Annotated in this window: 59 protein-coding genes, 1 pseudogene and 2 other annotated features (2 of these 62 only partly in view); of the genes and pseudogenes, 17 read left to right on the top strand and 43 right to left on the bottom strand. The window is 46.1% G+C overall.

The annotated features are described in order from the left end of the window. On the bottom strand, positions 1 to 186 hold the 5' end (the start) of the coding sequence (locus tag ACMX2I_RS02505; protein WP_414956076.1) for a DUF1934 domain-containing protein. It extends 243 nt beyond the left edge of the window; the window shows 186 of its 429 coding nt (coding positions 1-186); its start codon is at positions 184 to 186; its stop codon lies off the left edge, out of view. Between the two features lie 309 nt (positions 187 to 495). Here ACMX2I_RS02505 and sboA point away from each other — a divergent pair, with 309 nt between their 5' ends. The 8 genes from sboA (at position 496) to ACMX2I_RS02465 (ending at position 7432) form a co-directional block, all read left to right on the top strand. Further along, positions 496 to 627 carry a subtilosin A gene (gene sboA / locus ACMX2I_RS02500; protein WP_087992738.1) on the top strand — a complete coding sequence of 44 codons (132 nt, stop codon included), beginning with the start codon at positions 496 to 498 and terminating at the stop codon, positions 625 to 627. Between the two features lie 132 nt (positions 628 to 759). Continuing rightward, complete coding sequence (albA, locus tag ACMX2I_RS02495; protein ID WP_414956075.1) at positions 760 to 2106, top strand: subtilosin maturase AlbA; 1347 nt, start codon at positions 760 to 762, stop codon at positions 2104 to 2106. 12 nt (positions 2107 to 2118) lie between these two features. Beyond that, complete coding sequence (gene albB / locus ACMX2I_RS02490) at positions 2119 to 2280, top strand: antilisterial bacteriocin subtilosin biosynthesis protein AlbB (protein WP_087992740.1); 162 nt, start codon at positions 2119 to 2121, stop codon at positions 2278 to 2280. Then, positions 2277 to 2996 carry an ATP-binding cassette domain-containing protein gene (locus ACMX2I_RS02485; RefSeq protein WP_414956074.1) on the top strand — a complete coding sequence of 240 codons (720 nt, stop codon included), beginning with the start codon at positions 2277 to 2279 and terminating at the stop codon, positions 2994 to 2996. Before albB ends, ACMX2I_RS02485 begins: the two co-directional genes overlap by 4 nt. After that, positions 2989 to 4299 (top strand): antilisterial bacteriocin subtilosin biosynthesis protein AlbD, encoded by a 1311-nt coding sequence (albD, locus tag ACMX2I_RS02480; protein WP_414956073.1) that lies wholly within the window; start codon positions 2989 to 2991, stop codon positions 4297 to 4299. Before ACMX2I_RS02485 ends, albD begins: the two co-directional genes overlap by 8 nt. Next, positions 4289 to 5449, top strand: coding sequence for an insulinase family protein (locus tag ACMX2I_RS02475; protein WP_414958283.1), 1161 nt, complete (start codon positions 4289 to 4291; stop codon positions 5447 to 5449). Before albD ends, ACMX2I_RS02475 begins: the two co-directional genes overlap by 11 nt. Positions 5450 to 5453: 4 nt before the next feature. Continuing rightward, positions 5454 to 6734: a M16 family metallopeptidase gene (locus ACMX2I_RS02470; RefSeq protein WP_414956072.1), complete on the top strand. Its 1281-nt coding sequence runs from the start codon at positions 5454 to 5456 to the stop codon at positions 6732 to 6734. Next, positions 6731 to 7432 carry a bacteriocin biosynthesis protein AlbG gene (locus tag ACMX2I_RS02465; RefSeq protein ID WP_414956071.1) on the top strand — a complete coding sequence of 234 codons (702 nt, stop codon included), beginning with the start codon at positions 6731 to 6733 and terminating at the stop codon, positions 7430 to 7432. The genes ACMX2I_RS02470 and ACMX2I_RS02465 overlap by 4 nt, the downstream gene beginning before the upstream one ends. 5 nt (positions 7433 to 7437) lie before the next feature. Here ACMX2I_RS02465 and ACMX2I_RS02460 read toward each other — a convergent pair whose 3' ends face one another. Beyond that, on the bottom strand, positions 7438 to 8814 hold the full coding sequence (locus ACMX2I_RS02460) for a YncE family protein (protein ID WP_414956070.1): 1377 nt from the start codon (positions 8812 to 8814) through the stop codon (positions 7438 to 7440). Positions 8815 to 8853: 39 nt separating this feature from the next. Then, entirely contained in the window at positions 8854 to 10215 is a 1362-nt protein-coding gene (locus ACMX2I_RS02455; RefSeq protein ID WP_414956069.1) for a YncE family protein, read from the bottom strand. 227 nt (positions 10216 to 10442) lie between these two features. Here ACMX2I_RS02455 and ACMX2I_RS02450 point away from each other — a divergent pair, with 227 nt between their 5' ends. Beyond that, positions 10443 to 11588, top strand: coding sequence for a tetratricopeptide repeat protein (locus tag ACMX2I_RS02450; RefSeq protein WP_414956068.1), 1146 nt, complete (start codon positions 10443 to 10445; stop codon positions 11586 to 11588). Further along, complete coding sequence (locus tag ACMX2I_RS02445; RefSeq protein WP_014665774.1) at positions 11572 to 11691, top strand: PhrC/PhrF family phosphatase-inhibitory pheromone; 120 nt, start codon at positions 11572 to 11574, stop codon at positions 11689 to 11691. The genes ACMX2I_RS02450 and ACMX2I_RS02445 overlap by 17 nt, the downstream gene beginning before the upstream one ends. A 68-nt stretch (positions 11692 to 11759) precedes the next feature. Here the strand turns inward: ACMX2I_RS02445 and speB are convergent, their stop codons facing one another. Both speB and speE read right to left on the bottom strand, forming a co-directional pair. Next, on the bottom strand, positions 11760 to 12632 hold the full coding sequence (gene speB, locus ACMX2I_RS02440; protein WP_414956067.1) for an agmatinase: 873 nt from the start codon (positions 12630 to 12632) through the stop codon (positions 11760 to 11762). A 60-nt stretch (positions 12633 to 12692) separates the two neighbouring features. Next, positions 12693 to 13523, bottom strand: a complete 831-nt coding sequence (gene speE, locus ACMX2I_RS02435) for a spermidine synthase (RefSeq protein ID WP_414956066.1) — start codon at positions 13521 to 13523, stop codon at positions 12693 to 12695. 201 nt (positions 13524 to 13724) lie between these two features. Here speE and ACMX2I_RS02430 point away from each other — a divergent pair, with 201 nt between their 5' ends. Next, a complete protein-coding gene (locus tag ACMX2I_RS02430) occupies positions 13725 to 15800 on the top strand; it encodes a transglycosylase domain-containing protein (RefSeq protein WP_414956065.1) in 2076 nt (691 codons plus the stop codon). A 31-nt stretch (positions 15801 to 15831) separates the two neighbouring features. On the opposite strand, the gene ACMX2I_RS02425 is transcribed toward ACMX2I_RS02430, so the two are convergent. From ACMX2I_RS02425 to ACMX2I_RS02415, 3 genes are all read right to left on the bottom strand, one after another. Continuing rightward, positions 15832 to 16251 (bottom strand): hypothetical protein, encoded by a 420-nt coding sequence (locus ACMX2I_RS02425; protein WP_414956064.1) that lies wholly within the window; start codon positions 16249 to 16251, stop codon positions 15832 to 15834. Between the two features lie 138 nt (positions 16252 to 16389). Beyond that, entirely contained in the window at positions 16390 to 16908 is a 519-nt protein-coding gene (locus ACMX2I_RS02420; protein ID WP_414956063.1) for a YwhD family protein, read from the bottom strand. Positions 16909 to 16920: 12 nt separating this feature from the next. Next, complete coding sequence (locus ACMX2I_RS02415) at positions 16921 to 17580, bottom strand: site-2 protease family protein (RefSeq protein WP_394715355.1); 660 nt, start codon at positions 17578 to 17580, stop codon at positions 16921 to 16923. A 108-nt stretch (positions 17581 to 17688) separates the two neighbouring features. Between ACMX2I_RS02415 and ACMX2I_RS02410 the strand changes: the two genes are divergently transcribed. After that, complete coding sequence (locus ACMX2I_RS02410; protein WP_003222038.1) at positions 17689 to 17877, top strand: 2-hydroxymuconate tautomerase; 189 nt, start codon at positions 17689 to 17691, stop codon at positions 17875 to 17877. Positions 17878 to 17919: 42 nt separating this feature from the next. Here ACMX2I_RS02410 and ACMX2I_RS02405 read toward each other — a convergent pair whose 3' ends face one another. The 6 genes and pseudogenes from ACMX2I_RS02405 to ACMX2I_RS02380 all read right to left on the bottom strand — a co-directional run bounded on the left by ACMX2I_RS02405 (position 17920) and on the right by ACMX2I_RS02380 (position 23502). Continuing rightward, positions 17920 to 18339: a MarR family transcriptional regulator gene (locus ACMX2I_RS02405; protein WP_148962473.1), complete on the bottom strand. Its 420-nt coding sequence runs from the start codon at positions 18337 to 18339 to the stop codon at positions 17920 to 17922. A gap of 119 nt (positions 18340 to 18458) precedes the next feature. Further along, complete coding sequence (gene thrS, locus ACMX2I_RS02400) at positions 18459 to 20375, bottom strand: threonine--tRNA ligase (protein ID WP_414956062.1); 1917 nt, start codon at positions 20373 to 20375, stop codon at positions 18459 to 18461. Positions 20376 to 20428: 53 nt separating this feature from the next. Next, positions 20429 to 20650 (bottom strand) — a binding site (T-box leader). A gap of 31 nt (positions 20651 to 20681) precedes the next feature. After that, positions 20682 to 20906: a binding site (T-box leader), on the bottom strand. A gap of 81 nt (positions 20907 to 20987) precedes the next feature. Next, a pseudogene (locus ACMX2I_RS02395) lies at positions 20988 to 21143 on the bottom strand (hypothetical protein). 136 nt (positions 21144 to 21279) lie between these two features. Continuing rightward, positions 21280 to 21780, bottom strand: coding sequence for a YwgA family protein (locus ACMX2I_RS02390; protein ID WP_087992757.1), 501 nt, complete (start codon positions 21778 to 21780; stop codon positions 21280 to 21282). A 35-nt stretch (positions 21781 to 21815) separates the two neighbouring features. Continuing rightward, entirely contained in the window at positions 21816 to 23117 is a 1302-nt protein-coding gene (locus ACMX2I_RS02385) for an HD domain-containing protein (RefSeq protein WP_148963435.1), read from the bottom strand. Positions 23118 to 23277: 160 nt separating this feature from the next. Next, complete coding sequence (locus tag ACMX2I_RS02380) at positions 23278 to 23502, bottom strand: DUF1450 domain-containing protein (RefSeq protein WP_087992758.1); 225 nt, start codon at positions 23500 to 23502, stop codon at positions 23278 to 23280. Positions 23503 to 23715: 213 nt separating this feature from the next. On the opposite strand from ACMX2I_RS02380, the gene rsfA reads away from it, so the two are divergent. After that, positions 23716 to 24495, top strand: coding sequence for a prespore-specific transcription regulator RsfA (rsfA, locus tag ACMX2I_RS02375; protein WP_414956061.1), 780 nt, complete (start codon positions 23716 to 23718; stop codon positions 24493 to 24495). 142 nt (positions 24496 to 24637) lie between these two features. Here the strand turns inward: rsfA and ACMX2I_RS02370 are convergent, their stop codons facing one another. The 4 genes from ACMX2I_RS02370 to pta form a co-directional block, all read right to left on the bottom strand. Next, positions 24638 to 25528, bottom strand: coding sequence for a carboxylate/amino acid/amine transporter (locus ACMX2I_RS02370; RefSeq protein WP_414956060.1), 891 nt, complete (start codon positions 25526 to 25528; stop codon positions 24638 to 24640). Between the two features lie 170 nt (positions 25529 to 25698). Beyond that, positions 25699 to 26544 carry an octanoyl-[GcvH]:protein N-octanoyltransferase gene (gene ywfL / locus ACMX2I_RS02365; protein WP_414956059.1) on the bottom strand — a complete coding sequence of 282 codons (846 nt, stop codon included), beginning with the start codon at positions 26542 to 26544 and terminating at the stop codon, positions 25699 to 25701. Positions 26545 to 26591: 47 nt separating this feature from the next. After that, positions 26592 to 27491, bottom strand: a complete 900-nt coding sequence (gene cysL, locus ACMX2I_RS02360) for a cysJI operon transcriptional regulator CysL (RefSeq protein ID WP_087992762.1) — start codon at positions 27489 to 27491, stop codon at positions 26592 to 26594. 144 nt (positions 27492 to 27635) lie between these two features. Continuing rightward, entirely contained in the window at positions 27636 to 28607 is a 972-nt protein-coding gene (pta, locus tag ACMX2I_RS02355; RefSeq protein ID WP_087992763.1) for a phosphate acetyltransferase, read from the bottom strand. A gap of 269 nt (positions 28608 to 28876) precedes the next feature. Here pta and hemQ point away from each other — a divergent pair, with 269 nt between their 5' ends. Together hemQ and bacG are read left to right on the top strand one after the other, a co-directional pair. Further along, the gene (gene hemQ / locus ACMX2I_RS02350) at positions 28877 to 29641 is read left to right on the top strand and encodes a hydrogen peroxide-dependent heme synthase (protein WP_414956058.1); all 765 of its coding nucleotides are present in this window, start codon (positions 28877 to 28879) and stop codon (positions 29639 to 29641) included. 132 nt (positions 29642 to 29773) lie between these two features. After that, positions 29774 to 30553, top strand: a complete 780-nt coding sequence (gene bacG, locus ACMX2I_RS02345; protein ID WP_414956057.1) for an NADPH-dependent reductase BacG — start codon at positions 29774 to 29776, stop codon at positions 30551 to 30553. A 14-nt stretch (positions 30554 to 30567) separates the two neighbouring features. Here bacG and bacF read toward each other — a convergent pair whose 3' ends face one another. The 21 genes from bacF to spsA all read right to left on the bottom strand — a co-directional run bounded on the left by bacF (position 30568) and on the right by spsA (position 52347). Then, the gene (bacF, locus tag ACMX2I_RS02340; RefSeq protein WP_414956056.1) at positions 30568 to 31767 is read right to left on the bottom strand and encodes a transaminase BacF; all 1200 of its coding nucleotides are present in this window, start codon (positions 31765 to 31767) and stop codon (positions 30568 to 30570) included. Next, on the bottom strand, positions 31768 to 32952 hold the full coding sequence (gene bacE / locus ACMX2I_RS02335) for a bacilysin exporter BacE (protein ID WP_414956055.1): 1185 nt from the start codon (positions 32950 to 32952) through the stop codon (positions 31768 to 31770). Further along, on the bottom strand, positions 32949 to 34367 hold the full coding sequence (gene bacD, locus ACMX2I_RS02330) for an alanine--anticapsin ligase (RefSeq protein ID WP_394715364.1): 1419 nt from the start codon (positions 34365 to 34367) through the stop codon (positions 32949 to 32951). Before bacD ends, bacE begins: the two co-directional genes overlap by 4 nt. A gap of 18 nt (positions 34368 to 34385) precedes the next feature. After that, positions 34386 to 35147, bottom strand: coding sequence for a dihydroanticapsin 7-dehydrogenase (gene bacC / locus ACMX2I_RS02325; protein ID WP_141113420.1), 762 nt, complete (start codon positions 35145 to 35147; stop codon positions 34386 to 34388). 2 nt (positions 35148 to 35149) lie between these two features. Continuing rightward, complete coding sequence (bacB, locus tag ACMX2I_RS02320; protein WP_087992769.1) at positions 35150 to 35857, bottom strand: 3-((4R)-4-hydroxycyclohexa-1,5-dien-1-yl)-2-oxopropanoate isomerase; 708 nt, start codon at positions 35855 to 35857, stop codon at positions 35150 to 35152. Then, the gene (bacA, locus tag ACMX2I_RS02315; protein ID WP_414956054.1) at positions 35847 to 36461 is read right to left on the bottom strand and encodes a prephenate decarboxylase; all 615 of its coding nucleotides are present in this window, start codon (positions 36459 to 36461) and stop codon (positions 35847 to 35849) included. The genes bacB and bacA overlap by 11 nt, the downstream gene beginning before the upstream one ends. A 151-nt stretch (positions 36462 to 36612) precedes the next feature. Continuing rightward, positions 36613 to 37851: an MFS transporter gene (locus tag ACMX2I_RS02310; RefSeq protein ID WP_414956053.1), complete on the bottom strand. Its 1239-nt coding sequence runs from the start codon at positions 37849 to 37851 to the stop codon at positions 36613 to 36615. Positions 37852 to 38171: 320 nt separating this feature from the next. Further along, positions 38172 to 39719 (bottom strand): L-glutamate gamma-semialdehyde dehydrogenase, encoded by a 1548-nt coding sequence (gene pruA, locus ACMX2I_RS02305; RefSeq protein ID WP_289348626.1) that lies wholly within the window; start codon positions 39717 to 39719, stop codon positions 38172 to 38174. 236 nt (positions 39720 to 39955) lie between these two features. Next, positions 39956 to 41230, bottom strand: coding sequence for a glutamate dehydrogenase (rocG, locus tag ACMX2I_RS02300; protein ID WP_414956052.1), 1275 nt, complete (start codon positions 41228 to 41230; stop codon positions 39956 to 39958). A gap of 184 nt (positions 41231 to 41414) precedes the next feature. After that, positions 41415 to 41879 carry a biofilm surface layer hydrophobin BslB gene (gene bslB / locus ACMX2I_RS02295; protein ID WP_003222098.1) on the bottom strand — a complete coding sequence of 155 codons (465 nt, stop codon included), beginning with the start codon at positions 41877 to 41879 and terminating at the stop codon, positions 41415 to 41417. 325 nt (positions 41880 to 42204) lie between these two features. Next, on the bottom strand, positions 42205 to 42660 hold the full coding sequence (locus ACMX2I_RS02290) for a dTDP-4-dehydrorhamnose 3,5-epimerase family protein (protein ID WP_087992774.1): 456 nt from the start codon (positions 42658 to 42660) through the stop codon (positions 42205 to 42207). Next, complete coding sequence (rfbD, locus tag ACMX2I_RS02285; RefSeq protein WP_414958282.1) at positions 42653 to 43504, bottom strand: dTDP-4-dehydrorhamnose reductase; 852 nt, start codon at positions 43502 to 43504, stop codon at positions 42653 to 42655. Before rfbD ends, ACMX2I_RS02290 begins: the two co-directional genes overlap by 8 nt. A gap of 13 nt (positions 43505 to 43517) precedes the next feature. Beyond that, positions 43518 to 44465, bottom strand: coding sequence for a dTDP-glucose 4,6-dehydratase (gene rfbB, locus ACMX2I_RS02280; RefSeq protein WP_087992776.1), 948 nt, complete (start codon positions 44463 to 44465; stop codon positions 43518 to 43520). Further along, the gene (locus ACMX2I_RS02275; protein ID WP_333561634.1) at positions 44465 to 45205 is read right to left on the bottom strand and encodes a sugar phosphate nucleotidyltransferase; all 741 of its coding nucleotides are present in this window, start codon (positions 45203 to 45205) and stop codon (positions 44465 to 44467) included. Before ACMX2I_RS02275 ends, rfbB begins: the two co-directional genes overlap by 1 nt. A gap of 24 nt (positions 45206 to 45229) precedes the next feature. Beyond that, positions 45230 to 46249 (bottom strand): PseG/SpsG family protein, encoded by a 1020-nt coding sequence (locus ACMX2I_RS02270; protein ID WP_414956051.1) that lies wholly within the window; start codon positions 46247 to 46249, stop codon positions 45230 to 45232. Positions 46250 to 46251: 2 nt separating this feature from the next. Next, entirely contained in the window at positions 46252 to 46974 is a 723-nt protein-coding gene (locus ACMX2I_RS02265; protein ID WP_414956050.1) for a glycosyltransferase family protein, read from the bottom strand. Beyond that, complete coding sequence (locus tag ACMX2I_RS02260; protein WP_087992780.1) at positions 46967 to 48088, bottom strand: N-acetylneuraminate synthase family protein; 1122 nt, start codon at positions 48086 to 48088, stop codon at positions 46967 to 46969. The genes ACMX2I_RS02265 and ACMX2I_RS02260 overlap by 8 nt, the downstream gene beginning before the upstream one ends. Then, positions 48088 to 48957 carry a GNAT family N-acetyltransferase gene (locus tag ACMX2I_RS02255; protein ID WP_414956049.1) on the bottom strand — a complete coding sequence of 290 codons (870 nt, stop codon included), beginning with the start codon at positions 48955 to 48957 and terminating at the stop codon, positions 48088 to 48090. Before ACMX2I_RS02255 ends, ACMX2I_RS02260 begins: the two co-directional genes overlap by 1 nt. Next, positions 48958 to 50127 carry a DegT/DnrJ/EryC1/StrS family aminotransferase gene (locus ACMX2I_RS02250; RefSeq protein ID WP_414956048.1) on the bottom strand — a complete coding sequence of 390 codons (1170 nt, stop codon included), beginning with the start codon at positions 50125 to 50127 and terminating at the stop codon, positions 48958 to 48960. Between the two features lie 20 nt (positions 50128 to 50147). Then, positions 50148 to 51572, bottom strand: a complete 1425-nt coding sequence (locus ACMX2I_RS02245; protein ID WP_414956047.1) for a CDP-glycerol glycerophosphotransferase family protein — start codon at positions 51570 to 51572, stop codon at positions 50148 to 50150. 4 nt (positions 51573 to 51576) lie between these two features. Then, positions 51577 to 52347 (bottom strand): spore coat dTDP-glycosyltransferase SpsA, encoded by a 771-nt coding sequence (gene spsA / locus ACMX2I_RS02240; protein WP_414956046.1) that lies wholly within the window; start codon positions 52345 to 52347, stop codon positions 51577 to 51579. A gap of 321 nt (positions 52348 to 52668) precedes the next feature. On the opposite strand from spsA, the gene gerQ reads away from it, so the two are divergent. After that, positions 52669 to 53193, top strand: a complete 525-nt coding sequence (gerQ, locus tag ACMX2I_RS02235; RefSeq protein WP_394715380.1) for a spore coat protein GerQ — start codon at positions 52669 to 52671, stop codon at positions 53191 to 53193. 41 nt (positions 53194 to 53234) lie between these two features. Here gerQ and ACMX2I_RS02230 read toward each other — a convergent pair whose 3' ends face one another. The 3 genes from ACMX2I_RS02230 to ACMX2I_RS02220 form a co-directional block, all read right to left on the bottom strand. Next, positions 53235 to 53606 carry a DUF423 domain-containing protein gene (locus tag ACMX2I_RS02230; protein ID WP_087992786.1) on the bottom strand — a complete coding sequence of 124 codons (372 nt, stop codon included), beginning with the start codon at positions 53604 to 53606 and terminating at the stop codon, positions 53235 to 53237. Positions 53607 to 53667: 61 nt separating this feature from the next. After that, complete coding sequence (locus ACMX2I_RS02225; protein WP_414956045.1) at positions 53668 to 54990, bottom strand: purine/pyrimidine permease; 1323 nt, start codon at positions 54988 to 54990, stop codon at positions 53668 to 53670. 19 nt (positions 54991 to 55009) lie between these two features. Then, positions 55010 to 55327, bottom strand: a complete 318-nt coding sequence (locus tag ACMX2I_RS02220; RefSeq protein WP_414956044.1) for a YwdI family protein — start codon at positions 55325 to 55327, stop codon at positions 55010 to 55012. Between the two features lie 165 nt (positions 55328 to 55492). Here ACMX2I_RS02220 and ACMX2I_RS02215 point away from each other — a divergent pair, with 165 nt between their 5' ends. Continuing rightward, positions 55493 to 56863 (top strand): aldehyde dehydrogenase, encoded by a 1371-nt coding sequence (locus tag ACMX2I_RS02215; RefSeq protein ID WP_414956043.1) that lies wholly within the window; start codon positions 55493 to 55495, stop codon positions 56861 to 56863. A 24-nt stretch (positions 56864 to 56887) separates the two neighbouring features. Here the strand turns inward: ACMX2I_RS02215 and ACMX2I_RS02210 are convergent, their stop codons facing one another. After that, positions 56888 to 57494 carry the 3' portion of a uracil-DNA glycosylase gene (locus ACMX2I_RS02210; protein WP_414956042.1) on the bottom strand. Its footprint extends 71 nt past the window's final position, so only the last 607 of its 678 coding nucleotides appear in the window; its start codon lies beyond the right edge, outside the window; it ends in the stop codon at positions 56888 to 56890.

Below are 57494 nucleotides of genomic sequence, written 5' to 3'. Positions count from 1 at the left end.
TTCGCCTTCGCTTACTTTCACAATCGTTTTTACTTTGCCTAAGTCGTGTTCTTCATAATAAGATAGATACACTTTATTTTGTTTAACATAGTAAAATCCGGTGGTGCGGAATTCGATGACTTCCTGGTTTCCGTCATCCCCGATCACAGACTTCACATGGAGTGTTATCGGTGTCTCTTGCTTCATTTTGACACGTCCTTTTCATCATTCCACTTTGACTTGAATAGTATAATCATTCGGTTTGTAAACTTCAACTGCTTCTATCTTACCATCATTGCTCATCAGATTTGAAGATAAACCTCATAAAAAGCATTTCCTTAATAGAAGAGAAAATCATATTATTAGTTACCTTTAGGAAATGTTACACTTTTCCGAAATCTACCGTTTCTATTTCACATTTTCTTCAATATATATGTATTGAATTGGTAATTTATTAGTTTTATGATAAAAGCACAACATAGATCTGCTAGAAAAACAAAAAGGGAGGATCCAATGATGAAAAAAGCAGTCATTGTAGAAAACAAAGGTTGTGCGACATGCTCGATCGGAGCCGTTTGTCTAGTGGACGGTCCTATCCCTGATTTTGAAATTGCCGGTGCTACAGGTCTATTCGGTCTATGGGGATAAGATTCTCCAAAAGGGCATAGTCTTTCTGCTATGCCCTTTTTAAGTAAATTACAATTTTTAACTAAAATCTACCTCTTAGTTATACATACACAATCGTTTTTCATTTGAATCATATGTATAGGGGATGGTATTTTGTTTACAGAGCAAATGTTTCCATTTATTAATGAAAGTGTAAGAGTTCACCAGCTTCCTGAGGGCGGCGTGCTAGAAATCGACTATTTGCGGGATAATGTCTCCATTTCTGACTTTGAATATTTGGATCTTAACAAAACAGCTTACGAGCTTTGCATGCGAATGGAGGGGCAAACAACAGCTGCTCAGATTTTGGCGGATCAATGCGCAGTGTACGATGAATCACCGGAAGACCATAAGGACTGGTATTACGACATGCTCAACATGCTCCTCAACAAGCAGGTCATCCAGCTTGGAAATCGGCCCAGCAGCCAAACCATCACCACGAGCGGAAGCAACGAATTTCCGATGCCGCTGCACGCCACCTTTGAGCTGACGCACCGCTGTAATTTGAAATGCGCCCACTGTTATTTGGAAAGCTCGCCAGAAGCGCTCGGCACCGTGTCGATTGAGCAATTCAAGAAAACGGCTGATATGCTGTTTGACAATGGTGTATTGACATGCGAAATTACGGGCGGAGAAATTTTTGTCCATCCGAACGCCAATGAGATCCTTGACTATGTGTGCAAAAGGTTCAAAAAGGTCGCTGTCTTAACGAACGGAACACTCATGCGAAAAGAAAGCCTCGAGCTTTTGAAAGCGTATAAGCAAAAAATCATTGTCGGCATTTCTCTCGATAGTGTGAACTCCGAGGTCCATGACTCCTTTAGAGGGAGAAAAGGCTCTTTTGCCCAAACTTGTAAAACGATAAAATTGTTGAGTGACCACGGGATATTTGTCAGAGTCGCCATGTCCGTTTTCGAAAAAAACATGTGGGAAATCCACGATATGGCCCAAAAAATTCGGGATCTCGGGGCGAAGGCGTTTTCTTACAATTGGGTTGATGATTTCGGAAGAGGCAGGGATATTGTCCACCCCACAAAAGATGCCGAGCAGCACCGCAAATTTATGGAATACGAGCAACATGTCATTGATGAGTTTAAAGATCTGATTCCGATTATTCCTTATGAGAAAAAACGAGCGGCAAATTGCGGCGCTGGCTGGAAGTCCATTGTGATCAGCCCGTTCGGAGAAGTACGTCCGTGCGCGCTCTTTCCGAAGGAATTTTCATTGGGAAATATTTTTCATGATTCATATGAAAGCATCTTTAACTCCCCTCTCGTCCATAAACTGTGGCAAGCGCAGGCGCCGCGGTTCAGCGAGCATTGCATGAAAGACAAATGCCCGTTTAGCGGCTATTGCGGAGGCTGTTACTTAAAAGGGCTGAACGCTAACAAATATCACCGGAAAAACATTTGCTCTTGGACGAAAAATGAACAATTAGAAGACGTGGTCCAGCTTATTTAGGAGGGAAACGATTTGTCACCAGCACAAAGAAGAATTTTACTGTATATCCTTTCATTTATCTTTGTCATCGGCGCAGTCGTCTATTTTGTCAAAAGTGATTATCTATTTACGGTGATCTTCATTGCGATTGCCATTCTTTTCGGGATGCGCGCGCGGAAGGCTGATTCGCGATGAGCATTTTGAATATACACGATGTATCCGTTTGGTATGAACGGGACAACGTCATCTTAGAACACGTGGATTTACACTTAGAAAAAGGCGCCGTTTACGGATTGCTTGGGGTAAACGGCGCCGGCAAAACAACACTGATCAATACACTTACAGGAGTGAACCGCAATTACAGCGGGGGCTTTACGCTGTGCGGCATTGAAGCGGAGGCCGGTATGCCGCAGAAAACATCAGATCAACTGAAGATTCACCGTTACTTCGCCGCCGATTATCCGCTGCTGTTTACAGAAATTACGGCGAAGGACTATGTGTCTTTCGTCCATTCGCTTTATCAAAAGGATTTTTCAGAGCAGCAGTTCACCAATTTGGCTGAAGCCTTTCATTTTTCAAAATACATCAACAGGAGAATTTCGGAGCTGTCCTTGGGGAACAGGCAAAAGGTTGTGTTGATGACAGGCTTATTGCTGCGGGCTCCCCTGTTTATTTTGGATGAGCCGCTCGTCGGTTTGGATGTGGAATCGATAGAGGTCTTTTATCAGAAAATGCGCGAGTACTGTGAGACAGGCGGAACCATTTTGTTTTCTTCCCATCTGCTCGATGTTGTACAGAGATTTTGTGATTATGCGGCCATTCTGCACAACAAACAGATCCAAAAGGTCATTCCGATTGGAGAGGAGACCGATCTGCGGCGGGAATTTTTTGAGGTGATCGGACATGAATAACTTATTCCCCATCATGTCTTTGCTGTTCAAACAGCTGTATAGCCGACAAGGGAAAAAGGACGCCATCCGTATTGCCGCAGGACTTGTGATTCTCGCTGTGTTTGAAATCGGGCTGATCCGCCAGGCCGGTATTGACGAATCGGTATTGGGAAAAACATATATCCTACTCGCGCTCCTCTTGATGAACGGATATATGGTGTTTCTTTCCGTGGCATCTCAATGGAAGGAATCTTATATGAAGCTGAGCTGCCTGCTGCCGATTTCTTCACTAAGCTTTTGGCTCGCCCAGAGTGTCGTTCTGTTTGTGGACACCTGTTTGAGAAGAACGTTATTCTTTTTTATTTTACCGCTGTTCTTATTTGGAAACGGAACGCTGTCAGGGGCGCAAACATTGTTTTGGCTCGGCAGATTTTCGTTTTTTACCGTTTATTCGATTCTATTCGGTGTTGTGCTGAGCAACCATTTCGTCAAAAAGAAGAACTGGATGTTTCTCCTGCATGCGGCGGTATTCGCCTGTGTATGCCTCAGCGCCGCTTTTATGCCAGCCGTCACGATCCCGCTATGCGCGGTTCACATGCTATGGGCGGTGATCATTGATTTTCCTGTCTTTCTGCAGGCGCCTCCGCAGCAGAGCAAGATGCATTCTTTTATGCGGAGATCTGAATTTTCGTTTTACAAGAGAGAATGGAACCGATTTATGTCTACTAAAGCAATGCTGTTAAATTACGTGGTGATGGCGGCGTTCAGCGGCTTCTTTTCGTTCCAGATGTTGAACACCGGCATCTTCGATCAGCAGGTGATTTATATTGTGATTTCCGCCCTTCTGCTGATCTGCTCGCCAATCGCCCTTTTGTACTCTATTGAAAAAAACGATCGGATGCTGCTGATCACGCTCCCGATTAAACGGAGAACGATGTTTTGGGCAAAATATCGCTTTTACTCAGGCCTAATGGCAGGCGGATTTCTCCTTGTCGCTATGATTGTGGGCTTCATCAGCGGCCGCCCGATTTCAGCCCTCACTTTTATGCAGTGTATTGAATTGCTGCTGGCGGGAGCGTTGATCCGGTTAACCGCTGATGAAAAAAGGCCGTTCTTCGGCTGGCAAACGGAGCAGCAGCTCTGGAGCGGATTCTCAAAATACCGGTCTTATCTATTTTGTCTTCCCCTTTTCTTAGCCACATTAGCCGGCACCGCTGTCTCCTTGGCGGTTATTCCGATTGCCGGGCTGATCATAGTCTATTACCTGCAAAAACAGGATGGTGGTTTCTTTGATACAAGCAAAAGAGAACGGCTTGGAAGTTAATTTGCTGAAGACTCATCAATTTTCAACAATCTCAATCGCCGCAAGCTTTTTGAAACCAATCGAAAGCGCGGCGGAACCTGAAGAAGAAACAATCTATTTTTACGGCGCCGCCGCACACCTGAAGGAGCAAATCATTGACGCTTTCGGTTATGCTGCCGGCAGCCGCTTTATGTATTCAGCGAATCTCTTTTTTGACCAGCAGCTGAAAACCTGCGGAACCCGTTTCATTCACCCGCTATATAACAGGAATCTTCATGTTGATGCCCTGTTAAAAACATTTGCAGACATGTCCCTCCCCACTTCTCTTTCAGCCGTCGGCGTTGAAAAGGCAAAGAGTGAGCTGCTGCTGAAAATCGAAAAGAAATTCGCAGATCCCTTCTCCTACTCGGCGGCCCGTTTGGTCGAGGAGGCCTTCGGAAACCCGATGTACGGCACAGGCATGTTTGGCAGGAAAGACAAGATACAGGCGATCCATCCTAAACGGTTTCTCGACGCAACGGACTTCATCGTTGATTTATTGTCCCAGCAAAAACAGCTGAACATATTAGGACACGTACAAGCCTGTGATGTTCCGGGACATGCCCAGCAAACGTCTGCCATGACGGCCGGAAGAACACCCGTGAACCGGCATGTTTTTGAAACAGAGACACGCAGCGCAGCAGGCCCTTCCGTCTTGACACTCGGGTTTAACTGCGGGGAGATGAAAGATAAGAGCGATTATATCAACATTCAGCTGCTAGACGGATTGCTCGGAAAGTACGGGCATTCCGCTTTATTCAAGCATTTCCGCGAGAAGGATCTGGCTGTCTATCATGTCATTACCCGTTACGACATCATGAACAATCTGCTGCTTGTTTCCATATGTACGAACCAGCTTCATGAAAAAGAAATTCCCCCGCGCGTTTTGGAAGCTGTCTCACATTTTCAAACGGATGAGCGGGAACTGGAACAGGCAAAACAATTTTTACGCAATGAAATGCTGCTGCAATTCGATTCTCCCGAAGGGCTCTTGGCCTATATGGAGATCCTGCGCCGCTTCTCCTGTGAAAAAGAAGACTTGCTGGATGGCATCTCCGCGGTTACGTGCCGCGATCTATTACAATTCATAGCAAATATCAATTATATCGGAGCTCATGTAGTAAGGGGATGAAGAGATGGAAAAGAAAGCATTCTTTCAACAGCTGGATGAACAAACCGATATCAGATACACAGACAGCGGGCTGAAAATATTCAGATTGAAATTCCCCCGCGCCCATCTGCGGCTGTGCAATGTGAAAATTGATTTTGGAAGCCGTGATGTCTGCTTACAAGAAGATTCTGGCGACAAGCTGCTCCCGTATGGCACAGCGCATTTTTTAGAGCATCTTCTCTTCTGGCATAACGGCCGCAATCTGTACAGTGATTTTTTTGCGCATGGCGCGCTTTTAAATGCGTTCACCACCTACACTGATACTAATTTCATGTTTACCTCATTGCCGGATCGGCTCAGACAGACGGTCCCCATCCTGCTTGATGCGTTATGGAACCACTCATTTGACAAGAGGATTGTCACTCAGGAAAAAGCTGTGATTACAAGCGAAATTGAAACAGCACACCTCAATCATCAACTCTCTTACCGTTATCAGCTGATTAGCATGCTTTCTCCCGCCTCACCTGCTGCCGTCTATCCCGCAGGCAGAATCGAGGACATTGAGGCGATGACCATCCGTGATTTACAGAAAGCCTACAATGCCGCTTACCAGCCCGAGCGGATGACGTTGTTTTTGATTGGAGGCTCAGAAGATACGGAAGACCTTTTGCCTTCTCACCTTGGGCTGAAAAAACGTCCAGTTCATAAAGCAGAAAGGAAAATGATTCCCGCGTGCCCTCCAACCCTCTCACAAAAAGTGGTGCTGGGTGATGAGGAGCGGATGGAAGACACATGGACCGGCTTGCAGATCGGCGCACTTCCCGGGCAAAACGATCTGTTGACGGTAAAGCTTTATTGGGACATTGCGTCTCGAATTCTATTTCAATTAGATTCACCGTTTTTTCAAGAGATTCAGCAGACGTATCGTCTGGAAATCAATCGTTTGTCAGCCGAGGCTCACCTGTATGAGGATGGCGGTTTTTTGATGCTACACAGTCAAGGGGTTCATTCTTCAGCTTATATCGATGTCGCTTCCTACTACGTCACACAGCAGAAAGAACAGATTGCGTCCTGGCTCCAATACGGCAAGGGCTCTTTGACAGATGCGATCATCTATGACAGCGATTATGCGCGTAAATGCTTCGAATGGGCGGCTGAGTGTGACAGGTGCGATTGCACGTTTCTCGACGTTTACCGCATCATTCACGATATGAATAGTCAGGATTTCTTGTCTCTCATTGATGTATTGGCATCTTCTAAAAAAGCGGTCATTCACGTTTCACAGAAAGAGGCGATCGGACAATGAAAAAAAGCACTGTCTTTACCGTGTTGTTGCTGCTCGTAGGTATGGCGGCTTATTCCTTCGGCTGGGTTCAGGCCGTTGGTGAAGCCGCAGCGCAATATGTACAGATAATTAATAATGATGCTTTGCGGCTCGGACTGCTGGCTTTAACCGCTTCCGTTCTGATGCTGCCCGCTTTTCTCTACCTACACTATGTCACCCAATCCGTAAAAAACATGACAGCAGCTTTTCAGAAACTCGCACAGCCCCATCAAAGCTGCTGCGACTTCCAGCATCACAGATTGTGCAGCCGCTATGCAGAAGATGTCAAATCGCTGCGTGACAGCTATAAAAACATCCGCCAAACATATGTGATGGCTGCTGTATTATGCCAAGTTATCATATTCGGCTGTATGTTCGAAATCGTCAAAGCCGTCCCTTTCCGCCTTCACACGCCCCCCGCTGTTTCAATAGGACTTGCGGTGTTGCTGATTTTATATTTATTGTTTTATATGCGAACGTACTTGGTGCAGCTTTTCCAGCATGGCACCCTGTTCAAAAAAATGCTTGCGGGGGCGCTGACAGGAGCCGGGATTTGGTGGATGCTCAGTTTTACCATAAGTGAACTGTTGTTTCTGATCATTCTGGCTGCGATCCAGCAGATCGGATCATTTATTTATAACCGATTCTCATATCGCAGCACCGCTTCTCTTGATCTATAAAATAGCTACATCGCAATCGTAGACGGACCCGTACCAACCGGAATCACCGTCACGGCTGCATAATCACTCGTGCGGTACACAGTCACAGTATTGTCGTTGGGCTGTGCCGCATAAATGTACTGATTGTCGGGTGTGACGGTTAAATCAAAGGCATTAGGCAATGATACGTTTGCAATGATGTTTTGTGTAGCGGTATCAACGACATATAAATTGTCAATGAGAAACGGTACACTATAAGGCTCTAAAAAATAAGCTCTAGTGCTATCCGGAGAAAATACAATCGTCCTCAGAGTTTCAAATTGACGGTCAAAGTCTTCTCCCCTGCTCAACGGTGACAAACTAATCTCCGCTACACCCTTCGGCCATAATTCACCAGTCATCACATACGCAAAGTCTCCGGCATATGGCGTTTCAATTAAACTTGGATATTCAAACTCATTCACGAGGCTGTCAACAAGCTGGCCTGTATTCACATCATATTGATCAATTGACCAGAAAATCGTATTAGCAGTAAAGACAAATTGCCCGTTCGGATCCAGGGCAAAGTCTGCGGCGTCGGGTACTGGAAAAACATCACTGACTGCCTGAAGCGCAAGATCAATCGTATAAATAGAGCCGGCAGCCATCACATATGCCAATTCTCCTGCAGGATCAAATTGAATCTTTCTCGGCTCAGTGCCGACGGTTATTGTATTTGCCACGGTTAATGTTTGATTATCAACCACAGAAACTAGATTAGTATTTCCATGGAGGACATACGTATAAGCTTTATCTAGCGTGACCCCCAGATCAGTTGGCACAGACGAAAAAGGAATAGTTGCAACAACAATGTTTGCTGCCGCATCAATGACCGAAACTGTGCTGTCCCCTGAATTGGCTGTAAAGACATACGATTGAGGATCTGGCGATGGTGGGAAAACGATTGTCCCGGTCACCGTAAGCGGACTGCCGTAGAATGGCGGAACAATGAGAAGATCTTCCACTGTCATTTGACTGAAATCAGGACAGCGGTCAGACTGTGCTGCATAATAAACAACTTGATCAATCTCTTCAGTATGAATCACAGAAACCGACCCATTCCCTTGTCCATATTGATTTCGTACAGGCGACACACTGACAAGAAGCGTAACGGCCCCTTGTATTCTCACAGCATATCGAACACCGATATCTTCTGTTTCCGGTCCAGTCTGGATTAAGCAAGGCTCACTGATACATGATAAATGATCTGTACTCCATGTAACCTCCGCAGCTGCTTCGGCAGAATCAACAGTGAACCCCTCGGGAATGTCAATCGGAACTTGAAACGGCGCTTCTCGGCTGATTTCCTCATCACAAAAACAGAAACAATTTTCCTGTAAAGCAGAAAGATCATTCTTTTTCAAGATTTCACGTCCTTTTAGAAATGCACAGCATGTAGTTGATTAAATCGCAATAGCTCCCGGTGAAACCCCAAGAGATATGACAGTCTCCACAGAGTAATCATCCGTGTTGTAAACAGTGATGCTCTGCTCTAAAACATGAGTTGCATACAGAAATTCGCCATTCGGAGTAAACGCATAGTCACTTGCTGATTGCTGAAGATTTCCTATTACGCCTGCTCCATTCGGACTGACAGAATATAAATTGCCAGTGAAGCTGTCATGTAAATACACCTCTGATCCACTCGTAAACATTACATATTGGCCGTCAGGCTCCAGCTCTTGGGTATTTCTGAGCGTAAACGAATTTAAATCAATAATCGTCAGATAATTGAATAAGAATTCTTGTTCTAATACATACGCATACCGCTCCGGAGAATCTGTTTCTATGGATGATACGATAAGCTCTCGTTCAATCGTTCCTATGAGTTCACCCGTGGATAGGTCCACTTTTTGCACTATACCAAAATTAAGAACATAGGCGAATAACCCATTGGGATCAATTGCAACATCATACCCTTCCACAGGAATCGACCTATCCACAGCTAACGTATCAATTCCAATCACATAAATCACAGTACCGGCGAAAACATAAGCAAATTCATGATTAGGGATAAATCTAATCGATCGAGGCGGCTGATCCAGCAAAATAGATGCTGTTACTGTTAATGTGTCATAATCGATGACAGAAATCACATTATTGTTGGGATGTAAGACAAACACAGAGCTTTTATCTGGAGTTATTTCAATACCTGTCGGCCGGTACGGAAGAGCAATCGTCGTCACAACAGTATGAGTGTTTGTATCAATCACAGAAACTGATTGATCACTTGTATTCTCTGTAAACGCATAAACGGGTTCGGGTTCCGATTCCGGTACAAGCACAATCGTTCCCGTCACAGATAAAGGACTGCCGTAAAAGGGCGGAACAACAACAAGGTTCTCGATCGTGATGTCACTGAAATCCGGGCAATCCTCCGGTTCATCAGAGTAATAGACGATTTGGTTGATCTCCGCATTGTGAATGACGGAAACAGCCCCGTCCCCTTGTCCATATTGATTTCGCACAGGCGACACACTGACAAGAAGCGTAACAGTTCCCTGCAGGCGTACTGCAAATTGAACAGCGATTTCATCAGGCTCAGGCCCCGTCTCAATTAAGCAACGTTCACTGACACAAGAAAGGCTGTCTGCATTCCACGTAACATTGGCGACAGCTTCAGCCGGATCAACGATAAACCCTTCAGGTAATTCAATCGGTGCTTGAAACATTGCTTCGCGGCTTGTTTCTCCCTCACAAAAACATAAACATTCTTCTTGTGCGGCTCCTGCTTTTTCTTTAAAGGAAAGCTTGTTTTTTCTCATACCTTCACTTCCTTTTTAGAAATACACTGCTCACGCAGATATAACACAATATGGAAGGATGTTGTGTTTGCTTGTACAAATTGCCGAGGGTAATAGCTTCTTTTTGAAATATATCCCCAACATGCGGGGTAACGAAAGAAAAGATTGCGGTTTTTTTGCGCTTCTCATAAGAATGATGATGATAAAATATGACATATATAGAATAATGAAGGGAGGGATTTGCAAACGTGACAGGTGTCATATCTTCTTCTTCCGTCGGAGAAAAGATTAACGAATGGTATATGTACATACGCCGATTCAGCATACCCGATGCAGAGTATTTACGAAGAGAAATCAAACAAGAGCTGGACCAAATGGAAGAAGATCAGGATCTTCATTTGTACTATTCACTGATGGAATTCCGGCACAACCTGATGCTTGAGTACCTTGAACCACTAGAGAAAATGCGGATCGAGGAACAGCCGCGGCTGTCTGATTTGCTGGTTGAGATTGATAAAAAACAGGCTCGTTTGACTGGGCTTCTTGAGTACTACTTTAACTTCTTCAGAGGTATGTATGAGCTGGATCGCCGTGAATATGTATTAGCCATTCAATTTTTTAAAAAAGCAGAGAGCAAACTGATTTTTGTGAAAGACAAAATTGACAAAGCTGAATTCTTTTTCAAAATGTCAGAAGTCTATTACTATATGAAACAAACTTATGTCTCCATGGACTATGCACGTCAAGCATTCGAACTCTACAGTGAACAGACTACATATGATATCAGAATGATTCAATGCCAGTCCTTATTCGGAGCCAATTTTTTGGATCTAAAACAATATGAGAAAGCCATTACCCATTTTCAAAAAGCTTATATACTTGCCGAAGCAGAGCAGCAGCCTCAATTAATGGGAAGAACGCTTTATAACATAGCGCTTTGCAAGCAAAATCAAAATAGTTTTGAATCAGCGATAGAGTATGTAAAAAAATCTATTCAAGTATTTGAAGGATCTAAAATGATCCCTTCTCTGCCACAAGCCTTTTTCCTAATTACACAAATTTATTTTAAATTAGGTAAGATGGATGACGCTTGTGAATATCATAAAAAAGGAATAGAATATTCAGCAACAGCAGGAGACACCGTGTACTTAACGGAGTTTGAATTTTTGGAATCTTTATACTTATCTGGACCAGATGAGGAACGGATAGAAAAATGTTTTGTTTTTCTTGAAAGTAAAATGATGTATGCTGATATTGAAGACTTCGCACTTGATGTTGCTAAGTATTATCATCAGCAAGAAAATTACAAAAAAGCATCTCATTACTTTTTAAAGGTTGAAGAAGCAAGACAGCACATTCAAGGGGGGGTGAATTTATATGAAATGGAAGTATAAATTATTACTCGCTTGTTTAGCTGTGAGCGCTGTATTTATCACAGTCGAAGTATCAAATTCATCAACAGAACATTTTGATGTTGCACAACGCGCCATGATCTAAAACCGCCGTCCATCGGCGGTTTTCTTTTTCACAATAAAAAAACATCCAGACAAGGTCTGGATGCTTCCTTATTTCACAAACCCAAGCAGCATTTCACGGATAACTTTACTGGCCGTGTTTGCCGTTTGTTCTGAGTGATCGTACACCGGTGCGACTTCCACTAAATCAGCGCCCTTCACGTTTACCTCTGAACGCGCGATTTCATGGATAGATGCAAGCAGTTCTTTAGACGTGATGCCGCCGGCGTCAACCGTTCCTGTTCCCGGTGCGTGCGCAGGGTCTAATACGTCAATGTCGATTGTGACGTATACCGGACGGCCCGCAAGCTTCGGAAGCACTTCCTTCAGCGGTTCAAGCACTTCAAATTTTGAGATGTGCATGCCGTTTTCTTTCGCCCATTCAAACTCTTCCTTCATGCCGGAACGGATTCCGAAAGAATACACATTTTGCGGTCCGATCAATTCTGCCGCTTTGCGGATCGGCGTGGAGTGAGAAAGCGGTTCTCCCTCATAATCAACGCGAAGATCTGTATGTGCGTCAAAATGGATAATCGCAAGGTCTGGATACTTCTTATACATCGCTTTCATGACAGGCCATGACACGAGGTGCTCCCCGCCCATACCCATTGGGAATTTCCCTTTTTCTAAAATGCTGTCTACATATTCCTCAATCATATCAAGGCTTTTCTGCGGATTTCCGAACGGCAGCGGAATGTCGCCGGCGTCAAAGAAGTTCAGATCAGCCAGATCACGGTCTAAATACGGGCTGTATTCTTCAAGGCCGATGGACACTTCGCGGATTCTGCTCGGGCCAAAGCGTGAGCCCGGGCGATAGCTGACCGTCCAGTCCATCGGCATGCCGTAAAGGATGGCGTCCGCCCCTTCCCACTCGGGGCGGCTCGCGATAAATACTTTTCCTGAATATGCTTCATCAAATCTCATCTATAATACCCTCGCTTTCCTGTAAAAAAGCGCAAGATTCGCTCCTGCGCCATACCCTCATTATTTAATCAGGTCACTCACAAATTTCGGCAGAACAAACGCCGCTTTATGAATATCTTTTGTGTAATATTTCGTCTCAATTTCGAAGAAACGGCTGTCTTCGACTGCAAGCGGATCATATTTTTTCGATCCGATTGTAAATGTCCACAAACCGCTTGGGTATGTCGGAATGTTCGCTGTATACAGCTTCGTAATCGGGAAAATTTCCTTCACGTCGCGCTGTACATTTGTGATTAATTCCGGCGTAAACCATGGGTTGTCCGTCTGAGCGACGAAAATTCCGTCTTCTTTCAGCGCTTTTGCGATTCCTGCGTAGAATCCTTTTGTAAACAGGTTTACAGCCGGTCCGACAGGTTCAGTTGAATCCACCATGATCACGTCGTATTGATTTTCAGATTTCGCAATGTGCATAAATCCGTCATCCACCTGCACGTCAACGCGCGGATCATCCAGTTTGCCCGCGATAGAAGGAAGGAACTTTTTAGAGTATTCGATAACCTTGCCGTCAATATCAACAAGTGTCGCTTTTTTCACGCTCGGATGCTTCAGGATTTCTCTGATGACGCCGCCGTCACCGCCGCCGACAACAAGAACGTGCTCTGGGTTCGGGTGTGTAAACAATGGGACATGCGCCACCATTTCATGATAAACGAATTCGTCTTTTTCAGATGTCATGACCATGCCGTCCAAAAACAGCATGTTGCCGAACTCTTCCGTTTCCACCATTTCTAAATGCTGAAACTCCGTTTGTTCTGTATGTAATGTTTTATTAACCTTCATCGTAATGCCAAAGTTTTTCGTCTGCTTCTCTGTGTACCAAAGTTCGCTCAATTGTCATCTCCCTTTCAAGGCTGTATTCATGTATTGTAAGCGTCTTTTCAGCTTTTATTCCCGGTTGAAATCTCTTTTTCACCTAAGGAAAAAGTATAGAGGATGGCGGGAAAAAAGTAAAGATGCGTCCTGTTCTGCGATGTTTAAAAACGGTCTTTTTTCCTCATAATAGTAGAAACATAAAAAAAGGGGGAACCCATTGTGGATGCAATGACAAATAAACGGCTGAGACTGACGCTGAAAACCGTCCGCGCCTGTATCTTTTTAGGGGCTCTTGCGGCCTTAGCGGCAGCTGCTGTGTTTATGACTGTCATTTTGATAGCCAAATACCAAGGCGCTCCCTCCGTGCAAGTGCCGCAATCCACGATTTTGTATGCGAGTGACGGCTCAAAGCTCGGGGAAACGAATTACGGCGAAAAGCGCTATTGGGTCCCCTTAAAGGACATGAATCCGACAATTGTAAAAGCGACAGTGGCGGTTGAAGACCAGAATTTCTACGATCATCACGGCTTTGATTATAAACGCATGGCCGGTGCGGCGCTAGCTGATCTGAAAGCATTTGCCAAGGTTCAGGGCGCAAGCACCATCACCCAGCAATATGCGAGAAATTTATACCTTGAACACGATAAAACGTGGAAACGAAAATGGAATGAGGCGTTCTACACGATCCGTTTGGAACAGAACTATTCTAAGGAAGAGATTTTAGAAGGCTATTTAAATACGATTTACTACGGCCACGGCGCCTACGGCATTGAAGCCGCTTCCCGACTGTATTTCGGCAAGCATGCGAAAAACCTGACGGATGCGGAGGCCGCTTTATTGGCGGGGATCCCAAAAGGCCCTTCCGGCTATTCACCGTATATCAATGAAACGAAGGCCAAGGAGCGCCAGAAAACGATTGTGCGAATGATGGAAAAGCAGCGGATGATCAGCCAGAAAAAAGCGAATGAACTGATCAAGGAACCTCTTTCCTATCAGCCTTTGAATAAACAAGTTTCCAAGAGAAAGGCCCCTTATTTCTATGACAATGCGATGAGAGAGGTGGAGAAAAAGCTCGGCATGACGCGGGAGCAAATTGAAACGAGCGGGTTAAACGTCTATACAACGGTAGATAAACGGATGCAGCGCATCGCCGAGGAGACCATTACCGAAACAGTTAACGCCGGCTCTGACATTCAAGTCGGGTTTTCAGCCATTGATCCCCGCACAGGAAGTGTTCTGGCCCTTGTCGGCGGCAGGGATTATCAAAAAAGCCCGTTTGACCGGACAACACAGGCGAAACGCCAGCCCGCTTCGACGATCAAGCCATTGCTGTACTACAAAGCGATTCAGAGCGGATTTACGCCAGTCACCTTAATGAAAAGCGAAGAAACCGAGTTTCAAATTGATGCACAGGGAGAAACGTATTCTCCAAGCAACTATAATGGATACTACGCCAACAAGCCGATTACGCTTCTGCAGGCGCTGGCGCTTTCCGACAACATTTACGCTGTGAAAACACATCTCTTTCTCGGCATGAACAAGCTCGTACAGGCGGCAAATGAGTTCGGCATCACTGCTCATTTTCAAAAACTGCCGTCCCTGGCACTCGGCACCGAACCCGTGCGCCCGATTGAGATGGTCAACGCCTATGCCATGCTCGCAAATGGCGGGAAGCAAATCGAACCGACTTTTATTTCGAGGGTCACGGACGCGGCGGGACATGTGCTGTACGAAAACCCGAATCAGCATAAACAGGTGCTTGATGAAAAAGCCGCTTTTGTCACGGCAAGTATGATGACAGGCATGTTTGATACGGATTTAAACGGCTATACGTCGGTAACCGGACGGACGATCGCCAACCGCCTGACAAGAACGTATGCGGGGAAATCAGGAACCACCAGCGCAGACAGCTGGATGATCGGCTTCAATCCACAGCTGGCCGCAGGTGTTTGGACGGGCTATGACAAAAACAGCACCATCGACTCGGTCGAAGAAAAAAGCTACGCCAAAACGATTTGGGCGGACTTCATGGAAGATGCGCTTAAAGGAGAACCGGAAACCGCTTTCAAACCGCCAAAAGGCGTAACCGGCGTGTACATTGATCCGGCAACGGGCTACACATCCGGCCCCGGCTGCGCAGCTAAGCATTACACGTATTTTGTGAAAGGCACTGAACCGTCGAACGTGTGTTATGGCCCGGAACCCGTAAAACAAACAAAAGACCGGCTTCCAGCCAAAGAAAGCCCCGCTTCCCCGAAAAAGTGGTGGGACAAATGGCTGGGGCGGAATCATTAAAAATAACCCGGCTCCTCGGAGGCCGGGTTATTTAATATGGTTCTTCCATTATCCATGGGAGCAGTGTAACGCAGTCAAGCTGGAGAACCGGTTTCGGGAATCCTTCGGGGATAAAGTGGTCATCTCTCGGTACTTCAAATGATAAATACCAGTTACGGTCCGGATCCCATTCTTTTTTCCCTTCTATAATACGTCCAACAATAAAATAGCTGGCCACATAAAGATGCCGGTCACCCTCAAGGCCGAATTCATTAATATCCGGACAAACAGTCGGCTGAAGACCTAAATCTTCAAAAATCCGCACCTTATCAGGCGGCAGTGTTTTCATCACTTCCCTGTAATTTTGACAGAGCAGACACTCACACATATCAATTTCTTTCTCATACTGCTTTCTCGTTTCTTCCACGTCGGCTTTAACCACCCAGTCACCGACTTGAATGGTTTCGTACATCCTATCACCCTAAAAATGAAAAACCCCGAGTCTTGGTTCGGCTCGGGATTTTCCATATCCTATTTCTGTATCACCAGTTTACTCAAAGTTTACGGAAAATAGTACAAATTTTCCAAAAGTTCACAGAACGTTCACAAACTAATGGTCTTCCGGAAGCAGGCCTGTTTTTAATTCATCTGGTGACCGATCCCATAGGCCCTGATCATGATTTTTCAGAAACTCGCCGAGCACACGCTTCGAGCTGTCGTCCATTTTATCAATGATAATGTTCCGTTTCATGGATTTATCCATCAGGTTCACATGCTCAGGCAGCGATTTGTAGCCTCTTCTGATGCTTCTGTCGACCGTCAGTTCACAGGCTGTCACACCAGCGTAATAAGGCCCCTCTTCTCTTCTGTCAATCGTCACCCAGATAAGCCAGTATGGTTTGCCGTTCGGAACTTCTTCTTTGTTCGGCAGAAATTTAATGCCTTTTTCAACGGTGCTGCGGGCGTGCATAGCACCGATGTCAACGAACGCTTCTTTTTCCTCTACATCGACGAATACGGGGGAAATGTTATCTAAGCTGAGTGCCCCTACGCCAAAACCGCCGTGTCCGTCTGTCGGATCACTTTTAATAATATTAAACCCGATTGTTTTTTTCTTTTTTTCTTCCATGAGTTCTACCTCCTACAAAAGCGGTTGAAATATCGCTGAAAACAGCTCTAGAATCTTATCTCTTCCGGCATTGAGCATCGGCCAAAGCACGTAAGATCCGAGCGGTGTCACAAACAGAACCAAAAAGACAATAAAGCCATAGCTCTCCGCCTGCGTCATCTTGGCACGAACCCGCGGCGGGACGAGATCTTCAATGATTCGATAGCCATCGAGCGGCGGCAGCGGCAGCAGATTAAATAAAAACAAGACAAGGTTCAGCTGAATCCAAATGGAAAAGAACTGATCAAGTCCCGTGCTGAATGCCGCAAGCTGCTCCATTCCGTATGCATGCATCAACACTAACAAAAAGAAACCGATAAACGCAAGAATCAGGTTACTGACGGGTCCGGCAATAGATACGAGCACGCCGGCAAGCCGAGGTTTCTTAAAGAAGCGGCGATTGACAGGAATAGGGCGCGCCCATCCGAAGCCGGCCACCAGAATCAAAATGGTTCCGAACGGATCAAGGTGTTTAATAGGATTCAGTGTCAGTCTTCCTTGTCTTTTCGCCGTATCGTCACCGAATTTGTATGCGACATAAGCATGGGCAAGCTCGTGTATCGTAAACGACACAATTAACGTGATGACGAGGTATGGCATTAAAGATAACGGATAATATAAAAAACGGTCCAAGTGAGATATCCCTCTTTCTAAAAATGCAAGAATTTACTTTATTCAGTATACTATAAGAAGCCTCTTTTTCTAAAGAGAGGAAACGAGATAAAGGAGGATTCAGCACCCATGCCATACGTAACCGTCAAAATGCTCGAAGGCCGTACAGACGAGCAAAAACGCAATCTTGTCGAGAAAGTAACAGAAGCGGTAAAGGAAACAACCGGTGCTTCTGAAGAAAAAATTGTTGTGTTTATAGAAGAAATGAGAAAAGACCATTATGCCGTCGCAGGCAAACGTCTGAGCGATATGGAATAATCTCTATAAAGCCGGCGCTTCGCGCACCGGCTTTTTCTATCCCTATTGGGTCAGCTTCGCAACAATCGCTAAGAACGTCTTTTTCTCTTCGGCTGTTACACGTTCAAACATGCCGTCAATCAGCTGCTGGCGGTTTTCAATCATTTGCTCAGCCGCTCCCCGGCCCGACTCGGAAAGCGTAATCCATACAGTGCGGCGGTCATTTTTATTTCTCGATCTCTCAATAAAACCCTCCTGCTCTAAATGATTGAGGGCGGTGGTTGTCGCCGAGGGAGACAGTGTGACCTCCTTTAGTATATCCTTTATGGTGCAGCTCCCATGTCTGTATATGATCCGCAGAATAAATCCTCTTACATTATTTACGTGTTTCGGAACGGTAGCTTCATCTATTTGCTTCGTGGTTTTCAAGTATTTTGTAAGTGCGTGATCCAGCAAATTTGCTTCCAGTTTGTCATGGTCCATGTCAATTTCCCCATTTCGAGATGCATTCATAACATACGAACGATATGATTTACTTATTATTTTACTGATTCCGGATAGGGAAAGTCAAAAAAGCAAAATGAGAATCCGCAGCTTTTCTCCTACATGCCTCGATTTTTCACCTGTTTGACAAGTTTATCTTTAAAAGTTTGAAAAGGAACGTGTTTATTCTCTTGATGCCCGAATTGGCGGACGTTTACCGCATCCTGCTGCTCTTCATGATCTCCTAGCACAAGCACGTATGGGATTTTCTGTACCTGCGACTCTCTGATTTTGTATCCAAGCTTCTCATTGCGCTCATCAATGCCGACTCTTATCCCCACCTGTTTCAGCTCTGCCTGCACCTTTCTGCAATAGTCCAAGTGAACGTGTGAAACCGGTATGATTTGAACCTGAATCGGTGCGAGCCAGACTGGGAACGCCCCGCCGAAATGCTCGATCAAAATACCAAAGAAACGGTCGATCGAGCCGAATACCGCTCTGTGTATGACAACAGGACGAACCTTTTCATTGTGTTCATTGATATATGTTAAATCGAATTTTTCCGGCATTTGAAAATCAAGCTGAATTGTCGCACATTGGTGGCTTCGTTTCAGGGCATCTTTTATGTGAAAATCAATTTTCGGTCCGTAAAACGCCCCGTCGCCTTCATTCACCTCATAAGGCAGGCCGAGTTCCTCAAGGACATGTGCTAAGGCGCGTTCCGATGCTTCCCAAAGGCTATCATCGCCCAATGAATCCTCCGGGCGAGTCGAAAGCTCAACCGAATACTCAAAACCAAATGTACGATATACCTCGTCAATCAGCCCAATCGCTTCTTTGATCTCGCTCTCAATCTGATCCTCCCGAACGAAGATATGCGCGTCATCCTGACAGAACGTCCGGACGCGAAGCATTCCATTTAAAGCGCCGCTGTATTCGTGGCGATGGACCTGGCCGAACTCCGCCATACGAATCGGCAGATCACGATACGAATACAGGCTGTTTTTAAATATGAGCATATGTCCAGGACAATTCATCGGCTTCATTGCGAATCTTGTCTCATCCACTTCTGAAAAATACATATTGTCGCGATAATGATCCCAGTGGCCTGACTGCTCCCATAACCGCTGATTCATCATAAACGGCGTACGCACCTCATCATAGCCGGCATTTGTTTGCAGCTCACGCGAGAAGCGTTCCAGTTCATTGCGGACAATCTGCCCTTTCGGCAAATAAAACGGCATCCCCGGCGCTTCTTCAGAAAACATAAACAGCTCTAACTGTTTGCCAAGCTTGCGGTGGTCACGTTTTGCCGCTTCTTCCAGCATATGCAGATGCTCATCCAAATCTTTTTTCTTGTGAAACGCAACCCCGTACACCCGCTGCAGGACTTCATTTTCATTGTCTCCGCGCCAATAAGCGCCCGATACTCTTGTCAGTTTGAACGCCTTGATCATCCCTGTAGAAGGAAGGTGCGGCCCCCGGCACAGGTCAACGAATTCTCCCTGCTGGTACAGCGTGATAGCCTCCCCGCGCGGAATATCCTTCAAAATCTCCAGCTTAAACGGCTCGCCTTTTTGAGCAAACAGTTCTTCAGCCTCTTCGTAAGAAACCTCAATTCGTTTCATTTCAAGGTTTTCATTTATAATGTTGTTCATTTCTTTTTCAATGGCTTCTAAGTCTCCTGATGCCAAGCTTTGCTCCAGCTTCATGTCATAGTAGAAGCCGTCTTCTATCACAGGCCCCACCCCCAATGACACTTCGCCATACAGCCGTTTCACCGCTTGGGCCAGCACGTGCGCTGATGTGTGGCGGAGCACTTGCAAGCCTTCTTGTGAATCAAGTGTGACAATCGAAAGCTCAGCATCCTCCTCCAGCTTGAAGCCGAGATCAACGAGCTTGCCGTTGACCTGACCCGCAGCCGCCTTCTTTTGCAGACTGGAACTGATAGAACCAGCCGCTTCTTTGATTGTAATGCCTTTCGGATATTCCTTGATCTGTCCGTCTGGAAGCTGAATGTGTACATGTTTACTCATTTTTAAACACTCCTTCATTATTGTTGTATATAAAAAAACACACCCATCCCTCTGAAAGGGACGAGTGTGTGATTAACCCGTGGTTCCACCCAAATTCCCGACAAACGCTATGTTGTCGGCTTGGTGCTGTAACGCAGCATAGACGGCATTGGATACTTCAGTTCCCCAATGCTGCTCCAAGGCGGTAAATGATCATCCTAAGCTGGGAAGCTCTCACCTTTTCTTCCCTCTCTGAAAACCGTAACGATCATTCATGTCCTTTTCTTCGCATGTATTCAATTCATAAAAAAACACACCCATCCCTCTAAAAGGGACGAGTGTGTGATTAACCCGTGGTTCCACCCAAATTCCCGACAAACGCTATTTGTTTGTCGGCTTGGTGCTGTAACGCAGCATAGACGGCATTGGATACTTTCGTTCCCCAATGCTGCTCCAAGGCGGTAAATGACAGCCCTAAGCTGGGAAGCTCTCACCTTTCCTTCCCTCTCTGAAAACCGTAACGATCATTCATGTCCTTTTCTTCGCATGTATTCAATTCATATAAAAAAACACATTCATCCCTATAAAAGGGACGAATGTGTTTATCATCCGTGGTTCCACCCAAATTCCCGATCAACACACATGGTGTATCGGCTTTAAGGTGCTGTAACGCAGCATGACGGTATCAGATACTTGATTTCTCCGATACGGCTCAAAGGCGGTAAGCTACTTTCCCTGCATTAGGAAGATCTCAGCTGTTCTTCCCTCTCTGGAAACCGTAAAAAGCATCTCATGTCCTTATCAGTGCCTGTATACATTACTGATTGTTTAATGATTTCATATATTTTACAATAGATTTTTTTAAACAGCAATCTTTTTTGTTAAAAAAAGCAAAAGAAACGTTTCATTCTTTTGCTTTGTATGGTTAACAAATCTGCTTCAATTCCTCTATGTATTGAAGCGCTTCGTCATATTCTTCATTCGTATATTTTTGCTTGCTTTTGATTGTAAAGACTTTTTCTTTCTTTTCCTCGGCCTCAAGCCCGTCAAAGTAAAGGATCGTGGAAACCAGCTCTAAAAACCGCGATGAACGGCTGTTCACACTGTCGATATAGCCCTTAATGTCTGGCATATCCAGATCAGCATGGTCTAAAAATGCGGAGCCTGTCTCAGTCAGCGAATAACGGTATTGAAAGTAGCCGCCCTTTTTTTCCTTCACCTCATGCAGAAATCCAAGGTTGCACAGCTCTTCAATCTGGAGCGTCAGTTCCTCTGAATACGGTCCGTAAAAGTGAAAATCATATTTCTCATAGAAAGGAAACTGCATTTTTTTTGCAATATAAATCATTTTCTGCATCTTCTTCCGCCCGATGATTTCTCCAGAATCCGAGAACACCTTCATCAGTTTTGCATGTTCTTTCAACAAATTCCCGACATCTCCTTTTTCCTTCTTTCCAATTTCTATGTCAGTCCCAGCAGCTGCCGGATTTTCATTTTCGCTTCCGGGTGTTCAGAGCCGTCACAAATCAGGTCCTTCGGATAGTACAGCTTGTGGTCCGTCCGCCGTTTTCCGGAGATGGATTCCACAATAGCCGACTGTCTGGACAGCTCTTTAATTTGGCCGTTTTGCGTCAAGAGATGGATCGGCAGACGCTCCTCTTCCTCTCCAGGACGGTAAAAATCGTATGGAAGATCGGAAGAAGAATCAACGACCAAATAATAGCTCGGATCGATTCCCGCCTCTTTGAACAATGAAGTCAGCTCAAAATAAGCCGACATTTCTTCATTCGGATTGAATTCAACGTATTGGAACAGCTGGCGGTTAATGAATCTGCGGCACAAATCGGATAAAATCGCGTCTTCTTCATCCTCCCAGGCCTGGAAGTAATACAAAATAATAGATTCATCCAGCTTCACATAATCCTCCAGTGTCAATTTCCCTTCAAAAATAGAATAGAAATGAACCGGGGCGTGAGTGAAGACATAGCCTTCATCGTGCAGCTGCTTCGCCCTGTGAAGAATCTTCGTTAAAATAACCTCTGCGCTTCTTGTCACAGGATGGAAATACACCTGCCAGTACATTTGATAGCGGCTCATGATATAGTCTTCGACAGCGTGCATCCCGCTTTCTTTAATGACAATCTGATCCTCGCGCGGGCGCATCACCCGAAGAATCCGCTCCATATCAAAATGGCCGTAGCTGACGCCCGTATAATAAGCGTCGCGCTGCAGGTAATCCATGCGGTCTGCGTCAATCTGACTCGAAATCAGGCTGACCACTTGCTTGTTTTTATATGTTTTGGCAATGACTTCAGCAACATCCTGCGGGAAACGCGGGCTCACCTTTCTGAGCACCTGATTGACCTCTGTGTCTCCCAAAATGATATCTCTTGTAAAATCTTCGTGGTCAAGGTGAAAGACTTTTTCAAATGAATGCGAGAATGGTCCGTGCCCGAGATCATGAAGCAGCGCCGCGGCCAAACAGAGTTCGCGCTCACTGTCATCCCATTCATGGCGGCCTTTAAAGACGTCATCAACCATTCTCCTCACAATTTCATAGACACCGAGAGAATGGTTGAACCGGCTGTGCTCAGCGCCATGGAACGTCAAATACGTCGTGCCGAGCTGCTTAATTCTGCGGAGACGCTGAAATTCGCGGGTTCCGATCAAATCCCATATCAGCTTGTCCCGAACATGAACATAGCGGTGCACCGGATCTTTAAACACTTTTTCTTCTGATAATTTTCCATTTGGATACGCCATCGTCATTCCCTCTTTTTTTTAGCCGTGTTTCTATTATATCGACTCTATTCTTTGAAAACATCCTTGAATTTGCCCGGCGATTTGTTCCATCTTCACGAAAAACAGATCTTGTGAAGCAAAAAAGCCTGACCTGAGGGCCGAGGCTATGAAAAATATGTTTTTACTTTTTTATTTTCTTTTGTACTTTGTCAATCAGCTCATCCTCTGTCGGAGCTGACAGCGGGCGATTGTTCACAAAAGCAAATGATTTTTTGCGTCCGGGCCCGCAATAAGATTGGCAACCTACCTCAACCTTTGCGTCCGGGTCCACTTCTTTTAAACGCGGCAGCAATGTTTTGATATTAGTGGCTTGGCAATCATCACACACTCGAAATTCATTAGCCATGATGTACGCTTCCCTTCATTTCTATGTTCATCTATGTGAATAAACCTAAAATCGCTTTTCAAAAAAATCACATCGCTCTTCATTTTACAAGGATTCGACTGTTCCTGCAAGCTGCTCCAACCTTCGTATCTTCTATTCTTTCAGCCAATTTGTATAAATATTTTCCAAACTGGACATTCTAATACCATGAAAAGAAAATGGGAGTTGAGATAAATGACAAAACAGCGACAAGACGCTTGGTCAAAAGAAGATGATCTGCTTTTAGCCGAAACAGTGCTTCGGCATGTGAGGGAGGGCAGCACTCAGCTGAACGCCTTTGAAGAAGTCGGAGATCAATTAAACCGGACATCCGCAGCCTGCGGATTCAGATGGAACGCGGTCGTTCGCCATCAATATGAAAAAGCGCTTCAACTTGCGAAAAAACAGCGAAAACAGCGGATGAGAGCGCTCGGAAACGGGCAGCCTGCGAAAAAAAGGCTATTATATCAGCCTCCTGCGGTTGATCCTGAAATCATTCAAGAAACCGATGCAGAGGAGACGGTTAAAACAGACGCGCCATCAGCCGAAAATGAGCTGCAGCCTTTAATGTCAGGCGAACACATGCCTTTTGTCGATGAAAGCTTTAAGGAAGAGTTAGCTAGTCTATCACACTTATTGTCTCCTCAAACGCCTGCAGCTGCGCCTGAGATGACGATGAATGATGTGATCCGCTTCCTGCAGAATTATGAAGGAAATAACGAGCAGTCATCGGCATTAAGAATGGAAAATGAACGTTTAAAGAAAGAAAATCAGGAATTGCAAAGCAAAACGGAACAGCTTGAGGCAGAAGTTCAAAAGCTTGAAAAAGATCAAAAAACGATCCAAGAAGATTACGAAACCTTAGTAAAAATTATGAATAGAGCCAGAAAACTAGTTTTATTTGAAGAAGATGAACATGCATCTCCATCCTTCAAAATGGACCGGAACGGCAATTTAGAAAAAATGGCAGAATAAGTTGGAAAAATCCCAAAACAGCAGCTGGTTTTGGGATTTTCGCCATGTGCAAAATCTCCTTTTCCACTGAGAAAAGAGGATTTAATCATTTTGCAGCCGGCTCCGCTATTCTTGTAAAATGAGGCCAGCTTATGTGAATCTATTAAGACATGTGAACTGCCTCGGCCGTTTTTTGTTTTCGAGGCGAAGCGGAGATGACCAGAAGCCCCAGCATCATAAGGGCAATGCCGAACCAAGAGGAGAGTGAAAGCATTTCCCCTATGAAAAACACGCCCAGCAATGAGGCCGTCAGCGGTTCAGCTAAAGACAGCGTGACCGCCGCCGAGGCCGGAACCCCGGTAAGGCCTTTCACAAACAAAAAGTATGCGGCGCACGTTGCAATTAACCCGATGTAAAGGCTCGTTCCCAGTCCTCTCGGGGTCAGTATCCACGAGATATCCGACTGCCATAAAAGCGGCGTCAGCAAGATGGCGCTGATCATAAAAACAACGGCGGAAGTTGCTAGCGGAGGCTGTTTTTTCACCATCGCTTTACTGATGAGCGTATAGCCAGCAAAAGAAGCACCCGCTCCAAGGGCCATAAGAACGCCAGCCACATCAATCCGAACATTGGAACCGTCGGAAAACAGAAGCCAGCAGCCTGATAAGGCTAGCACAGTCGCGATCCACCAGGCGTTTCGCGGGCGTTTTTTCAAAATGGCCCACTCTAGGCTTCCGGCAATGATAGGCGCACTGCCGATCGCAATCACAGTCCCTACAGCAATTCCCGTTTCTTTAACGGCAGTAAAAAACAGCGGCTGGTAACACGCCATACAAACCGCTGCTGATAACACGAGCGGCCATGACCAATTTTTCACGTGAAGCTCCCGGCTGATCCAAACCGCAAGCAGCATGGCGCTTCCTCCTATTAATAAGCGGAACGCTCCGAATGCCAGCGGTGTGGAGCTTTCTGGAGCCATCGCCTGAACGGTTCCAGTGGTTCCCCAGAAAAAAGCCGCAATCAGTACAAACAGGCTGTAAACATTCCCTTTCATCTGCCCTCTCCCCTTTGTATATGGATGCTGATCTCATTTTATCGTTTTTCTTTTGGTCATGGTTATCTGCATGTAAGAATGATTTATCTGAAAACAAGATGATTGGGGATAAAATGCCGCTTGAAATTAAAAATGCATGCCGGCCGATACGGCTGGCATGCGAAGAACATTCACCCAAATACCTTTGCATTCCGCTCAGTCATCCGGACGAGGTTTTTCTCAAATTCCATTTCCTCATCAACGGACAGTCCGGCTGAGTAAAGGTGTGTGCTTAACGCTTTTAATTCCGTCAGTAAAGCGAACATTAAGTCTTGTACGGAGATGTCTGTTTGCAGAAGCTCGCTTAAGGACGCCATCGTTTCCGGACGTATCTCCGGATAGACGCCTTTTTTATCATTTCGTTTGTCCTTCAGCGCCGCTTGGTAGAACCTTCTGATCAAATCGGCTCTTTGACTGCCGCTTTTATCCGCGCAAAGATAAATCTGAACAGCGACTCCGCCGCGAACGCGTCTTTGAGAGATGCCGGCGAATTTTTTTCCATTTATGCTGAGGTCATAGCTGCCGGGACAATATGATCCTTCAATTTCATAGGCTTCGATATTTGCGTTGTATGGGTTTAGCATCCGTCTCATCAGCTCAACCATCGCTTCATATCCTTTGTCTATATCGATGCCTTTCTTTTCGTCCTCGAATATGAGAGAGATATTTAAAACGCCTTCGTCCAAAACGACTGCCAGACCGCCGGAATTGCGTACGATCACACGGTACCCTTCGTTCTCCAGCAGAGCGATGCCATCCTGCAAAAACGGCAGACGCGTATCCTGTATTCCAAGGACAATCGTATTATGGTGCACCCATGAGCGCGCTGTCGCCGGCGACACGCCTTTTCCGACGGACATGCACAGCGTATCATCTATTGCGAAGGACTGCTTCGCATCAAATAAAGGGCCGAGACTGGATTGGTCAATGATTCTCCATGTCGGCTGCATCAGTAAATCAATCGGTTGGTTTGCCATCTATGTAAAACCCTTTCATTTTAGGCTTATGAACGAAAACTATTATATCATTTCAGCCGCTGTGATTGATAATTGCTTTTCAGCATCGTAATAAAAATTTCCTTATTTTTCGTATTCTCCATGAGAGGAGAATGAATATAAGACAGCTTGCGCTTTAATGAGAGATCTTTCATATGGAGAATGGAAATTTCACGGTGGATCAAATCCTTATGCAGCACGCTTCTGGATAAAACCGACAGACCCATGCCGCTGATCACCGCTTCTTTTACCCCTTGATTGCTGCTGATGGTGAACATCGACTTCGGTCGCAGTCCGTTTGAGCTGAGCACATGATCGAGATATTCTCTTGTCCCGGAGCCTTTCTCTCTTGTCACCCATGCTTCGTTTTGCAAATCGCTGATTGAAATATCTCTCCGTCCGGCCAACGGGTGCTGATTCGGCGCGGCAATGCACATTTCATCCTCCATGAACGGTTCAATTTCCAGTTCATTCTCGTTTGTATGTCCTTCAATCAGTCCGATATCAGCCTGAAGCATCCGCACACGTTCGCTGACCTCCTCTGTATTGCCAATCATGACATCGAGGTTCAGCTCTGGATACAACTTTTGCAGCTGGGCCAGAAGCGGCGGAAGAATATACTCTCCGATCGTAAAGCTGGCAGCTATTTTCAATTCGCCTTTCACGTAATGGTGATGCGCATAGATTTCGGCCTTGGCTTGCTCGTAGAGAAATACCATTTGCTTTGCTCTTTGATACAAAATGTCTCCTGTCGGCGTTGTCGTAAAGTGTTTTGGCGACCGGTTCAGGAGGGCCGTTTGAAATTCTTTCTCAAGATTTTTGATATGCAGGCTGACGCTGGGCTGGGAGATCATCAGCTTTTCCGCCGCTTTCGTGAAGTTTTTTTCTTCTACTACCGCTATAAACGTTTTTAGTACGTCGTAATACAAAAACCCCACCCCTGTCATTAATAAAATATATAGTTATGATCAGTTTTCTTTATTGTACTCATATCATCTGACTTGGTAAAGAAGGCTAAGCGAAGGCGCAAAAAAAGCAGCCCTCCGGAAGAGAGCTGCCATCGTCTTCATTTATTACAGTGCTTGTACAGCTGTAATTAATGCGAGGTTGTAAACATCTTCAGCGTTACAACCTCTTGAAAGGTCATTTACAGGCATATTTAAGCCTTGCAGAATTGGCCCTACCGCTTCAAAGTTGCCCAAACGCTGAGCGATTTTATAGCCGATGTTGCCTGCTTCAAGACTTGGGAATACGAATACGTTAGCGTCCCCTTTGATCTCGGAATCCGGCGCTTTTTTCTCAGCTACAGATGGAACAAATGCAGCATCAAATTGGAATTCGCCGTCAAGTGTCAGCTCAGGCGCTTTTTCTTTGGCGATTTTCACAGCATCCGCTACTTTTTCTGTTTCATCAGATTTAGCTGAGCCTTTTGTAGAGAAGCTGAGCATTGCCACGCGAGGCTCAATGTCGAACATTTTTGCCGTATTGGCACTTTCGATGGCAATTTCGGCAAGATCTTGGCTGTCAGGCGCAATGTTGATCGCGCAATCCGCGAATACGTATTGCTCTTCTCCGCGAGCCATGATGAAGACGCCGGAAGTCTTTTTCACGCCTTCTTTTGTTTTGATGATTTGAAGAGCCGGGCGGACAGTGTCGGCTGTTGAATGAGCCGCTCCGCTAACAAGTCCGTGTGCAAGCCCTTTGTACACCAGCATTGTACCGAAGTAGTTCTCGTCTAATAACGCTTTTCGAGCCTGTTCTTCTGTCGCTTTGCCTTTACGGCGTTCTACGAATGCTTGTACAAGGTCTTCCATGCCTTCATATGTATGTGGATCATAAATCTGAACGCCATCCAGCGCCAGGTTCAGTTCTTTCGCTTTTGCTTGAATTTCATTTTCATTGCCGACCACAATCGGATTCAGCACCTTGTTTCCTGCAAGCTTGCTGACAGCTTCTAAAATACGCTCGTCTAAACCTTCAGGAAATACAATTTTAACGTCTTTTCCAGCTACTTTTTCTTGCACTGTTGAAAATAAATCTGCCACAATAAAACCTCCTCAAAAAGTTACAAAAACGCTTTCTTTTACTAGCATACTCTTCTTCCAACCAAATTCAAACAGCCAACTTTCATTATAGCGCTTTCACAAAAAAATCTTATTTTTCTAACTAATTTAAGTGACTCATTTTCCCCTTATAGTTTCTCTTATTTTTATGGAGTTATACAAAAGGGATGTTCAAGGTTTCTCCACAGTAGAATCGGATAAACTATGGTATAGTGAAGGCAATCATGAAAAGGTAATAGGAGTGAAGATAAATGAGTGAACAGCAAATGACGAATGAAGCGGCCAAAACGCTTGACGGCTGGTATGCGCTTCATGATTTCCGCACAATGGACTGGACTTCCTGGAAGCTGCTGTCCAGTGATGAGCGCCAATCTATTATACATGAATTCACAGGATTGCTTGAAAAATGGGGCGTGGCCCAAAAAGAAGGAAAAGGGTCGCAAGCGCTTTACAGCATCGTCGGCCAAAAAGCTGATTTTATGCTGATGATTCTTCGTCCTACAATGGAAGAATTAAATGAAATTGAGCTCGAATTCAACAAATCAAGACTTGCTGAGTTCACTATTCCGGCTTACTCCTACGTATCAGTGGTAGAGCTGAGCAACTACTTGGCAAGCGGCGACGGCGACCCTTACGAAAATCCGCATATGCGTGCGCGCCTTTACCCTGAACTGCCGGAATTTAAATATGTATGCTTCTATCCAATGGATAAAAGAAGATCCGGCAATGACAACTGGTACATGCTTTCAATGGAAGAACGCAGAAACTTGATGAGAAGCCACGGCTTAATCGGCCGCAGCTATGCGGGCAAAGTCAAACAAATCATCACCGGCTCCGTCGGCTTTGACGATTACGAGTGGGGCGTTACATTATTCAGTGATGATGTGCTTCAATTCAAAAAGCTTGTGTATGAAATGCGTTTTGACGAAGTCAGTGCCCGCTACGGAGAATTCGGTTCATTCTTTGTCGGCAATCGCCTTTCGCTTGAGACACTTCCTCAATTCCTATATGTATAATATCTGTTCCCGCCTTAGAGGGCGGGAGTTTTTCATTTTCCATTTATCAGAATTTAAATAAAATTTGCTATTTTCTCTGTTTTTTCTTACGATGTAGTTAATAATCCAATTTTTTCAAAGGGGTGCAGTTATTTGTCAAAACGAACCGCATTTATTATGGGAGCCAGTCAAGGGATCGGAAAAGCAATCGCTCTGAAATTAGCAGACCAGCAATTTTCCGTCGTCATTAATTCGCGAAACTTGGATAATATTGAACCTGTCAAAGAAAACATTTTGGCCAAACATCCTGAAGCGAGTGTCATTGTTTTGGCGGGTGATATGTCTGACCAGCATACGAGAGCCGGCATTTTCCAAAAAATCGAATCTCAATGCGGTCGGCTTGATGTTCTGATTAATAATATTCCGGGCGGCGCGCCTGACACATTTGATAACTGTCATATAGAGGATATGACAGCCACGTTCACACAGAAAACCGTCGCTTATATTGACGCGATCAAACGTGCCTCCTCACTGATGAAGCAAAACGAGTTTGGCAGAATCATCAACATTGTCGGAAATCTGTGGAAAGAACCCGGCGCCAATATGTTCACAAACAGTATGTTGAATGCCGCTCTAATTAACGCCAGTAAAAATATTTCCATCCAGCTTGCTCCTCACAACATTACTGTCAACTGCCTGAATCCTGGTTTTATCGCTACAGACCGTTACCATCAATTTGTGGAAAATGTAATGAAAAAGAACAGCATATCCAAACGGGAAGCAGAAGAACAGATTGCTTCCGGAATTCCGATGAAACGTGTCGGATCAGCAGAAGAAACAGCAGCGCTCGCCGCGTTTCTCGCATCTGAGGAAGCCTCCTATATCACCGGACAGCAAATTTCCGCTGACGGCGGCAGCATGAAAAGCATATAAAAAAATCCCGCTTTTTAGCGGGATACTTCTTGTAATGATGCAAACGGCAGGTTCAGCTTTTGAATCCGCATGACAAATTCCCGCAGATCCTCCTGCTTTGACACCATTGATATTCTGACATGCCTTTTTCCGTTGCTTCCGAATATTTCGCCCGGTGTGACAACGACATGGGCATGCTCCAGCAAGTAATCAGAGAATTGGTGAGATGTCTCAAACATTTTCGGAATCTCAGCCCATACGTAAAATGTTCCTTTTGGCTTTTCCATCTTCCAGCCCAATTCCTTTTCACACAGCTCCGTAAAAAAGTCAATTCGTTCCTCGTAGATTCTTTTCAAGGTTTCCGTTTGCTTAGGATCTCCTGAAAGCGCCGCGCTTGCCGCCTGCTGCAGCCCGCCGAACATGCCGACAAATACATGATCCTGAAATTCATTGACGGCCTGAATGATCTTTTCATTCCCGACCGCAAACGCCATTCTCCAGCCGGCCATGTTAAATGTTTTTGAAAATGAATAAAGCTCTGCCCCGACTGCTTTGGCATCTTCTGCCCCTAGAAAGCTGGCCGGTTTGTTATCAAATTCAAACGCTCCGTACGCAAAATCATGGATCAAGTGGATCTTGTGCTCTTTCGCAAAAGCAGCCGCTTTTGCATAAAAAGCCGCATCGGCTACGGCTCCCGTCGGGTTATTCGGATAGTTTAAAAACATGAGCTTCGCTTTTTCCAGCACGGCGGGATCGATCTTTTCAAAATCGGGCAGATAGCCATTTTCTTCATACAGCGGCATTTCGTGCAGCTCAGCTCGTGCCATCGTAATCCCTGACAAGTATTCAGGGTAGCCTGGATTTGGGACCAAAGCGATATCTCCCGGGTTGAGCAGGCATTGTGTCAGCACATACAAGCCGGCTTTCCCCCCGCCGAAGAGCGCAACTTCCGTTTCAGGATTGATTGAGACTCCGTATTCTCTTTTATAGAAAGCAGCGATTGCTTCCTTCAAAAAAGGATAGCCTCTGAATGGGCCGTATCCGTGAAACGACGGATTCAGAGACGCCTCCCGTAAAGCCTCCACAATATGAGGCGGAGTGGGAAGATCAGGGTTTCCCTGTCCGAGATTAATGATATGGGCCCCCGTTTTTTCCAATTCCTTCACCTTTTGAAAAACGAGCGAAAACTCTTGCCTTGGAAGTGTCTTGATGACGTCGGACGGTGTTATTTCCATCTAATAGACTCCTTTTTGCTCCGTTTTGTTATCTCGTTCCAAAAACGATTTGTTGACGAGCTTCGTATGCAAAAACAATCCGCTTACCATAACAACAATCAGCCCCATAATGACCGGAGCGTTGAAGACGTTGATTAACATTGAACCAACAGAAATGCATAATCCGATAGACGCTTCCGCTACCGAAAAAATGCGCCCCTGAATCTGGTTCGCCGCGTTCTCCTGAACCTTCACCTTTGCAAGCACTTCCCCGTATTCCATCGCGATGAAAAAGAGGATTGCGGCGATGACAGAGACAGCGAAAATCGGCGTGAATAAAAACAGCGCCAGCGAGACAATGGATAGTACGGTAAAGTACGTCAGGCCTTTATTGTTGTTAAAACCCCACTTGCTGACAAGCGCCGCTCCGATAAAGCCGCCGAAGCCGATGCAGAACGTGAGAATAAAGTTGCCGATTTCCCCGTCACCCAGAAAGCGGCTGACAATCGGAAAATAGCTGTAGACGATGCCCCATAAAAGCGCCATCGTAACCATCGTAAACATAGCGTTTAACACGAACGCGTTTGTTTTGATTTCCTTCAGGCCTTCTTTAAACGACTGAAAGGCTTCCCTTACGTTTTCTGACTGAATCGGGACGTATTGGAGCTGGATGCGGCTGATAAAAAATGCCGAAATCAAGTATGTCACACCATTAAAGGCAACAGCCAGCTCTACAGAACCGCCTAACAGAAAAAGCCCTCCTGCAGCTGCCCCGACGATAATGGAGATGGTCGTCGCTTTTGCGAATAACGTGTTGATGTTTTTAATATCTGATTCCAATGATGACATGACAGCGAGACGGGCCGGATTAAAAAACACGCCGCTTCCATAAGAAATAAACAGAAGCGCCAGAAAAATCAGCGGATACTCGCCTTTTGGAAGAAATATGAGCCCCAAAAAGATCAAACCCCTGATGATATCCGTCCACAGCATGATCTTAATTCTGTCTAACCGGTCGACCAGAACCCCCAAAAACGGCTGGAACACCATCGGAATGCTTCTGACCACGATGACCCCCGAGGTCACCCAATAGTCATGATAATATGTAGACAAAATGAGCAGGGCCGGGAGAACACAATAGTCTCCCATAAACGATAGCGCCTGCCCGTAAAGCAAGTATTTAGAGTTGGGCTTCAACTGTTTCATACTGGCAGCACATACTTTGCCGTCAGCTTCGCATACAGCTGAATTTGTCTGATTGAATCAGCCACATCCTGTGAATTGCTGCCTCTCAGTTCAAAGGCAACAATGGAATTGAAGGCTTCAAACAGTGTCAAATCAACTGATGTGCCTGGTGCCGCAGCCGAAAAAGAAACGATTTCTGTATCACCCTTCAATAGCCCGTCCGGAATATCGATCGCTTCAATCACCAAATCCTCTGCAGTTTCAGGAATCTGGCCATTTTGTTTGAAATGCTGAGGGTATAAATGGCAGTCAGCGACATAGTAAGGCTCTTGATCTAATAATCCGTCAGGCAGATCGGCGTCTTTTCCGAAACAGAGAACATCTAATAATAATTGCGCCATATCAAGACCGAAAACCTTTTTAATGTTCGGAATCATATTCCAGCCGGCAAATCTGGCCGCCGACTCTATTAAACCTGGTTCTCTGTTTTTCATTAGCTTGATTTCTGTATGTGTGGCGCAATTTTGCAGTCCAAGCCCTTCATTTGCCTTTTTGGCGGCTTCAACAATTTTCTTTTTCGCCTCTTCATCCAGAATGGACGGCGTAATATGTGATGTTTCTGTAAATCCGATTTGCGGCGTTTTGTCATGAATGGCGATCGGGAAATACTCACCGTCCGCCATGATGCCTTCTATGCTGATATAGTCGGAGTAGCCTTCTGTTTGATACCAGTCTCCGTACTCACCCTGTAAAAATTCTTCAGCAATAAACGGCGCTTCAAATGTGACCGCCTTCGGCACATTAATCGATTTCAGGTAGTCATTGACTCTGTTAAATTCAGCTTCTGCCGTCTCAGTGTCCGTAATCAGCGTTACGCCAATTGAACTCGCTAAGTATGTAGGCTTTAAAATAAGGGGTGTGCCGATCTCTTCAAGTGCGGCACGGAAATCTTCAAGAGTTGTGACCCGTTTGTTTTTAATCGATTTCACTCCCGCTTTATTAAAAGCGTCTCTCATTTTATTTTTGTCTCTGGCATTTTCGGCAGCCTGCACTCCGGCGCCTCTCAGGCCAAGACGTTCACAAGCTTTCGCCATCGGGGCAATGAATAATTCATTGTTTGTGGTGATGGCATCCGCCCCAAACATTTCGGCAACCTTGACGATTTGCTCGACGACCTCTTCTTCAGGCTTGTCATGATCCTCATGCGCCCAATAAATTGAATCGGGATGCTCAAAATCAGCTAAGCTCTGAAAATAGTCTTTATCTTTTATAACCGCGACCGAGTATTTTTCAATCAGTGCTGCATGAGAGGCTGTAATTGCAAAAGGCCTTGGAATAAAGCTGACCAGATTATACTTTTCAGCAGCGCTTTTATAAAACATGTGCGGCGGGCAGCCTCCAAGATCAGCGATGACCAATACTGTTTTTCTCTCCATATGTAAAACACTCCTTCTCTATTGTGCGGTGTATCCTCCGTCTGCGGTGAGGGCGCTTCCGGTCATATAGCTTGATAAATCTGAGGCTAAAAACAGCATCACGTTTGCGATTTCTTCGGGTTTCCCGAGCCTCAGCAGCGGATTTACCTTTGCCTTTTCTTTTTTGATCTCTTCAAGTGTGCCTTCATTATTTTCAAGGAATGATTTTTCATTTAGCGGTGTGTCGATAATCCCCGGGCATACGCAGTTGACGCGAATTTGATGTTTCGCATAATCAACGGCCATTGACCGCGTCAGCTGCAAAACACCTCCTTTGCTGGCGTTATAGGCAGGAATATCAGGCCATGCCACGAGTCCGCCGACTGAGCATGTATTAATGATGTTGCCCTTGCCGGCAGCCAGCATATGCTTGAGTGCGTACTTGCTCATTAAAAACGTGCCGGTCAAATTGACTTGAAGCACCTTATTCCAATCGCTGAGCTCCATTTCGTGAATGGGAGCCACGATTTCAATTCCCGCGTTATTAATCAATACATCCAACCCTCCAAATGTATCGACCGCCGATTGAACAGCGTGCTGACAGGCAGCTTCGTCTGTGATGTCCGTTTGCACAAAGTGCAGCCTGTCATGATTTTCTTTCCGGACCATTGCTTCTCCCTGCGCCTCGTCAATATCCGCCACAACCACATTGGCCTGCTGGTTCAAAAAAGCCTGAACCGCAGCATAACCAATGCCTGATGCGCCTCCTGTTATAAGGACGGTTTTATCGGTGAGGTTCATAATCACTCATCCGCCTTTATTTTTTTTGCTTTTGCCCTGTTGTAGCGCGGCGGGAAGAAGATGTTAATGGATTTTGATTCTTTTTCTGAGCGGTTGATGGCGCCGTGATCTTCCCGAGGCTCACAGAAATAGGCTGTACCGAATTTCATGTCCACCGTGCAGCCTTCGACCGTCATGTCGTAACCGCCGCCGATGCAGATGCCGATTTGTTCATTCCGATGTTTATGGAAAGGCATTTCTCCACCGTTTCCAGGGATTTTGGCCAGCATGATTTCCACCCAGTCCTCTACAAAGAACGTGACTTCCATGCCGGGCAATAGGTCTCTTGTTTTGAAAATATTCAAAAAATAGTCCTCAGGACTTGTATATGTTTCATCAGCTTTCAGCCGCTTGATATCAATCGCAATGACTTCTTGGTCTGTGTCGTTTCTAGCCCCGTGAGGCACATCCGGCGGCGCGATGTAGGCAGATTCCAAGGCCGTCATTTTTCTCGTCACATCTCCGACAGTCATCATCAGCTCGCCTGAAACGACCATGCCGATTTGGACTTCCTTATGCTGATGGGGTTCAACGTTCGTATGCGGCGGAACGTAAGACATTAATACCTCAGTGTCGCCGCGCACGGTTGAATACTGTCTCACACCGTTTTCCCATTCTATTAATTTCGGTGTCGGGAAATAAAGCTCCTGCATATCTTCTTTAGTTTTCATCATCAACGTCTCCTTTTCCGAATAATGACCAGCTCATAGGAATGCTTTTAAATGTTTTCACAAATGTAAGCCCGTACTTTTGCCGTGCAAGCTCATTCGTTAAAGCAATATCATACAAGCCTTCTTTTACTTTTCTTGCAGCTTGACTGGTCGAATTGACCAATTTGAAACGTACTTCTTTGCGGGTAAAATATTTGATTAAATTAATGGGTGAAGGATGTGAAACAATAACAGATAAATCAAGCATATCGTCGCTGAATTCAAAGTCAGGACGAACAGCCAGGCCGTACATCGGTGTATCGCACCTGAAGATTTGCAAAAGCTGCAAATCCGGCCTCATGTAGAAATGCTTAATGCCGTCGTAAGCGTGTGGGACGATGGTATATTCCAGCGGGCTTTGAAGCGTCCTTTCGATGCATGATTCAAATGTATCATGCAAGGACAATTTACTGTTCAGCCCCTGCAGAAGAGTAAAATTGGAGATGAAATGTTTTGCTGCGTACTCACTGCTTGTCCCCTCAGGGCCGAGCGTGTTGACTGTAATCAATTTGGATATTGAATCAGTTCTGTTTTTTGTCTGAATGCTATTATCCAATATTATCATGAGCACCAACCAATCTTTTAAAATTTTAAGTAAATTTTATCCAGAGAAAATCGAACTGTCAACATTTTTTGAAAATACTGATAATTATTCCCGTACAAACAGAAAAACCCTTGAAAAAGGGTTTTTTATTATAGGCATTTAGAAACTTTCTTTATTGGGATAAGGAATGATCGGCTTTCTGCTCATGTTTGCCGTACTTTTTATATGCGAATACACTGAGCACAAATCCGAGTACGGTGATGGCGGCGCAAATCAATCCGACAGCTGCATAACCGTATCCCACATATACAGGTCCCATCAAAGCAGATCCTAATGTCACAGCCAGATTCGAGGCAAGGCTGTAAAACACCATGATTTTCCCGCGATGATGCTCTGAGCAGTCACTCAAAATGGTGCTGAGCAGCGTCACCGTCAAGCTTTGCATTAATCCCCAAATAAATAGGCTGACGATTAACAGAATCATTGAAGCCGGCGCATAGGCTAAACAGGCCAGCAGCACGCTGATGACCCCCAGCGCAATCAACAGGGAACGCATTTTTCCGATGCGGTCGGCTATCTTTCCTGTAATCACACTCATGGAAAACCCAATGCCGTAAATCATGATAAATAAGCCCGCAGCTGTATTTCCCCCGGTAAAAACGTCCTGAAGATAGGAGCCTAAAAATGAATACATACCGTAAAAACCAATCATATTACAAAAGGTTATCGTGATATAAACGGGTACGCGCGGGACTTTCAGCGCGTCCCGGAATGTTCCAGCCGGCTCTTCTTTTTCTTCCTTGCCGCTGTTTTTTTGCTCGGCATGACGGCGCATTTCAAGAAGGGTCAGCAAAACAACCAGAACGCCCATCAAGGCGAATATCCAAAATGTCCATCTCCAATGCAGGACGCCGCCGATAAATGATCCGAGCGGCACACCGAAGCTCAGTGCCAGCGACCAGCTTGAAACGATCAGTCCCATCACCTTGCCCCGGTATGTATAAGGAACACGATCCCCGACAACTGCGTAAGCGGTCGGCACAAACGCTCCCGCAGCCAATCCCGACAGCGCCCGGCCCAAAAAGAAGAATAAGATATTTTGGGCTAAAGCGCATATTACTGTTCCTATGATAAAAATGATAAGACTTGCCATTAAACTAAGTTCTCTCGAATATTTATCGCCTAAAGGAACCAGAAGCGGCGCACCGATAAAAATCATCACGCCGTAAATGCTGATAGATAACGCAAGGACACTGACATCTGAGTTGAAGGCTTTTGCTAAATCCGGCAGCAGCGGTGAGATCACAAGTTCTTCAGATCCGGCCGCAAATACCCCCATCGTTAAAGCCAGTGCTAACAATAGCGGAAAATGATGTTTTGTTTTGATGTCATTGTTTTGTTTACTGTTCATTCTCCCTCAAACACCTCTTCCATAATCTTCATAAAGTTGAATTCATTTTAGCATTGTTTTTTCGCATTTTACAATTCGAACGTAATCTTTATTATTTTTATTGTTTTCATTTAAATTTTAATACAGATTTTAATATTTCATTTAAAAATGTGGAGAAACTTTAATGCTACTAGGGAAAGCCGAAGGCACTTAAGCGTACTCGGATGATCAGACGAAACCGCAAAAAGCTCTCCGGTTCTCCGGAGAGCTTTTTCTATTGCGCCTCTGCCTGTTTAAATCGTGCGGTCAGCTACAGAACGCACGGTTTTGTTTCTCTCAAATCAAAAAGCTTCGGACGTTGTTTTGGCTTGCATATGAAGAATTAAATAATCCGGGCCGCCTGCTTTTGAGTCTGTTCCGGACATATTAAAACCGCCGAACGGCTGATACCCGACAATCGCTCCGGTACAGCCTCTGTTGAAGTATAAGTTTCCGACATGGAAATCTTCTCGCGCCCGTTCAATGTGCGCACGGTTTTTCGTCAGCAGTGCGCCTGTTAATCCGTATTCCGTGTTATTTGCAATCTCCAGCATATGATCGAAATCACGCGCTTTGCAGATCGCAACAACCGGGCCGAAAATTTCTTCTTGCATCAGGCGCGCGTTTTCATCAACGTCTGCAAAGATCGTCGGCTGAATAAAGTAACCTTTTGAATCATCGCCTTCGCCGCCGGTCAACAGTTTGCCTTCAGATTTGCCGATTTCAATATATGACATGACTTTGTTGTAGGACGCTTCATGAATGACTGGGCCCATATACGTATCAGGATCCTCCGGATTGCCGGCAGTCAGCGTTTTGGTAAGTGCCACAGCTTTCTCCACTACTTCATCATAAACATCCTGATGGATGACCGCGCGAGACCCTGCCGAACACTTCTGTCCTGAAAATCCAAACGCTGAATACACGATAGAGGATGCAGCAAGGTCTAGATCAGCGTCCTTGTCGATTAGCACCGTGTCTTTGCCGCCCATCTCTGCAATGACCCGTTTCAGCCATTTTTGGCCCGGCTGCACTTTGGCGGCGCGCTCATAAATCCGGCAGCCAACCGCTCGGGAACCTGTAAATGAGACAAACCGCGTTTTCGGATGCTCTACTAAGAAATCGCCGATCTCCGCTCCATCTCCCGGAATGTAATTCAGAACGCCGTTTGGCAAACCCGCTTCCTCCATGACCTCAACAAATTTTGCAGCCACGACTGGCGCCGCGTCAGCCGGTTTTAAGAGAATCGTATTTCCTGTCACAATCGCTGCCGCCGCAGTACCTGCCATAATCGCAAGCGGGAAATTAAATGGAGAAATGACGATGCCGACGCCAAGCGCTTCGTAATGATATTGATTGAATTCGCCAGCACGGCTCTTTACCGGAGCCCCTTCCTTAAGGTTTAACATTTGGCGCGCGTAAAACTCTAAAAAGTCTATCGCTTCAGCCGTGTCCGCATCTGCTTCCTTCCACGGTTTTCCCGCTTCCTTTACAAGATAGCCTGAAAATTCATGCTTTCTTCTGCGTAAAATAGCTGCTGCTTTAAAGAGGATATTGGCGCGGTGCTCCGGTCTTTGTTTTTTCCAGGATACAAATGCCTGCAATGCGGCTTGCATCGCTTTTTCAGCAAGCTCTTGATCCGCTGTAGACGCGTACCCAATGACCTCTTCTTTATTGGCCGGGTTTATTGAAACCATTTTGCGGTCTGTTTCGATTTTTTCTCCATTGATGACAAGCGGATAATGCTTGCCGAGCTGAGTGTTTACAAAGGCCAATGATTCTTGAAATGCTGTTCGATTCTTTGCCTCCGTAAAATCAGTAAATGGTTCGTGCGCGTATGAAACTGTCATATGTAATCCCCCTCATGTCATAAAAAATGCCTTGGCATAAATTAAAAATGCAAGAATCATACCAATATCTTGTCTTTTGCTGAAAAAACTTGTTGAATTGCACAGAAATTTGTCTAACAGGAGATCACCTAGCTCTTTTTCCGATCACGAAATGCAAATTTATTTTGCGCATTCTGCTTTTCCGAAAAGGGTAAAATGCAAAATTTGTTTGCATCTGAAAGATTCTCCTTCCGAATTCACACCCATCCGCGGAATCGCGATGCTTCTGCCGATTTTCTGATGCCCGTCATGTAAGCCGCCAAGCGCATGTCTACTTTATGTGTTGCCGCTGTCTGATAAATCGTTTCGAACGAATTGACCATGACGTTTCTCAGTTTTTCTGCAACCTCTTCTTCCGGCCAATAGTATCCTTGGTTGTTTTGCACCCATTCAAAATAAGAAACCGTGACGCCGCCGGCACTCGCCAGAATATCGGGCACGAGGAGCACGCCTCTTTCATTCAGGATCTTCGTGGCATCAATGGTTGTCGGGCCATTTGCCGCTTCGACGACAATTGACGCCTGAATGTGATGTGCGTTTTTGGCTGTGATTTGATTGGCGATTGCCGCAGGCACTAAAATATCGCAATCCTTTTCAAGCAGCTCCTCATTTGTGATGGCGTCTGTAAATAAGTTGGTGACCATGCCGAAGCTGTCCCGCTTATCGAGCAAATAAGGGATATCGAGGCCGTCCGGGTTGTAGAGTCCGCCGTTGGCATCCGAAATCCCGATCACCTTCGCGCCGGCCTCATGCATGAATTTGGCCAGAAAGCTCCCCGCGTTCCCAAAGCCCTGTATGATGATGCGCGCGTTTTGCAGCTTGATCCCTTTTTTCTTAACCGCCTCTTCAATACAAATCGTGACGCCCTGTGCCGTTGCCGTTTCCCGGCCTTGCGATCCGCCTAAAACGATTGGTTTCCCTGTAATAAAGCCTGGAGAATCGAATTCCCGGAGCCGGCTGTACTCATCCATCATCCACGCCATAATTTGCGAGTTGGTGTACACATCGGGAGCTGGAATATCCTTTGTCGGGCCGACGATCTGGCTGATGGCACGGACATATCCCCTGCTCAGCCTTTCCAGTTCTCCAAATGACATTGTCCGCGGATCACAAATAATACCGCCCTTTCCGCCGCCATAAGGAAGATTGGCAATTCCGCACTTGAGCGTCATCCAAATGGATAATGCCTTTACCTCCTCTTCGCTGACTTCAGGATGGAAACGCACACCCCCCTTTGTCGGACCGACAGCATCATTGTGCTGCGACCGGTAGCCTGTATACACTTTGACACTGCCGTTATCCATTTTTACCGGAATACGGACGGTGAGCATTCTCTGCGGCTCTTTCATGAGTTCATACATATCGCCCGGATAGCCCAGCTTCCGCAGGGCTTCCTTAATGATCGTTTGGGTAGACAGAAATAAATTAAGAGCTTCTTTTTCCTCGTCTTTCTTGACTTGCTTTTCTGACATCTTTTTCACCTCATTATTTTTTGACCGGCTTAAAATGTAAGCGCTTTAAAAATTTTCCGCCGATCAATTCCTTTCTTCATTGGATTCACCCTTATCATCATGCAAGATCCGTACCAGTTTTTTAAATCAACAAAAAAGAGACTGAAAATATCTCAGCCTCTGATCACATCTATTCATTAACGAGTTAACGAGGGTCAATCACCAGCTGCGTTTCAGCGTAAAAACTGCCGATTCCCAAACCGTTTACCACATCGCCTTTAATCGTGTAAGTGCCTGCGCGCGGAAGGGTTTTGCGCACCATGACGAGGTCAAATTCAGTTGCGCCTAATAAATCAAGCGTAAGCGGGAGTCTAACTGTTTTTCCATCGTTTAAAATCTGTGTTTCTTTCAGTGTTCTTCCATTCACTGAATCTCTTGTCGTGGCATGGAACCCGTCAGGAAATCGGAATTCTACCGCTCCTAGAGAAAGCACCGCGTTTGGTTTATACGTCACTTCAATATCGGAAGTGGTCCACTCTTTTGTGCTGTTGATCGTTTTAGCTTCAATTGATGCAGACTGCGCATGAGCTTGGCCTGAAGGAAGCAAGATTGATAGTAAAACAGCTGAACTGATGAATAGTGAAGATACGAATGAAGTTCTTTTTAACATGACATTTCCCCCTCAAATCACAGTTAATATTTGGCCAGAGCGTCCTCTGCAGAAAAAGTATGTTTCTGTCATTCGCGAATTTCCAATTCTTTTTCTTAAAAATTAATCTAACACTAATCCATATGGAAGTAAATGCTTTTTTAGGAATATTAGAACTTGGGTTTTTTTGTGAGTTCCATCCTATTTATACAAGGTTCCTAAAGACTATTTTTTCTCTCGTTTTCTAGCTACACCCGCCTGTTGATCTCTATCTTTTATCCTATTTTGAAAAAGGACAAAAAAAAGCGAAGATGCCTCCGCACTTCGATTGATCACGTTCCTATCTTTATCTGAATTCGGTATTCCAGTTAAAACCGATCGTCTCATCATTCCACGGAATTCTTTTTTCATCAGGTTGATCCGCGTTATACGACATGGTCGTGAAGTAGATAATCGTCAGCGGCTTCTCTCCCAGCACTCTGTATCCGTGGGCAACCCCTTTAGGGATCAATAATAGCATCGGGTTATCTTCGCCCATGTAATAAACGCCAGTTTCTCCTTTTGTCTTTGAGTCCTCTCGAAGATCGTAAAGGACAACCTGAGCATGGCCGGTTGGGAAGAACCAAAGATCATCTTGCTTCTCATGATAATGGAATGCCTTAATCACACCCGGATAGCTTTTCGACCAAGAGGCCTGCCCGAAATGCTCAAGAAGGTTCTCATCATCCCGAACCAACTCGGCAAAAAATCCTCTGTCATCACTGTGCTTCGTCAATTTTTTCACCTTGACTCCATCAATCACGTGCACTGCTCCTTTCCCGCAAATATGCCCGTAACGCTTCTCGCCAATGGCGAGGGCGAATGCCGGCTTCTTCAATGGCCTGATGGCTCAGAACAGAATAAGCCGGACGGGGCGTTTTGTTTCCGTATTCTTCAGTCGTGACAGGCAAAATGACTGTGGCCAGCCCGCTTTCTTCCATAATGGCCTTCGCAAATTCATACCAGCTGCATATGCCTGAATTGCTGACATGATAAATGCCCGGCGGATGGCTGAACAGCTTGATGACCGCTTCCGCTAAATCCTTCGTATAGGTCGGCGAACCCATTTGATCGCTTACAACCCGCAGCTCTTGTTTCGTTTCAGCAAGCTTCAGCATGGTTTGAACGAAATTGCTGCCGCCGTGTCCGTACACCCACGACGTTCTGATAATCGTGCTGTCTTTTGTCGCTAATCGAATCAGTTCTTCTCCGAGCTTTTTGCTTTTGCCATAGATGGTATTAGGATTTGGAGGATCGTCTTCCCTATATGGCTGGGTTCCTTTCCCGTCGAATACATAGTCCGTGCTGATATGAACATATTGAGCGCCGATGCGGGTTGCCTCAAGCGCTGTATAATAAGCACCGATTCCGTTAATCAAGTACGCTTTATCAAGTTCTGTCTCGCATTGATCAACCGACGTAAACGCGGCCGTATTAACCACGATATCCGGCTGATAATGGCCAACCGAATGCCGTACTGAGCGCTGGTCAGCAATGTTCATCATCTTCTTTGTTAATGCAATGACCTCATATCCGGTTTGCTTCAGCTGGCGGCACAGTTCCCGGCCAAGCTGTCCTCCCGCACCAGTCACCAATACCTTTGTCAATCGGATCACCTTCTCATCGGTCATTGTCGGTATACCAGCGAATCGTACGCGCAATGCCTTTTTCAAACGGCACTTCCTGCCGCCAGCCCAGTTCGTTTTTCAGCTTTGATGCATTGATCGCATAGCGCCGGTCATGCCCTTTTCGGTCTTCCACGTGTGCGAACAATTCCTCACAGCCCAAATGCTTCATGATGATGCTCGCCAGCTCTTTATTTGTGCGTTCATTCCCGCCGCCGATGTTATACACCTCACCGTCGGTTCCTTTTTCTAAAATCAGCTTGATGGCGCGGCAATGATCCTCCGCAAACAGCCAATCTCGGATCTGGAGCCCATCGCCGTACAGCGGAACCGGAAGTCCTTGCTTCGCATGGCGGATAATCGTCGGAATCATTTTTTCGCTGTGCTGGTAAGGGCCGTAATTGTTGCTGCATCGTGTAATAATGGCCGGAAGCTTGTGGGTTTTGACATAAGATAACACAAGCAAATCAGAGCTTGCCTTGCTGGCTGAATATGGGTTATTAGGAGAAAGCGGCGTCGTTTCAGTAAACGCGGGATCTTCCGCTTCTAAATCCCCGTACACCTCATCTGTTGAAATATGAATCAGCTTCTTGGCTTTTCCCTGCAAAACCGCTTCCGCCAATCGGTATGTTCCCATGACATTTGTGGTGATAAACGGCTCTGCTTGGGAAATGCTTCTGTCTACATGCGATTCCGCAGCGAAGTGAATCACGCCGTCATACGTCTCATCAAACGCGCGGTCGATATCCTCCTGAACACTGATATCCCCTTTCACAAAGCGAAATCGGCTGTTTTCCTTTAATTTTTCCATTTCCTCCAAGTGGCTGGCGTACGTCAGTTTATCTAAAACGGTAATGCGCGCATCCGTTTCCTTCAGCATGAGCTTTGTAAACGTGAGCCCGATGAAGCCGGCCCCGCCCGTAATTAAATATGATTTTGCCATCACTGTTCGTCCTGTCCTTTCTGTAAAGCCTGGTGTACAAGCTGAGAGGCGAGATGAAGCGATTCATGAGTTCCGGCATCGACCCACCAGCCTGATAACACATCATACGTAAGCTGGCTGTTTTCAATGTATAGATTATTCACATCAGTGATTTCCAGCTCGCCGCGCTTTGACGGTGATATTTGTTCAATATACGAAAATACCTCCGCATCATACATATAAATGCCGGTTACGCAAAGGTTGGTCGGCGGATGTGCGGGCTTCTCGATAATGGAACGAATCCGCTTGTTTTTCTCATCAATTTCAGCAATCCCGAAGCGCTCCGGATCATCAACTTCTTTCAGCAGCACTTTTGCTCCTTTTCCCTGCTGTTCAAAGCGCTCCGTAAAAGGCTTTAATGAATCTTCGAATATATTATCACCTAATAATAAAATGAAAGACTCTTTTTTCGTAAAGCGTTTTGCATAAGACAGCCCATCCGAAATACCCGATGCGGCAGGCTGGACCTGATAAGTGATTGTGACGCCAAGCTCTTCCCCGTTCCCAAGCAGCTTGAAAAACTGCGGCATATGATCTTTTTGGCTGATGAGTAAAATGTCTTTTATTCCGGCTTCCTCCAGCTTCATAATCGACCAGTAAATCATCGGATACGGGCCTACAGGAAGCAAATGCTTGTTGACGGCTTTCGTTAAGGGCATAAGGCGTGAGCCGTTTCCTCCGGCTAAAATTACACCTTTCACAGTAACACTTCCTTACATGCATTTTTATAGCTTTTGATCATACAAATCTTGAAGAATAGCTTTTACCCGCTTGATGCCTTTGCCATCCACGAGCGGCCTCCCTCCCTTGTGCAAAGAAAGGCGAAGAGGATAGCTGCTGCTGATTCGTGACATCTGATAGATGAGCGTTTCATCCGATACAAGCTCTCCGAGACCAAGATCAAGAGCGGCGCCTTGTTCAGCGAATGTTTTGGCTGTTGCCGTTTGGTGCTCAACCTGAGAAAGAACAAGGCACGGCACACCGATGCAAATGGCTTCGTACAAGGAGATGCCGCCGGCTACAATGGCTGCATCCGCTTGTTTCATGACACCCGCCATATCACTTGTCTGCCCAATCACCGTGTACTGCGGCTTCTTTTGAATCAGCCTTCGGACCGCTTCTTGATGCGGTGAAGCGCTCCCCATTACAAAAATCATGTTTTTATCTTTCATGGCGGGGACTTGATCGGCTGCAGCCAGCACTTTAAAAATAAGTTGCTTCGGATCGCTTCCTCCCAGCGCAACAAGAATATTGCGGCATTTTTTCCTCAGTGTGTAATCATTTCTTGCGGTCTGGAAGGCGGGGTGAAGAATGAGATAATCAGGGCCTTCATAGATGCGGGTGTTTCCCTGATCGTACCACCTGCTTCTGATATCACCGTAAATTCCGTTGATGACTGCGTCACTTAGCTGAATCGCTTTTTCATTTTTCTCTTCAAAGAGTACGATTTTTGCATCTGTTTCCGCCTTTATTTTCCTTAATAGCTCAGCAGGCGCGTCGAGAATATCAAACAAAAGCAGATCAAGGTGCTTGTTTTTTATTTCCCGGAGAATAAATTCATCCTGCCGCAGCTCCGGTTTTACGATGACATGCCAATGCTCTTCATGAAGAAATGGTTCAGACTCCTGGTTCGTGTAAAACGTAATCAAGCAGCGCTGTTTGAGTTCTTCCGCGAGCCTCTTCATCCGGACAACATGGCCCATTCCCTTTTCATAACCGCCGTCTGCGACGATCCCAATATGCATGGCTATTCAGACTCTCGTTCGATTGCCGCATCAGGGTTCCGGTTCAGCAGGTTGATGAGCTCGGAGGCGGATACATCAGGGCGCTCGCCTGCTTTTTGATAAAGGGCCTTTATCGATTCATAGTCTTCCTTTGTGTCGATGGTCAGCCGGTATTGAGGGGCGCGAAATTGTTCCGGCGCCTCTAAAAACTGAACGCGATAAAGATCTGGATGGTTCCTTACATATAACGTGACATGCTCCTGATATTGATCCTCCAACGCCTGAATACGGCTGATGTCTGTTAACAGCTTGGCGCTGACCACTTCGCCGCTAATCCCTAACGGAGTGTGCCGGATATACGTATAATCCGCTCCTTGATCAAGATGCGCCGCTATCATGAAATCGAGCAGCTCCGGATCGACAAACGGATTATCACCCGTTAACCGGATGACCACTGTCGGTTTGACAGCTTTAATGACCTGCACAAACCTGTCGAGAACACGTTCCTCGCTGCCGCGGAAAAGGCGAAAGCCATATTTCACACAGTGCGCCTCTAAGATGTCGTCAGTTTCTTTGTCAGACGTGGCGATGACAAGATTATCCCGATCCTTTTGATAAAACGCGCTTTTCCGGACACGGTGAACGAGAATATCGAGTAAACGATTGGATCCGAGCGGACGCAGCACTTTTCCCGGAAGCCGTGTTGAACCCATTCTGGCTTGGATGATAAAGAGAATGTCATTCATGAGATGGGCTGTCCTTCATTAAAATGTCGTCCCAGACAATGCCTGTATCGGACGGGATGTCTCTTACAGCCCGAACACCGCCGGTCAGCAGCTCAAAAAATCTCGGGTGCAGCCCCTGCGGCTTTTGTCCGGGGCGCAGCACTGCGATATTGTCTTCACTAAAAACTTCGCCTTTTTGTATCGGAGCTGTTGCAAAAATTCCTCTGTATGCAAATTGTCGGATTTCTCCTTCGATGGCGGTTGTGGTTTTGTATGAACTGCCTAGCAGTCTTTCAGATACCGGCTTCCTGATTCCTTGTTTCATCTCGGCCTCGGTTTTCCTGATACCTTCGACCATTTCTTTTAATTCGTCCGGATTTAACGCAAACGAGTGGTCGGCGCCCGGCAGATTTTTATCGATCGTAAAATGCTTTTCTATCAGTTTTGCTCCGAGCCGAACCGCGGCACACGGCGCTTCAGTCGGGTGCTCGCTGTGATCGGAGAAGCCGATCACAGCATCAGGAAAAGCGGCGGCAAGCATCGGAATGACGCTGAGGTTGCTGTACTCCGGCGGCGCAGGGTATTTCGCCACACAATGCATAATGGCGATTTGATCGTTGCCCTCTGCCCTGATGGTGCTCCACGCTTCGTGAACATCAGAAATTTCCGCTCCGGCTGTCGAGAATATCATCGGCCTGTTCAGTCGGGCGACATATTTGAGCAGCGGAAGATGGTTAATTTCATAGGATGCGATTTTAAAAGCGCTCGGCGAGGTGGACTGTAGCAGGTCGGCTGACCCTTCGTCACATACTGTGCTTAAAAAGATCACCTGCTTTTCGCGGCAGTAATCCAAAAGCGGGGAAATCCACTCAGCGGGAATTTCCATGGATTGAATCAAAGAAAAAATAGAGACGTCCTGGCCAGCCGCTGTTTTGTACAAACCAGGATCTTTCTGGTACATCTTATCAGCCTGGAACATTTGAAATTTCACGGCATCCGCGCCGGCTTCCGCCGCTGCATCAATCAGCGCAAAAGCCTGATCAAGCTTTCCGTCATGATTAATTCCCGCCTCGGCAATAATAAATACAGGAGCGTCTTTGCCCACAGTTTTATTCGCGATCTGAAACGTTGCCATTATTTCGCCTCCTTGCCCGGCCAAATATGATAATAGTAATACGATTGTTCAGCGGTGAAGCCCATTCTTTCATAAAGGCGGATCGCCCTTACATTGTGAAGCTGCGTCCCCGCTGTTACCGTTTTATGCTTCTGGGTCAACGGGTGTTCTATGAGATTCGCCAATAAATGAAACGCGACACGTTTGCCTTCGAATCCCGGCTTCACAGCCATCAAATCGAGAATACATTCATCTTCTCTGGATAAGCCCTGAAGATAACCGATGACCTCGCCATTATGCTTAGCGGCAACATTAACAGCGGCCCTTCCATTCAGATTGTTTCGTGTCCACTCCTGAAAAATTTTGTTTGCTGCTTCGCGGCTGAGATAAGGATCTTGAAAATATCTGCTTTTTGTAAACGAGTCGCGGGCCAGCTCACATATCGCTTCTGTGTCTTCGGGCTCAGGCGGACCCAGTTCAAAAAATGGCGGTGTTTTGTCATATAAAGACGGGGGATTCGCCAGCTTCAGCAAACTGCCGACAAAGTAAGAAGACGGCTGCTGCTGTATCACATGCGCGGCTCCGATATCTTCAGCCGGAACGCGAACAAAGATAAAATCCGTTTCATCCATTTGCCGTACAGAATAAAACGCTTGAAACAGCCTCTTCAGCTGCCCGGTGCTGTTTGCCGCAAGAAGCTTGACGTTCATGACTTTCTTCTGAAGAATCTTGCCTTCCCACAGAGAGTCTTCATAAAGCAAGACGCCTTGGAGCCCGCTGTTTTCAAAAAGGCCGAGGGAAAATTGATACGGAACGTCCAGTGTAAGCTGCCTGCTGTGGAGAAAACTCTCAATCGCCTCTTTGGAGACATTTTCTTTTACCGTGTACACTTAACCAGCCCCTTTTACGATAGCCCGCACAGCTTCAATGACATCATTTACATCCTCGTCAGACATTGATGGATAAAGCGGGAGCGACAGGGTTCGTTTATAGTAATTCATCGCGATCGGGAAGTCCTCTTCCTTAAACCCGAATCGCTTTTGATAATACGGATGAATGTGCACGGGAATAAAATGAACGCTTGTGCCGATATTGTATTCATCCTTTAAAGCCGTAATCATTTCGCTGCGCGTGACACCGGCCTGTTTTTCATCAACTTGCAGAACATATAAATGCCAAGCGTGCCTGCCGTCATCATGGACAAACGGCGTGATCAGCCCCGAAATCTGCTGAAAAGCGGCTTGGTAGCGGCCGGCAATCTCTTCTCTCCGTTTCTGCATCTCATCCAGACGTTTCAGCTGATGAAGACCGAGAGCCGCCTGCAGATCAAACATGTTCATCTTATAGCCGGGTGATTCGACTTCATAATACCAGCTGCCATTTGAAGAATAACGGTTCCACGCGGCTTTGCTCATGCCGTGAAGGCTCAGCACCCGAATGTGATCGGCAAGCTCCTCATCGTCTGTCGTCAGCATGCCGCCTTCCCCTGTCGCCAGGTTTTTGGTGGCGTAAAAGCTGAATGCCGTCGCGTCCCCGATAGAACCGATCATTCTTTGCTTATAAGTTGTATACACAGCATGTGCCGCATCCTCAAGCACGAATAAGCCATGCTTTTGGGCAATTACCAATATCGCATCCATATCGCAGGACTGCCCGCCAAAGTGGACAGGTACAACTGCTTTCGTTCGCGGTGTGACGGCCGCCTCAAGCTTTACCGGATCAATATTGAGCGTGTTTTCGTCAATATCCGCAAACACAGGCGTGGCTCCTGTATGAATAATCGTATTGGCGGTCGAGCTGAACGTAAGCGGAGAGGTAATGACCTCGTCACCCGGCCCGATTCCTTTTGCTTTCAAAGCCAAAAATAAGGCGGCCGTACATGAATTCAGCGCCACGGCGTGCTTCGCCCCGACAAACGCGGCAAACTCTTTTTCAAACTGCTGAACCTTCGGGCCTTTGGAGAGCCATCCCGATTCAAGCGTTTCTGTAACCTCCTGAATTTCTTCCTTTCCGATTAACGGCAAAGAGTAAGGAAGAAACTGATTTCTCTTTTGCACCATTTCTTTGCGCTCCTATCATTTTATTCAGTATCTTCCCGCCTGTAATCAACCCCTGTTTTGGCTTTCAATTCCGCCAATAAGGCGTTTGTTGATTCTGCCACCGGGTAATTAGCTGCTGTGAATGCCAGACGCGCCTCTTCTGCTTTTTGATGCACTGAGGGACTTCGAAGAACCGCAATTAAGGTGCGCGCCAGTTCATCCGGCTGATCGAATATAAAAGCGCCAAGAGATTCATAATACGGATACGTGCGGGTTCCGGATGATTTCCCGATCAATGCAGGTTTTTGAAACAGCATGGCTTCAAGTCCGACTGTTGAGGTTTGCGTCACTGCCGCGTCAGCATACGGCAGCAAATCATACAGCTCCATCTCCTTTTTGATGACTCTGCAGGCTTTATGTTTTTTTGCCGCAGTGTGATACAGACCCAGCTTATTTTTCCCGATTTCCCAAGGATGGGGTTTGATGATGATTTGCAGCTGTTTCTGATCAGAAAGCTCTTCTAGCAAACCGGAATAAAAATCTTCCGAAAAAGGCTGGGTCGCAATAAGCACGATTTTTTTTGATGGATGAAAAGCAAGTTTTCGATAGAATACGGACATGTCGATAGGGGTTCTGTTAAAAATCTGATCGAAGCGGGGATGTCCCGTTACGAGAATCTGCTCAGGTTTACAGCCTTTTCGTTTGAACCACTCCGCTTCATAAGCGCCAAAAACAGCCTGATAGGTTGTAAAAACAGGAATGAAGGCTTCATCTCCCATCAATGCGCCATGCTGAAGACAAATGCTGACGGCCCCTCTCTTTTCACACGTAAGAGCGAGCACCCTGCTGTAAATATCTTCTGCCGTTCCAACGACAACGGCAGAAATCTTCTCCTGCTCAAACAGCGCATCAACCGTATCAATGGCTTCCATAAATAAAGGAATATCTTTGTAAAGCCGGTCGCGAAACGCTTGATCACCGAATGCAGGGTGGTCATCAAAAGGGGCGAGAATCGAACAGGCTGTTTCGAGATACGGCTTCGGATCACCTTTTTGGCATGATTCCGCAATCTCACGCTTGCTAATCACAGGCAGATCACAATAATCAGGCAAACTCCATCTGGCCAAAACAGCTGTTTTGCCAGGGTCAAACTGATAGTAATTTTCGTTCGAAAAACGCAGGTAATCAAAGTGCAATATGACTTTCCCCTTACCAGGTTTTTCGTTTGTTTTGACTATATTTTTTATCTTTTCTTCAAAAAACGGCTGAATCTGCCCTTCATCGATATGCTGATCCACCGCTCCGAATAACTCCGGCTCTTCATCCATCATCACCCTTAGCTCCGGGGTGATGTATTGATAAAAATTACTGATAAGCCCAAGCGGAATCCCCTTGTAGCGAAGTCTGTCAAAAAGCTCTACATACTTCCGGTACAGCACCCAATAATTGCTTAAATAGGCCGACAAGCTCTCACCCCATTCCAAGCTTTTTTAATGATTCACGCAGCTCTCGGCAATTGCGCTGCGGAGGAAGGTTCCTGACGAATTCATTTTTTTCTGATTCAAACAGCTGAAAATGAATCGATTGGTCGGTAATATAATTCAGATCCAGCTCCTCAGCCAGCGGGTGAAATGGATAAAAATGGTTGACCCTCCAAAAGAACCGGGCATCCCCGATCCTGTAAAACGCCGGGCTTTCATCCCAATAGGAGCCAAATTTCTCCTTTACCTTCTCAAGCACAGAATACCTGTGCATCACCGAGCAATGGTCGATGGCGCACGGCGCGTTCCACGTCACGTGAACGGCCGGCCTGATAGTTTCTTTTACAATGTCGCGATCCTCGTTTAAGTGATAGGTTTTGGAGGCAGAGTAAATCACAGCCTTTTCAGGATGATCATCGAGCTCCTTCACCATTTTTAAGAGCCGGTCCGCCATATAGACGTTGTCATCCGTCGCATAGGTGATATATTCACTCTTGGCCATCTCAATCGCCTGATTGATCAGCGCCGCGTATCTTGTTTTTTCCGTTCTTTCCTTTACTTCAGATACATCGCTTTGATAAAAACGCACTCGGTTATCATTCAAAAAAGGACGGATTACATTTAGCGTCTCTTCATTGGAGTTGTCATCCATAATAAACAATTCAAAATCGGAAAACGTTTGTGAAAGTATGCTGGAAATGGACTTTGCCACATAATCGCTTTTGTTATAACTCGTCATAATGACTGATACTTTCGGCAAATCCTACACCTCCTTCTTGAAACTTCACACCTGAAACTAACGTTATCTTATGTTGCTTATGCGCAAGTTGCGCTAGGGATACAAACCAATATGCGCGAAAAGTTTGTGTATGCCTACGAAAAACAGCGGCTGCCCAGACGAAAATCTGGCCCGTCCGCTGTTCTTTTTCCGCATATTCCAAGCATCAGCCTCATAAGGTGAAAGAGATAAAAATCGCACCAGCGACTAAGATCGTTTTCCATCGGAGGTGAGTCATCGCGGAGCGTTCATTTATACATCCGGAACTTGTTTTGAATGGTTTTCATAAAAAGGAGGAACGATATGAAACCGAAAAAAAATCAATATCAGCAAATGCAGGGATTTGATAATATGCAGGGATATCAGCCTCAGTACGGCGCCAATCCGTACCCGCAGCAAGGTCAAGGCGCGCAAATGCAGACGATGGGGATGCAGCAAATGATGCCAATGCAGCAAGGCCAGCAAGGATTCGGATTCCCGGGCCAGCAGGGCGGCGGGTTTCAAATTCCATCGGGGCCGACACCGTCGGCGCCCGGCCAAAGCATTCCCGGCATGCTGCCTGTTGAGGAATCATACATTGAGAACATTTTGCGACTGAACAGGGGAAAAACGGCCACCATTTATATGACATTTGAAAACAGCAAGGAATGGGGCTCAAAGATCTTTCGCGGCGTCATCGAGGCTGCGGGCCGGGATCACATTATCATCAGCGACCCGAAATCAGGAACTCGCTACCTGCTCCTGACCATCTACCTCGATTACATTACATTTGATGAAGAAATTGCGTATACGTATCCATATTCCATGGCATCCTATTCGCCAAGATAAAGTAAAAGCCAATCACTCATATGATGAGGATTGGCTTTTTTTTATAGATATTTGACGGCTGCGACAATGATCATGATCCAAGAAATAATAAACGCCACACCGCCGAGCGGGGTAATGGCCCCAAGAATGGAGATTTGCGTCAAACTGAGAATATATAAACTTCCGGAAAACAGCACAATTCCCGCAAACATCAGCCAGCCGGCTGTCGTGACACTGCCGATGCCGGATAATTTATCGGCCAGGAAGGCGACAACGAAAAGCCCAAGGGCGTGATACATATGATACTGCACACCTGTGTGCCACACCTGAAGATATTTATCAGGAATTTTCCCTTCTAATCCGTGAGCGCCAAATGCCCCGAGTCCCACGGCAAGCAGGGCGTTAATGGCCCCTAATATGATAAAAACTTTCATCTAGCTCTCCCGCCTTTTCGTTAAACTCATATCCTTTATCTTATCGCACCTATACTAAATTTCAATGTTTGTTCTCCGATGACACGAGATTGTCGGATTTTCTCCTGCGCCAAAGCTGGAACTGGTCTGCCGCTATTGCAACAAGCGTTCCTAATACAAGCCCGTTGCTTAACAGAGAAATAAATACCGGGTGCAAACCCTTTAAGGCAGTTTCAGGAACAAACATAATGCCGACCCCCGTCAACAGCGAGGTGCCGATCACAGACCGCACCCTTTTCAGTTCCGCTTTCTCATATGAATCAAATTCTGCAAGGGCCAGACCGCCCATCGCGGAAAACACAACAAAGTTTACCGCAAATCCAACGGGTGACGGCAGGCTCGCAAACGCATTCATAAAAAACGGGATCACGCTGATCACAACAACGAAAATACTGCCGAGCATAAACGGTTTTTTAGAAGGCATTTTGGTCGTCTCAATAAAACCCGCTGCTCCCGAAATCGGAACCGGTGCAATGGCTCCCGTCAAACCGCTCAGCAGATGGCTGAATGAGGCGGCAAAACCGGCATGGCGTTCATGATGCCGCCCATCCGGCTGTTTGCCGAATTTTTTTACAGCGATGTCCACAACCTTCATGCTCGCCAGCATATTCACGATCAGCAAGATGGTAATAAAAATTGAGGTGATGATAAGACCGCTGTTAAATAAAGGTTTGCCAAAAGGAAACAGGGAGGGCAGCTGAAACAGCCGATCAGGCATTTCCATCGGCTTTGCCGCTCCGGCAGCCGCAAACAGCACCCATCCGCCGAACAGAGCCAATAAAATAGAATATTGCTTAAAAAATGTGATGTTCGAATTTGTCATTATAAAGGCGGCGGCGACTACAACAAGTGCCAGACCAAATACAAGGCCGTCTACACCGTCCTTGCGGTAGCCGATTCCGAGAATTCCTTTTATAATGGGCTGACTCAGCTGCATGACAAGCAGCAATAAATAGACGCCTGTTACAACCGGAGTAAACAAGGCTGCGAGCCGGTCAATGACCTTGAAGATACTTAACAAAAAGAAACATACAGCGCTTACAAGAAGAGCTCCCTGCAAACCGCGCAGTGTGTCCCCGTAAGTTGCAAAAACAGTTCCCATCAACCCGCCGTAGATCGTATACACACCCCACCACAAGCCGGCGGGGCTTTCATTGATCGGCAGTCTGTGGCCTTTCAAACACTGAATGACGGCGGCAATTCCCAATACAAAAAAAGTGCTCTGGATCAATCTCGCAGAATCTGAGTGATCCAGATGAAACGACTGGGCAACCGCCACCGGAACAACAACCGCCGCAGCAATGATAAACGCTGTCCATTGCAGCGCGCCAAGAAACAATTTCACGTGCGCTCAACCTTTCTCATTAAAAATCAAATAAAGACTCTCCGTTTCCGTCCTCTTCCTGCTTCTCTTTTTCCTGCTTTCGATAATTTTTTAATCCTGCGCTTCCCATCATTTTTTCCATCATCAATTGGTCTGTCGATGGCGGCGTGGCAGGACTTGACGTGCTGCTCGGCTGGATGAGGGGCGCGCTCGCGGCCTCCGGCTGATCCAGCACGACATCACACAAAGAACGGACAACCGCTACCGAGCGCTTCAGCTCCTCATCTAGCTCAGCCGTCTTCGCTTTTTTGAGCTCCTCTTCCATTTTTTGAATCAAAGCAGATATATGAATGTTCATCAAGAACCCTCCAGAATATTTATCGTCTTCCTGCATTTTATCAAATTCCCGCCACAAACGCAGATATGAGTTTGTGATTTTTTCTGACAAACCTTACGTATTTGACAAGCAAAAGAGATTTTTCACATAATAAGTCACCATGCCTTATAAAAAAGGAGAAACGGAATGAACAACATCCCCTCTATCGTCAGCAAGCAGAAAAGCTACTTTGCGGCGGGGCACACGAGACCGCTAGAATCGAGACTGGACCTGTTGCAGAAGCTGAAACAAGCCATCAAAACACATGAAGCTGATCTCACAGCCGCTCTCTATCAAGATCTTCACAAATCCGAACAAGAAGCATACACAACGGAAATCGGAATCGTGTTGGAGGAAATCAGCTTTGTGATGAAACGGCTGGGAAAATGGGCCAAGCCGAAACGAGTCAAAACACCGCTGACCCATCTAGGCTCCAAAAGCATCATCATCCCTGAGCCGTATGGAACCGTGTTGGTGGTTGCGCCATGGAACTATCCCCTGCAGCTGGCGCTTTCTCCCTTGATTGGAGCCATTGCCGCCGGGAACACGGTCGTTCTCAAACCGTCGGAATATACGCCGGCTGTTTCCGCTGTTCTTTCCAAGCTCATCAGCAGCGTTTTTCCGAGTGATTATGTCGCTATGGCGGAAGGCGGGCCCGACGTCAGCACAGCGTTATTACAGCAGCCCTTCGATTATATTTTCTTCACTGGCAGCGTTGCCGTGGGGAAAATCGTCATGGAGGCTGCGGCCAAACAATTAACACCCGTTACCTTGGAGCTTGGCGGCAAAAGCCCCTGTATTGTCCATAAGGATGCGGACATACAGCTTGCCGCTAAACGCATTGTCTTCGGGAAATTTACGAATGCGGGACAAACCTGCATCGCACCGGATTATTTATTTGTTCACGAAGACATCAAAACGAAGCTCACAGAAGAAATGAAGCGTGCAATCAATGAATTTTACGGCCCTCAGCCCGAACGGAATCCGCAGTACGGCAAAATCGTCAGTGAGCGCCACTATCAGCGGCTGCTCGATTTTCTGAATGATGGCGTCCCGCTCACAGGCGGACAATCTGATTCTGATCACCACAAAATAGCGCCGACGATTCTTGACCAAGTGGAGGATGACTCTCCTGTGATGCAGGAGGAGATTTTCGGGCCGATTCTTCCGCTGTTTACGTACGGCGATATCGATGAAGTCATTGAGAAAGTCCAATCGCGACCGAAGCCGCTCGCCCTGTACGTCTTTACCACAAACAAAGAAATCGAGCGGTCTGTTTTAGAGAATCTGTCGTTTGGCGGAGGCTGTGTCAATGATACGCTAATGCACGTCGCGACACCGTATTTGCCATTCGGCGGCGTCGGAGAAAGCGGCATCGGCAGCTATCACGGGTTTGACAGCTTTAACACATTTACGCACAAAAAAAGCGTCGTCAAACAAACGAACCGCTTCGACATCGCTTTTCGTTATCCTTCTTCCAAAAACGGGCTGCGAATGATTCGGAAAATACTCAAATAAAAAAGCGCAGATGATCCGCGCTTTTTACAAATCCTTTATACACCAATCAATCGGCGCTTCTCCCATTTTCTCCAAGCACGCATTCGCCCGGGAAAACGGTCTGCTCCCGAAAAATCCGTTTCTTGCCGAAAACGGGCTGGGATGCGTCGATTCAATGATAAAATGCTTGGACGTGTCGATCCGTTCTTTTTTCATTTGGGCATGCCGGCCCCACAAAATAAAGATTACCGGCTGCTCCCTTTCATTCAACACGTCAATAATCCGGTCCGTCAGCCGCTCCCAGCCTTTCCCTTTATGAGAATTTGCCTGTCCGCGTCTTACCGTCAGCACAGTATTCAGCAAGAGAACCCCTTGCTTTGCCCAGCTGACAAGCGACCCGTGGTTCGGAATGCTGCACCCGATGTCCTCCTGCAGCTCAAGAAAGATATTTTTTAATGAAGGCGGCTGCTTCACACCCGGCTTTACGGAGAAGCTTAAACCTTGAGCCTGTCCTGGCCCGTGATACGGGTCTTGGCCGAGAATGACCACCTTGACATCATCGAATGGGGTATAATGCAGCGCATTGAAAATATCCCGGCTGTCCGGATAAATCGTTTGCTCCGCGTATTCCCGCTTCAGCATTTCTCTGAGC

It is taken from the genome of Bacillus sp. SW14 (assembly GCF_047608225.1).
Classification (GTDB): Bacteria; Bacillota; Bacilli; order Bacillales; family Bacillaceae; genus Bacillus; species Bacillus subtilis_G.
Note: the sequence above shows the minus strand (reverse complement) of the source record. Positions and strands in the feature narration are given on the sequence as shown.

What these genes read in the sequence shown, in the direction of transcription:
- sboA (WP_087992738.1), top strand. Translation starts at nt 496, where the DNA reads ATGAAAAAAGCAGTCATTGTAGAAAACAAAGGTTGTGCGACATGCTCG.
- ACMX2I_RS02485 (WP_414956074.1), top strand. Translation starts at nt 2,277, where the DNA reads ATGAGCATTTTGAATATACACGATGTATCCGTTTGGTATGAACGGGAC.
- albD (WP_414956073.1), top strand. Translation starts at nt 2,989, where the DNA reads ATGAATAACTTATTCCCCATCATGTCTTTGCTGTTCAAACAGCTGTAT.
- ACMX2I_RS02470 (WP_414956072.1), top strand. Translation starts at nt 5,454, where the DNA reads ATGGAAAAGAAAGCATTCTTTCAACAGCTGGATGAACAAACCGATATC.
- ACMX2I_RS02465 (WP_414956071.1), top strand. Translation starts at nt 6,731, where the DNA reads ATGAAAAAAAGCACTGTCTTTACCGTGTTGTTGCTGCTCGTAGGTATG.
- ACMX2I_RS02455 (WP_414956069.1), bottom strand. Translation starts at nt 10,215, where the DNA reads ATGAGAAAAAACAAGCTTTCCTTTAAAGAAAAAGCAGGAGCCGCACAA.
- ACMX2I_RS02445 (WP_014665774.1), top strand. Translation starts at nt 11,572, where the DNA reads ATGAAATGGAAGTATAAATTATTACTCGCTTGTTTAGCTGTGAGCGCT.
- speB (WP_414956067.1), bottom strand. Translation starts at nt 12,632, where the DNA reads ATGAGATTTGATGAAGCATATTCAGGAAAAGTATTTATCGCGAGCCGC.
- ACMX2I_RS02425 (WP_414956064.1), bottom strand. Translation starts at nt 16,251, where the DNA reads ATGTACGAAACCATTCAAGTCGGTGACTGGGTGGTTAAAGCCGACGTG.
- ACMX2I_RS02420 (WP_414956063.1), bottom strand. Translation starts at nt 16,908, where the DNA reads ATGGAAGAAAAAAAGAAAAAAACAATCGGGTTTAATATTATTAAAAGT.
- ACMX2I_RS02410 (WP_003222038.1), top strand. Translation starts at nt 17,689, where the DNA reads ATGCCATACGTAACCGTCAAAATGCTCGAAGGCCGTACAGACGAGCAA.
- ACMX2I_RS02405 (WP_148962473.1), bottom strand. Translation starts at nt 18,339, where the DNA reads ATGGACCATGACAAACTGGAAGCAAATTTGCTGGATCACGCACTTACA.
- thrS (WP_414956062.1), bottom strand. Translation starts at nt 20,375, where the DNA reads ATGAGTAAACATGTACACATTCAGCTTCCAGACGGACAGATCAAGGAA.
- ACMX2I_RS02385 (WP_148963435.1), bottom strand. Translation starts at nt 23,117, where the DNA reads ATGGCGTATCCAAATGGAAAATTATCAGAAGAAAAAGTGTTTAAAGAT.
- ACMX2I_RS02380 (WP_087992758.1), bottom strand. Translation starts at nt 23,502, where the DNA reads ATGGCTAATGAATTTCGAGTGTGTGATGATTGCCAAGCCACTAATATC.
- rsfA (WP_414956061.1), top strand. Translation starts at nt 23,716, where the DNA reads ATGACAAAACAGCGACAAGACGCTTGGTCAAAAGAAGATGATCTGCTT.
- ACMX2I_RS02370 (WP_414956060.1), bottom strand. Translation starts at nt 25,528, where the DNA reads ATGAAAGGGAATGTTTACAGCCTGTTTGTACTGATTGCGGCTTTTTTC.
- ywfL (WP_414956059.1), bottom strand. Translation starts at nt 26,544, where the DNA reads ATGGCAAACCAACCGATTGATTTACTGATGCAGCCGACATGGAGAATC.
- hemQ (WP_414956058.1), top strand. Translation starts at nt 28,877, where the DNA reads ATGAGTGAACAGCAAATGACGAATGAAGCGGCCAAAACGCTTGACGGC.
- bacF (WP_414956056.1), bottom strand. Translation starts at nt 31,767, where the DNA reads ATGGAAATAACACCGTCCGACGTCATCAAGACACTTCCAAGGCAAGAG.
- bacE (WP_414956055.1), bottom strand. Translation starts at nt 32,952, where the DNA reads ATGAAACAGTTGAAGCCCAACTCTAAATACTTGCTTTACGGGCAGGCG.
- bacD (WP_394715364.1), bottom strand. Translation starts at nt 34,367, where the DNA reads ATGGAGAGAAAAACAGTATTGGTCATCGCTGATCTTGGAGGCTGCCCG.
- bacC (WP_141113420.1), bottom strand. Translation starts at nt 35,147, where the DNA reads ATGAACCTCACCGATAAAACCGTCCTTATAACAGGAGGCGCATCAGGC.
- bacB (WP_087992769.1), bottom strand. Translation starts at nt 35,857, where the DNA reads ATGAAAACTAAAGAAGATATGCAGGAGCTTTATTTCCCGACACCGAAA.
- bacA (WP_414956054.1), bottom strand. Translation starts at nt 36,461, where the DNA reads ATGATAATATTGGATAATAGCATTCAGACAAAAAACAGAACTGATTCA.
- ACMX2I_RS02310 (WP_414956053.1), bottom strand. Translation starts at nt 37,851, where the DNA reads ATGAACAGTAAACAAAACAATGACATCAAAACAAAACATCATTTTCCG.
- pruA (WP_289348626.1), bottom strand. Translation starts at nt 39,719, where the DNA reads ATGACAGTTTCATACGCGCACGAACCATTTACTGATTTTACGGAGGCA.
- rocG (WP_414956052.1), bottom strand. Translation starts at nt 41,230, where the DNA reads ATGTCAGAAAAGCAAGTCAAGAAAGACGAGGAAAAAGAAGCTCTTAAT.
- bslB (WP_003222098.1), bottom strand. Translation starts at nt 41,879, where the DNA reads ATGTTAAAAAGAACTTCATTCGTATCTTCACTATTCATCAGTTCAGCT.
- rfbB (WP_087992776.1), bottom strand. Translation starts at nt 44,465, where the DNA reads ATGGCAAAATCATATTTAATTACGGGCGGGGCCGGCTTCATCGGGCTC.
- ACMX2I_RS02270 (WP_414956051.1), bottom strand. Translation starts at nt 46,249, where the DNA reads ATGCATATTGGGATCGTCGCAGACGGCGGTTATGAAAAGGGAATGGGC.
- ACMX2I_RS02265 (WP_414956050.1), bottom strand. Translation starts at nt 46,974, where the DNA reads ATGAATGACATTCTCTTTATCATCCAAGCCAGAATGGGTTCAACACGG.
- ACMX2I_RS02260 (WP_087992780.1), bottom strand. Translation starts at nt 48,088, where the DNA reads ATGGCAACGTTTCAGATCGCGAATAAAACTGTGGGCAAAGACGCTCCT.
- ACMX2I_RS02250 (WP_414956048.1), bottom strand. Translation starts at nt 50,127, where the DNA reads ATGGTGCAAAAGAGAAATCAGTTTCTTCCTTACTCTTTGCCGTTAATC.
- gerQ (WP_394715380.1), top strand. Translation starts at nt 52,669, where the DNA reads ATGAAACCGAAAAAAAATCAATATCAGCAAATGCAGGGATTTGATAAT.
- ACMX2I_RS02230 (WP_087992786.1), bottom strand. Translation starts at nt 53,606, where the DNA reads ATGAAAGTTTTTATCATATTAGGGGCCATTAACGCCCTGCTTGCCGTG.
- ACMX2I_RS02220 (WP_414956044.1), bottom strand. Translation starts at nt 55,327, where the DNA reads ATGAACATTCATATATCTGCTTTGATTCAAAAAATGGAAGAGGAGCTC.
- ACMX2I_RS02215 (WP_414956043.1), top strand. Translation starts at nt 55,493, where the DNA reads ATGAACAACATCCCCTCTATCGTCAGCAAGCAGAAAAGCTACTTTGCG.